58 protein-coding genes (1 of these 58 running past the window's edge) are annotated in these 57,671 nt (G+C 69.5%); 55 read left to right on the top strand and 3 right to left on the bottom strand.

Annotated features, from left to right (window positions below; all coding sequences use genetic code 11):
• From MK181_06300 to MK181_06095, 42 genes are all read left to right on the top strand, one after another.
• Positions 1-912, top strand: the 3' portion of a protein-coding gene (locus tag MK181_06300; protein MCH2419410.1) for a DUF3048 domain-containing protein. Its footprint begins 267 nt before the window's first position; 912 of the gene's 1,179 nt are visible here — the last part of the coding sequence; its start codon lies off the left edge, out of view; it ends in the stop codon at positions 910-912.
• 115 nt (positions 913-1,027) lie between these two features.
• The gene (gene pdxS, locus MK181_06295; GenBank protein MCH2419409.1) at positions 1,028-1,918 is read left to right on the top strand and encodes a pyridoxal 5'-phosphate synthase lyase subunit PdxS; all 891 of its coding nucleotides are present in this window, start codon (positions 1,028-1,030) and stop codon (positions 1,916-1,918) included.
• 11 nt (positions 1,919-1,929) lie between these two features.
• The gene (gene pdxT, locus MK181_06290) at positions 1,930-2,505 is read left to right on the top strand and encodes a pyridoxal 5'-phosphate synthase glutaminase subunit PdxT (protein ID MCH2419408.1); all 576 of its coding nucleotides are present in this window, start codon (positions 1,930-1,932) and stop codon (positions 2,503-2,505) included.
• A gap of 35 nt (positions 2,506-2,540) precedes the next feature.
• A complete protein-coding gene (locus MK181_06285; GenBank protein MCH2419407.1) occupies positions 2,541-3,290 on the top strand; it encodes a YebC/PmpR family DNA-binding transcriptional regulator in 750 nt (249 codons plus the stop codon).
• A gap of 103 nt (positions 3,291-3,393) precedes the next feature.
• Positions 3,394-3,909, top strand: coding sequence for a crossover junction endodeoxyribonuclease RuvC (ruvC, locus tag MK181_06280; protein ID MCH2419406.1), 516 nt, complete (start codon positions 3,394-3,396; stop codon positions 3,907-3,909).
• Positions 3,906-4,499 (top strand): Holliday junction branch migration protein RuvA, encoded by a 594-nt coding sequence (ruvA, locus tag MK181_06275; protein MCH2419405.1) that lies wholly within the window; start codon positions 3,906-3,908, stop codon positions 4,497-4,499. The genes ruvC and ruvA overlap by 4 nt, the downstream gene beginning before the upstream one ends.
• Positions 4,500-4,517: 18 nt before the next feature.
• Positions 4,518-5,561 (top strand): Holliday junction branch migration DNA helicase RuvB, encoded by a 1,044-nt coding sequence (ruvB, locus tag MK181_06270; protein ID MCH2419404.1) that lies wholly within the window; start codon positions 4,518-4,520, stop codon positions 5,559-5,561.
• A 52-nt stretch (positions 5,562-5,613) separates the two neighbouring features.
• The gene (gene queA, locus MK181_06265; GenBank protein ID MCH2419403.1) at positions 5,614-6,633 is read left to right on the top strand and encodes a tRNA preQ1(34) S-adenosylmethionine ribosyltransferase-isomerase QueA; all 1,020 of its coding nucleotides are present in this window, start codon (positions 5,614-5,616) and stop codon (positions 6,631-6,633) included.
• Positions 6,630-7,739: a tRNA guanosine(34) transglycosylase Tgt gene (gene tgt, locus MK181_06260; GenBank protein ID MCH2419402.1), complete on the top strand. Its 1,110-nt coding sequence runs from the start codon at positions 6,630-6,632 to the stop codon at positions 7,737-7,739. Before queA ends, tgt begins: the two co-directional genes overlap by 4 nt.
• Before the next feature lie 87 nt (positions 7,740-7,826).
• Positions 7,827-8,129 carry a preprotein translocase subunit YajC gene (gene yajC / locus MK181_06255; GenBank protein MCH2419401.1) on the top strand — a complete coding sequence of 101 codons (303 nt, stop codon included), beginning with the start codon at positions 7,827-7,829 and terminating at the stop codon, positions 8,127-8,129.
• Between the two features lie 31 nt (positions 8,130-8,160).
• Complete coding sequence (secD, locus tag MK181_06250; protein ID MCH2419400.1) at positions 8,161-9,663, top strand: protein translocase subunit SecD; 1,503 nt, start codon at positions 8,161-8,163, stop codon at positions 9,661-9,663.
• Positions 9,660-10,766, top strand: a complete 1,107-nt coding sequence (gene secF / locus MK181_06245; GenBank protein ID MCH2419399.1) for a protein translocase subunit SecF — start codon at positions 9,660-9,662, stop codon at positions 10,764-10,766. The genes secD and secF overlap by 4 nt, the downstream gene beginning before the upstream one ends.
• A 133-nt stretch (positions 10,767-10,899) precedes the next feature.
• Complete coding sequence (locus tag MK181_06240) at positions 10,900-13,149, top strand: bifunctional (p)ppGpp synthetase/guanosine-3',5'-bis(diphosphate) 3'-pyrophosphohydrolase (GenBank protein ID MCH2419398.1); 2,250 nt, start codon at positions 10,900-10,902, stop codon at positions 13,147-13,149.
• Positions 13,150-13,213: 64 nt separating this feature from the next.
• Positions 13,214-14,473, top strand: coding sequence for a histidine--tRNA ligase (gene hisS, locus MK181_06235; protein ID MCH2419397.1), 1,260 nt, complete (start codon positions 13,214-13,216; stop codon positions 14,471-14,473).
• Positions 14,470-16,209, top strand: a complete 1,740-nt coding sequence (aspS, locus tag MK181_06230) for an aspartate--tRNA ligase (GenBank protein ID MCH2419396.1) — start codon at positions 14,470-14,472, stop codon at positions 16,207-16,209. The genes hisS and aspS overlap by 4 nt, the downstream gene beginning before the upstream one ends.
• 50 nt (positions 16,210-16,259) lie before the next feature.
• A complete protein-coding gene (locus tag MK181_06225; GenBank protein MCH2419395.1) occupies positions 16,260-17,582 on the top strand; it encodes a replication-associated recombination protein A in 1,323 nt (440 codons plus the stop codon).
• A complete protein-coding gene (locus tag MK181_06220) occupies positions 17,569-18,006 on the top strand; it encodes a hypothetical protein (GenBank protein MCH2419394.1) in 438 nt (145 codons plus the stop codon). Before MK181_06225 ends, MK181_06220 begins: the two co-directional genes overlap by 14 nt.
• Positions 18,006-18,293 (top strand): hypothetical protein, encoded by a 288-nt coding sequence (locus tag MK181_06215; GenBank protein ID MCH2419393.1) that lies wholly within the window; start codon positions 18,006-18,008, stop codon positions 18,291-18,293. Before MK181_06220 ends, MK181_06215 begins: the two co-directional genes overlap by 1 nt.
• A gap of 54 nt (positions 18,294-18,347) precedes the next feature.
• On the top strand, positions 18,348-20,942 hold the full coding sequence (gene alaS, locus MK181_06210) for an alanine--tRNA ligase (protein ID MCH2419392.1): 2,595 nt from the start codon (positions 18,348-18,350) through the stop codon (positions 20,940-20,942).
• A 55-nt stretch (positions 20,943-20,997) separates the two neighbouring features.
• The gene (gene ruvX, locus MK181_06205) at positions 20,998-21,396 is read left to right on the top strand and encodes a Holliday junction resolvase RuvX (GenBank protein MCH2419391.1); all 399 of its coding nucleotides are present in this window, start codon (positions 20,998-21,000) and stop codon (positions 21,394-21,396) included.
• Entirely contained in the window at positions 21,393-22,619 is a 1,227-nt protein-coding gene (mltG, locus tag MK181_06200) for an endolytic transglycosylase MltG (protein ID MCH2419390.1), read from the top strand. The genes ruvX and mltG overlap by 4 nt, the downstream gene beginning before the upstream one ends.
• Positions 22,612-23,481, top strand: a complete 870-nt coding sequence (gene aroE / locus MK181_06195) for a shikimate dehydrogenase (protein MCH2419389.1) — start codon at positions 22,612-22,614, stop codon at positions 23,479-23,481. The genes mltG and aroE overlap by 8 nt, the downstream gene beginning before the upstream one ends.
• A gap of 111 nt (positions 23,482-23,592) precedes the next feature.
• On the top strand, positions 23,593-24,147 hold the full coding sequence (locus tag MK181_06190; protein ID MCH2419388.1) for a shikimate kinase: 555 nt from the start codon (positions 23,593-23,595) through the stop codon (positions 24,145-24,147).
• Positions 24,144-25,148 carry a 3-dehydroquinate synthase gene (locus MK181_06185; GenBank protein MCH2419387.1) on the top strand — a complete coding sequence of 335 codons (1,005 nt, stop codon included), beginning with the start codon at positions 24,144-24,146 and terminating at the stop codon, positions 25,146-25,148. Before MK181_06190 ends, MK181_06185 begins: the two co-directional genes overlap by 4 nt.
• Before the next feature lie 49 nt (positions 25,149-25,197).
• On the top strand, positions 25,198-25,641 hold the full coding sequence (gene aroQ, locus MK181_06180) for a type II 3-dehydroquinate dehydratase (GenBank protein MCH2419386.1): 444 nt from the start codon (positions 25,198-25,200) through the stop codon (positions 25,639-25,641).
• On the top strand, positions 25,638-26,741 hold the full coding sequence (locus MK181_06175) for a Xaa-Pro peptidase family protein (protein ID MCH2419385.1): 1,104 nt from the start codon (positions 25,638-25,640) through the stop codon (positions 26,739-26,741). The genes aroQ and MK181_06175 overlap by 4 nt, the downstream gene beginning before the upstream one ends.
• 40 nt (positions 26,742-26,781) lie before the next feature.
• The gene (gene efp / locus MK181_06170) at positions 26,782-27,345 is read left to right on the top strand and encodes an elongation factor P (protein ID MCH2419384.1); all 564 of its coding nucleotides are present in this window, start codon (positions 26,782-26,784) and stop codon (positions 27,343-27,345) included.
• A gap of 10 nt (positions 27,346-27,355) precedes the next feature.
• Positions 27,356-27,784: a transcription antitermination factor NusB gene (gene nusB, locus MK181_06165; GenBank protein MCH2419383.1), complete on the top strand. Its 429-nt coding sequence runs from the start codon at positions 27,356-27,358 to the stop codon at positions 27,782-27,784.
• Positions 27,781-28,341 (top strand): GNAT family N-acetyltransferase, encoded by a 561-nt coding sequence (locus MK181_06160; protein ID MCH2419382.1) that lies wholly within the window; start codon positions 27,781-27,783, stop codon positions 28,339-28,341. The genes nusB and MK181_06160 overlap by 4 nt, the downstream gene beginning before the upstream one ends.
• Before the next feature lie 111 nt (positions 28,342-28,452).
• On the top strand, positions 28,453-28,971 hold the full coding sequence (pyrR, locus tag MK181_06155) for a bifunctional pyr operon transcriptional regulator/uracil phosphoribosyltransferase PyrR (protein ID MCH2419381.1): 519 nt from the start codon (positions 28,453-28,455) through the stop codon (positions 28,969-28,971).
• Positions 28,968-29,981 (top strand): aspartate carbamoyltransferase catalytic subunit, encoded by a 1,014-nt coding sequence (locus MK181_06150; protein ID MCH2419380.1) that lies wholly within the window; start codon positions 28,968-28,970, stop codon positions 29,979-29,981. The genes pyrR and MK181_06150 overlap by 4 nt, the downstream gene beginning before the upstream one ends.
• Positions 29,978-31,270 (top strand): dihydroorotase, encoded by a 1,293-nt coding sequence (locus tag MK181_06145; GenBank protein ID MCH2419379.1) that lies wholly within the window; start codon positions 29,978-29,980, stop codon positions 31,268-31,270. Before MK181_06150 ends, MK181_06145 begins: the two co-directional genes overlap by 4 nt.
• A complete protein-coding gene (gene carA, locus MK181_06140) occupies positions 31,267-32,388 on the top strand; it encodes a glutamine-hydrolyzing carbamoyl-phosphate synthase small subunit (GenBank protein MCH2419378.1) in 1,122 nt (373 codons plus the stop codon). Before MK181_06145 ends, carA begins: the two co-directional genes overlap by 4 nt.
• Positions 32,388-35,678 (top strand): carbamoyl-phosphate synthase large subunit, encoded by a 3,291-nt coding sequence (gene carB / locus MK181_06135; GenBank protein MCH2419377.1) that lies wholly within the window; start codon positions 32,388-32,390, stop codon positions 35,676-35,678. The genes carA and carB overlap by 1 nt, the downstream gene beginning before the upstream one ends.
• 47 nt (positions 35,679-35,725) lie before the next feature.
• Positions 35,726-36,607, top strand: a complete 882-nt coding sequence (locus tag MK181_06130) for a dihydroorotate dehydrogenase (GenBank protein ID MCH2419376.1) — start codon at positions 35,726-35,728, stop codon at positions 36,605-36,607.
• On the top strand, positions 36,600-37,301 hold the full coding sequence (gene pyrF / locus MK181_06125; GenBank protein ID MCH2419375.1) for an orotidine-5'-phosphate decarboxylase: 702 nt from the start codon (positions 36,600-36,602) through the stop codon (positions 37,299-37,301). The genes MK181_06130 and pyrF overlap by 8 nt, the downstream gene beginning before the upstream one ends.
• 66 nt (positions 37,302-37,367) lie before the next feature.
• Entirely contained in the window at positions 37,368-37,682 is a 315-nt protein-coding gene (locus MK181_06120) for an integration host factor (protein ID MCH2419374.1), read from the top strand.
• Positions 37,683-37,710: 28 nt separating this feature from the next.
• Positions 37,711-38,283, top strand: coding sequence for a hypothetical protein (locus MK181_06115; GenBank protein MCH2419373.1), 573 nt, complete (start codon positions 37,711-37,713; stop codon positions 38,281-38,283).
• A 184-nt stretch (positions 38,284-38,467) separates the two neighbouring features.
• Entirely contained in the window at positions 38,468-38,836 is a 369-nt protein-coding gene (rpoZ, locus tag MK181_06110; protein ID MCH2419372.1) for a DNA-directed RNA polymerase subunit omega, read from the top strand.
• 25 nt (positions 38,837-38,861) lie between these two features.
• Complete coding sequence (coaBC, locus tag MK181_06105) at positions 38,862-40,106, top strand: bifunctional phosphopantothenoylcysteine decarboxylase/phosphopantothenate--cysteine ligase CoaBC (GenBank protein ID MCH2419371.1); 1,245 nt, start codon at positions 38,862-38,864, stop codon at positions 40,104-40,106.
• The gene (gene metK, locus MK181_06100; protein MCH2419370.1) at positions 40,103-41,296 is read left to right on the top strand and encodes a methionine adenosyltransferase; all 1,194 of its coding nucleotides are present in this window, start codon (positions 40,103-40,105) and stop codon (positions 41,294-41,296) included. The genes coaBC and metK overlap by 4 nt, the downstream gene beginning before the upstream one ends.
• Before the next feature lie 13 nt (positions 41,297-41,309).
• On the top strand, positions 41,310-43,202 hold the full coding sequence (locus tag MK181_06095; GenBank protein ID MCH2419369.1) for a hypothetical protein: 1,893 nt from the start codon (positions 41,310-41,312) through the stop codon (positions 43,200-43,202).
• Between the two features lie 18 nt (positions 43,203-43,220).
• On the opposite strand, the gene MK181_06090 is transcribed toward MK181_06095, so the two are convergent.
• A complete protein-coding gene (locus MK181_06090; protein MCH2419368.1) occupies positions 43,221-43,739 on the bottom strand; it encodes a hypothetical protein in 519 nt (172 codons plus the stop codon).
• Positions 43,736-44,362, bottom strand: a complete 627-nt coding sequence (locus MK181_06085; protein MCH2419367.1) for a class I SAM-dependent methyltransferase — start codon at positions 44,360-44,362, stop codon at positions 43,736-43,738. The genes MK181_06090 and MK181_06085 overlap by 4 nt, the downstream gene beginning before the upstream one ends.
• A gap of 56 nt (positions 44,363-44,418) precedes the next feature.
• Between MK181_06085 and def the strand changes: the two genes are divergently transcribed.
• The 6 genes from def (at position 44,419) to hisG (ending at position 49,485) form a co-directional block, all read left to right on the top strand.
• The gene (gene def / locus MK181_06080) at positions 44,419-44,958 is read left to right on the top strand and encodes a peptide deformylase (protein MCH2419366.1); all 540 of its coding nucleotides are present in this window, start codon (positions 44,419-44,421) and stop codon (positions 44,956-44,958) included.
• A 32-nt stretch (positions 44,959-44,990) separates the two neighbouring features.
• Complete coding sequence (gene fmt, locus MK181_06075) at positions 44,991-45,845, top strand: methionyl-tRNA formyltransferase (protein MCH2419365.1); 855 nt, start codon at positions 44,991-44,993, stop codon at positions 45,843-45,845.
• Positions 45,842-46,972: a methyltransferase domain-containing protein gene (locus MK181_06070; protein MCH2419364.1), complete on the top strand. Its 1,131-nt coding sequence runs from the start codon at positions 45,842-45,844 to the stop codon at positions 46,970-46,972. The genes fmt and MK181_06070 overlap by 4 nt, the downstream gene beginning before the upstream one ends.
• A gap of 41 nt (positions 46,973-47,013) precedes the next feature.
• Entirely contained in the window at positions 47,014-47,541 is a 528-nt protein-coding gene (locus MK181_06065; protein MCH2419363.1) for a MogA/MoaB family molybdenum cofactor biosynthesis protein, read from the top strand.
• Positions 47,534-48,547 carry a bifunctional diaminohydroxyphosphoribosylaminopyrimidine deaminase/5-amino-6-(5-phosphoribosylamino)uracil reductase RibD gene (ribD, locus tag MK181_06060; GenBank protein MCH2419362.1) on the top strand — a complete coding sequence of 338 codons (1,014 nt, stop codon included), beginning with the start codon at positions 47,534-47,536 and terminating at the stop codon, positions 48,545-48,547. The genes MK181_06065 and ribD overlap by 8 nt, the downstream gene beginning before the upstream one ends.
• 62 nt (positions 48,548-48,609) lie before the next feature.
• Entirely contained in the window at positions 48,610-49,485 is an 876-nt protein-coding gene (gene hisG, locus MK181_06055; GenBank protein ID MCH2419361.1) for an ATP phosphoribosyltransferase, read from the top strand.
• A gap of 22 nt (positions 49,486-49,507) precedes the next feature.
• On the opposite strand, the gene MK181_06050 is transcribed toward hisG, so the two are convergent.
• Positions 49,508-49,966: a DUF1844 domain-containing protein gene (locus MK181_06050; GenBank protein MCH2419360.1), complete on the bottom strand. Its 459-nt coding sequence runs from the start codon at positions 49,964-49,966 to the stop codon at positions 49,508-49,510.
• Positions 49,967-50,316: 350 nt separating this feature from the next.
• On the opposite strand from MK181_06050, the gene infC reads away from it, so the two are divergent.
• The 7 genes from infC (at position 50,317) to MK181_06015 (ending at position 57,121) form a co-directional block, all read left to right on the top strand.
• Positions 50,317-51,033 (top strand): translation initiation factor IF-3, encoded by a 717-nt coding sequence (gene infC, locus MK181_06045; protein MCH2419359.1) that lies wholly within the window; start codon positions 50,317-50,319, stop codon positions 51,031-51,033.
• A 49-nt stretch (positions 51,034-51,082) separates the two neighbouring features.
• A complete protein-coding gene (locus MK181_06040; protein ID MCH2419358.1) occupies positions 51,083-51,259 on the top strand; it encodes a 50S ribosomal protein L35 in 177 nt (58 codons plus the stop codon).
• Positions 51,260-51,363: 104 nt separating this feature from the next.
• Positions 51,364-51,723, top strand: coding sequence for a 50S ribosomal protein L20 (rplT, locus tag MK181_06035; protein ID MCH2419357.1), 360 nt, complete (start codon positions 51,364-51,366; stop codon positions 51,721-51,723).
• Between the two features lie 37 nt (positions 51,724-51,760).
• On the top strand, positions 51,761-52,561 hold the full coding sequence (locus tag MK181_06030) for an RNA methyltransferase (protein ID MCH2419356.1): 801 nt from the start codon (positions 51,761-51,763) through the stop codon (positions 52,559-52,561).
• A gap of 60 nt (positions 52,562-52,621) precedes the next feature.
• Positions 52,622-53,656, top strand: a complete 1,035-nt coding sequence (gene pheS / locus MK181_06025) for a phenylalanine--tRNA ligase subunit alpha (GenBank protein ID MCH2419355.1) — start codon at positions 52,622-52,624, stop codon at positions 53,654-53,656.
• A gap of 43 nt (positions 53,657-53,699) precedes the next feature.
• Positions 53,700-56,054 (top strand): phenylalanine--tRNA ligase subunit beta, encoded by a 2,355-nt coding sequence (gene pheT, locus MK181_06020; protein MCH2419354.1) that lies wholly within the window; start codon positions 53,700-53,702, stop codon positions 56,052-56,054.
• A gap of 89 nt (positions 56,055-56,143) precedes the next feature.
• Complete coding sequence (locus tag MK181_06015) at positions 56,144-57,121, top strand: NADPH:quinone oxidoreductase family protein (GenBank protein MCH2419353.1); 978 nt, start codon at positions 56,144-56,146, stop codon at positions 57,119-57,121.
• The last annotated feature ends 550 nt before the right edge of the window (positions 57,122-57,671 follow it).

The raw sequence follows: 57,671 nt of genomic DNA, 5'->3' as shown, positions 1-57,671 counted from the left end.
GTCCACCCGCTCACCGGCCTGCCGGCCACCGACGGCACCAGCGGCCGTCCAGCCCTGGCCGTCAAAGTCGGGAACAACGACTCCCGGTCCCTGCCCCACGTCGGGCTGGAGGCCGCCGACGTGGTGTACGAGGCCCACATCGAGAACGGAGTGACCCGCTTCCTGGCCGTGTACCACAGTGAGGTGCCTCTGCGGGTAGGTCCCGTCCGCTCGGCCCGGTCTAGCGACATCGACCTCATCGGCAACCTCGACCGGCCGACGTTCGCCTACTGGGGGAGCAACGAGGGCGTGGGTAACGAGGTCGAGGCGGCTGTCGATCAGGGAACCTTCGTCGGCATGACCACCACCGGGGACGGTCAGCACTTCTTCTTCCGCGCCGAGGGTCGCGCCGAGATGCCCTACGACGGCATGGTCGACTCGGCGGCCATGGCCGTGGCCTCCACTGGTTCGCCCCCCGACCCGATCTTCGCCTTCGGTCCCCTGCCCGCCTCGGCCATCCCGATCCGGGGCCTCCGGTGGTCAGCGCCCCGCCGAACCATCGACTGGGTGTGGAGCCACGGTGCCGCCCGCTGGGCTCGGTACCACCAGGGCGTGCCCCTGCTCGACGACCTGGGCGTCCAACTGGCCGCCGACAACGTCCTGGTCCTGTTCGTGGACTACCGGAGGTCGGCCGCCGACTTCATGTCGCCGCAGGCCCTGTCCACCGGCTCGGGCGACGGGTGGCTGCTCCGTGACGGCACGGTCACCGGGGTGACCTGGAGCCGACCGTTCGCCGCCGACCGCTGGACGCTGGCCGACGACGACACAGGCGCCGAGGTGTTCCTTCGGCCCGGCCGCACCTGGGTGGCCCTGGCCCGCTTGGGTGAGGCGACCATCTTGGATCCCGACCAGGTGACACAACTGACCGATTGATCAATCGGCCTTCGGCACCGTCCTCCGCCGGCCAATGCTCGGGTTCTGACGCCCCGGGTTCCGACGCCGTTCCCGGCAGGGGAGTCCGACCGGTCTCCCTTCTAGACTGAGCACCATGAACGACGTGACGAGGGCGACCGGGACCCAGTTGGTGAAGCGGGGCCTGGCCGAGATGCTCAAGGGCGGCGTGATCATGGACGTCGTTGACCCCGCCCAGGCCCGAATCGCCGAGGACGCCGGCGCCTCGGCCGTGATGGCCCTCGAGCGGGTCCCGGCCGACATCCGACGCGACGGCGGCGTAGCCCGCATGTCCGACCCGGAGATGATCGAAGGCATCAAGGAGGCTGTGACCATCCCGGTCATGGCCAAGGCCCGGATCGGCCACTTCGCCGAAGCCCAGATCCTGCAGTCCCTCGGCGTGGACTACGTCGACGAGAGCGAGGTCCTCACCCCGGCCGACGAGGCCCACCACATCGACAAGTGGGCGTTCACCGTGCCGTTCGTCTGCGGTGCCACCAACCTGGGCGAGGCGCTGCGCCGCATCTCCGAGGGCGCCTGCATGATCCGCTCCAAGGGCGAGGCGGGAACCGGCAACATCGTGGAGGCCGTCCGCCACCTGCGGTCCATCATCGGCGACATCCGGAAGGTCACCCAGGCCGACGAGGCGGAGCTGTTCGACTGGGCCAAGCGCCTCCAGTCGCCGCTGCCCCTGGTCCAGGAGGTCGCCGAGACGGGCGAGCTCCCGGTTCCCATGTTCTGCGCCGGAGGCATCGCCACCCCGGCCGACGCCTCGCTGGTCATGCAGCTAGGCGCGCAGGCTGTGTTCGTGGGCTCCGGCATCTTCAAGAGCGACGATCCAGCCCCCCGGGCCCGGGCCATCGTGGAGGCCACCACCAACTTCGCCGACCCGGCCATGCTGGCCAAGGTCAGCCGCGGCCTGGGTGACGCCATGCCGGGCCTGGAGCTGGGCTCGCTCGAGACCCGGCTCGCCGACCGGGGCTGGTAGGCCGGACCGGCATGAAGGTCGGCGTGCTCGCCCTCCAGGGGGCGTTCGCCCGGCACGCGCAAGTTCTGGTCGCCCTGAGCGCCGCACCGGTCGAGGTTCGCTGCCCGGCCGACCTGGCCGACGTCGACGCCATGGTGCTCCCTGGTGGGGAGTCCACGACCATGTCCATGCTGCTGGACTCGTCGGGACTGCGCCAGCCGGTGGCCGACCGCCTGGCCAACGGGATGCCGGCCTTCGGGACATGTGCCGGGATGATCCTGCTGGCCACCCGTCTGGCCGACGGTCGCTACGACCAGCAGTCCTTCGGCGCCATCGACCTCGACGTCCGACGCAACGGCTACGGACGCCAGATCGACTCGTTCGAGAAGGACCTGGAGGTCGACGGCCTAGACGAGCCCTTCCACGGGGTTTTCATCCGGGCACCTGTGGTGGACCGGGTCGGCGACGACGTCGAAATACTGGCCACGGTCGATGGGGCCCCCGTGCTGTGCCTCCAGGGCACAGTCATGGTGTCGTCCTTCCATCCCGAAATGTCCGGCGACGCCCGAATCCACGCCCGGTTCCTGGACCTGGCCTTCAGCCGCTGATTGTCAGCTGCCGACGAACGAGACAGGAAGCAGACATGTCCGGTCATTCCAAGTGGGCGACCATCAAGCACAAGAAGGGCGCTGCCGACGCCAAGCGGGGGAAGCTCTTCGCCAAGCTCATAAAGCAAGTCGAGGTGGCGGCCCGCCAGGGCGGCGGCGATCCCGACTCCAACCCCACCCTGCGCACCATGTTCCAGAAGGCCCGCGACGCCTCGGTGCCGCTGGACACCATCGAGCGGGCCGTCAAGCGGGGGACTGGCGAGCTGGAGGGCGTTGACTACGAGACGATCACCTACGAGGGCTACGCGCCACACGGCGTTGCGCTCTACGTCGAGACCCTGACCGACAACCGAAACCGCACCGGCTCCGAGGTGCGGTCGTTGCTGACCAAGAACGGCGGCTCGCTGGCAGAGCCCGGCTCAGTGGCTTGGCAGTTCGAGCGCAAGGGTGTTGTCCTGCTGGACGGGACCGTCGACGAGGACGAGATCATGCTGGTCGCCCTGGACGCCGGAGCCGACGACCTGGTGGACGACGACGGCACCTGGCGCCTGACTTGTGAGGCAACCGACCTACCGGTCGTCCGCGAAGCCCTAGAGGAGGCCGAGGTGCCGTTCCTTAACGCTGACGTGACCATGCTGGCCAGCACCACGGTGGCCATCGGGACGGTGGAGCAGGCCAAGGCCGTGCTGCGGGTCATGGACCTGCTGGACGACAACGACGACGTCCAGGACGTGCACGCCAACTTCGACATCCCTTCCGAGATCCTGGACTCGCTGGACGGCTGAGTTCCCCGACCGGCCCCGCTGCGATAGGCGACGGAACGGGCGTCGCGGACAGCGGGAGGGGGGGTGACCAACCTCCGGGACGGCCACCGCTAGAGTCGTACACATGTTCGTTCTGGGGATCGACCCGGGCCTGACCCGGTGCGGTTACGGCGTCGTGGCGCGCGAGGGACGCACCCTGCGGGCTGAGGCCGCCGGCGTGGTTCGAACCCCCACCACCTCCGACCTGCCCCGCCGCCTGGCCGACCTCCAACGCGAGGTCCGGGGCCTGATCGACCAATATCGGCCCGACGAGGTGGCCATCGAGCGGGTGCTCTTCCAGGTCAACACCCGCACGGCCATGCAGACTGGCCAGGCCTCCGGGGTGGTGATGGCCGAGGCGGCGGCCGCCGGCTGCGGGGTGGCCCTCTACTCGCCCAACGAGGTCAAGTCGGCCGTGGCCGGATGGGGTGGTGCCGACAAGGACCAGGTGGAACGGATGGTGCGTACCCAGTTGGGGATCGATGCCCCGCTCCGCCCGTCCGACGCCGCCGACGCGGTGGCCGTCGCCCTCTGCCACCTGGCCACCTTGCCGACCGGTCGGGCGGTGGCCCGAGCCACCGCCAAGGCGGTGCCTCGGTGATCGGCTCGCTGAAGGGGTACCTGCTGGAGCGCTTCGACGAGGGTGAGGTGCTCGTCGAGGTGTCAGGTGTCGGCTACCGGGTGGTCGTCACCCCGACTACCGCCGTGCGCCTAGGTGACACTGGGGCCGAGGTGTTCCTCCACGTACACCACCACATCCGGGAGGCCGACCAGACCCTGTACGGGTTCCTGGAGCGCAGCGAGCGCTCCTGCTTCGAGGCGTTGCTTTCGGCCCACGGCGTCGGGCCGTCACTGGCCCTCGCCGTGCTTGGCGTCCACGGTCCCGTCGAGCTGGCCCGGGTGCTGGCCGACGACGACGTGGCGGCACTCTGCCTGGTGCCCGGCGTCGGCAAGAAGACGGCCACCCGGCTGCTGGTAGAGCTCAAGAACTCGCTAGACCTGCCCATCGACGGGGTACCGGTCAACGGCGACGGTCCCGGCGCCGGACGATCCGCCCTGGTCGAGGTCCAGGAGGCTCTCGGCGGCCTCGGTTACACGCCGGACGAGGTTCGCTCCGTCCTGGTGGACCTGGGCGGAGACGACCCGGCGGTCCTGCTGCGCGAAGCCCTACAGCGGCTGGCCCGGGCGTAGAAGGGGGGATAAGCGGACGTGCGAGAGGAACTGCTGTCCCCGGATCGGGACCCCGAAGTGGACGAGGTGGAGGGCGGGCTCCGACCCCGACGCCTCGCCGAGTTCGTGGGTCAGGCCGAGTTGAAGGGACACCTCCGCGTGATGCTGGAGGCGGCCCGTCGCCGCGGCCAGGCCTCCGACCACTTCTTGTTCGCTGGGCCTCCCGGCCTGGGTAAGACCACGCTGGCTCACATCGTGGCCGCTGAGATGGAGGCCGACCTGCAGGTCACCTCCGGCCCGGCCCTGGAGCGGGCCGGTGACCTGGCGGCCATCTTGACCAAACTCGAGCCCGGCGACGTCCTGTTCATAGACGAGATCCACCGCCTAGCCCGGGCCGTCGAGGAGGTCCTCTACCCGGCCATGGAGGACTTCGAGCTGGACATCGTGCTGGGCAAGGGCCCAGCCGCCCGCTCCATCCGGCTGGAGCTGCCGGCCTTCACCCTGGTCGGAGCAACTACCCGCACCGGTCTCATCACCGGCCCGCTGCGCGACCGGTTCGGGCTGACCGCCCGACTGGACTACTACGAGCCGGCCGACCTGCAGACCATCGTGACCCGGGCCGCCGGGATCCTCGGCGTGGACCTAGACGAAGACGGCGCGGCCGAGATTGCCCGACGGTCCCGGGGGACGCCACGCATCGGGAACCGCCTGCTCCGCCAAGTCCGGGACTTCGCCCAGGTGGAACGAGACGGCGTAGTCGACGGGACGGTAGCCCGCGACGGCCTGGCCTTCTTCGGCGTAGACGCCCTAGGCCTGGACAAGCCATCCCGGGAAATCCTCTCGGCGCTGTGCCGGCGGTTCGGCGGGGGCCCGGTGGGCCTCAAGACGCTGTCCATCAGCGTCAGCGAGCCGGAGGACACCGTGGAGGACGTCTACGAGCCGTTCCTGATCCAACGGGGACTCCTGCTGCGCACCCCGAAGGGTCGGGTGGCTACCCCGGCCGCCTACGACCACCTGGCCATGGACCGACCGCCGAGCGCCCCGGAGGCCGCCGGATCCCTATTCGACGAACCGGAGGACTGAGCCAGGCTGGCCCACGGGCCGGTCGCCCAGTCACCCGTAGGCTGGGGGGTCCATGGGCCCCGACGACTTCGCCTACCACCTCCCTGATCCGGCGATCGCCCAGATTCCGCTGGCCGACCGGCCCTCGGCCCGGCTGTTGGACGCCTTGGCCGAACCGGTCGCCCATCGGACGGTCGGTGACCTGCCGTCGCTGGTCGGCCCGGGTGACGTGCTGGTAGTCAATGACACCCGTGTACTGCCCGCCCGGCTGCGGGCGGTCCGACCCACCGGCGGGGCAGCCGAGGTCCTACTGCTCCGGGCCGTCGACGACGAGGGGACGTGGGAGGCCTTGGTCCGACCCAGCCGGAAGCTGCCCCCTGGCTCCACCCTGACCGTCGACCCCGGGCTTGCTGTGGAAGTGGCCGATGACCTCGGAGAGGGTCGCCGCTACGTCCGGCTGTCTTCGGACGGCCCGTTGGCCGACGCCTTGGACCGGTGCGGGGAGATGCCGGTGCCGCCCTACCTGACCACCACGCTGGACGACCCGGAGCGCTACCAGACCGTCTACAGCCGCCGTCCGGCGTCGGCCGCTGCCCCGACGGCCGGCCTCCACCTGACCGACGGGGTGCTTAAGGCCTGTCGGTCGGCCGGGGCTCGGGTCGAACGCCTCGAGCTGGTGGTGGGCCTGGACACCTTCCGACCGATCACCGCCGATGACCTGGACGACCACCGGATGCACTGCGAGGACTACGAGGTCCCGCAGGCCACCCTGGAGGCCTGCCGGGACGCCCGGCGGGTCATCGCCGTAGGCACGACCACCGTACGGGCCCTCGAGTCGGCGGCCCGGTACGGCCTGGACGGCCGGACCGACCTGTTCATCCGTCCCGGGTTCGGGTTCTCCGTGGTCGACGTGCTCCTAACCAACTTCCACCTTCCCCGGTCCAGCCTGCTGGTCCTCCTAGAGGCGTTCGCCGGCCCACGGTGGCGGGACCTCTACGCAACAGCCCTCCAAGAGGGCTACCGATTTCTCTCTTTCGGTGACGCCATGCTCGTGGGCCGGGCCGACGCGAAACGGGGGGCGATCTCCCGGTGAAGGCCACCCTCACCACCGAGGCCATGGACGGCGGTGCCCGGACCGGCCGGGTGGACACCCCCGGAGGTTCATTCACCACACCGTGCTTCATGCCCGTCGGCACCCGGGGAGCGGTACGCCACCTCTCGTCGACCGACCTAGCCGCCCTGGGTGTCGAAGTGGTCCTGGGCAACACCTACCACCTGATGCTGCGACCGGGAGCCGCCGTGGTACGCGACCTGGGTGGCCTGGGGGCCTTCGCGGCATGGGACGGCCTGACCCTCACCGACAGCGGCGGCTACCAGATCTTCTCCCTCCAACCGAAGGTCGACGATGCCGGGGCCACCTTCCGCTCCACCTACGACGGCTCCACTCACCTGCTGACCCCCGAGGGGGCGGCCGACGTGCAAGCCGACCTGGGGGCCGACATCCAAATGGTGCTCGACGTCTGCCCGGCCCTCCCAGCCACCGACCGGGTCCTGCGCCAGACCGTCGATCGGACGGCCGCCTGGGCCGAACGGGGCCGTCGGGCTTTCCTGGACCACCCGGACGCGACAGCCCGCCAGTGCCAGTTCGGCATCGTCCAAGGGGGAACCGACCCAGAGCTCCGGACCGAGAGCGCCCAGCGGACGGTGGAGGTGGGCTTTGACGGCTACGCCGTCGGGGGGCTCAGCGTGGGTGAGACCCGGGACGAAATGCTGGAGCCGCTGGCCGCTGTCACAGCGATCCTGCCCGCCGACCAGCCCCGCTACTTCATGGGCCTGGGCGACCCGGCTGGGCTGGTCGAGGTGGTGGCCCGGGGGATCGACATGTTCGACTGCGTCCTGCCCACCCGGCATGCCCGGCACGGCACCGTCCTGACTACCGGCGGAAGGCTAAATCTGCGAAACGCCCGCCACTCCACCGACGGCCGACCGCTAGACCCCGACTTCCCGGCCAGTCCGGCCGCCGCCTGGTCGAGGGCCTACCTCCGGCATCTCCTCCTGACCGACGAACCGACCGGGCGGCGCCTCCTCACGCTCCACAACCTGTCCTGGCTGCTGGACTTCGTAGATCGGCTCCGGTCGGCCATCCGGGAGGGCCGGTTTGAGGCCTTCCGGGCCGAGACGCTGGCCGTCTGGGGATGACCCGACGGGCATAGGCTGCCCGGGTCCCACCCCCCTCCGACCGACCGGTGACCCGGTCGCCGGGCCCCCTCTCGAAAGACGACTCCCATGGCTGGCTTCATCCCGCTCATCCTGATCTTCGGACTCATGTACGTCCTGATGATCCGCCCCCAGCAGCGCAAGGCGAAGGCGCAGCAGGCCCTCGTGGCGGCAATCCAGGCCGGCGACGAGGTGGTCCTCAACTCGGGCATCTTCGGCGTGGTCAAAGAGGCGGAGGACGACGTCCTGTGGCTGGAGGTATACCAGGGCATCGAGTTGAAGGTCCTGCGAGGCGCCGTAGACCGCCGCTTCAACGAACCCGGCGGAGCGACTGACGAGGACACCGAACCCACGGGCCCCATCGAGGACTGACCCCCGCACCCCACCGGACCGCCCTTCCCCTATGCCCCGTCGCCAGCTCGTCCTCCTCCTCGGGATCGTCGCGCTGACCGTCGCCGCCTCGGTCCTGACCGTGGTGTGGCGCAATGAACCGCTACTCGGCCTAGACCTCCAGGGCGGCGTCTCGGTCCGGCTGGTCGCCGTAGGCCCGACCGACGAAGCCATGCTCGACCAGACGGTCGAGATCATCCGCGACCGGATCGACGGCCTGGGCGTGGCCGAGCCAGAGATCTCCCGCACCGAGACCGGCGTGATGGTGTCGCTGCCCGGTGTGGACGACCAGGAAAGGGCCCTGACTCTGGTCGGAACGACGGCCGAGCTGCGGTTCCGGCCCGTGTGCCGCATGCTGAACTTTCCGGGTGGGGCAACCGAGGCCTCCGGGACGACACCGTCCGGACCGGCGTCCTGTGCGCTGCTCGACTCTGGCGAGGTCGTGCCGTCCGTGGGTCCGGGCGGGGTGACCCCACCCGAGGACGACCACCCGACCGACTTCGTGGTCCTGGGGGCCCGCACTGGGTCACCGGGGGCAAGGTACGTACTAGGACCCAGCCTCCTGACCGGCGAGGCCATCGCCGAGGCCAACCCACTGTTCATCGACTACCAGTGGCAGGTCGGCCTGGACCTCCGAGCCGGCCAAGTGGGCATCGACGGCTTCAACGAGATCGCCGCCCGTTGCTACGTGGGCGAAACGTCGTGCCCCCGCCTGGAGGGCGCCACCAACGGTCGCCTGGCCATCGTTCTGGACGGGCAGGTAGTGACCGCTCCGTCCATCCGAGCCCCCGAGTTCAAGGCCGACAGCATTCTCATCTCCGGCGGCTTCGAGAAGCAGGAGGCCGACGACGTGTCGCTGGCCCTGCGCTACGGCGCCCTACCCGTCGAGTTGGAGCCGGAGAACACCCGGGTCGTGTCGGCCACCATCGGCGAGGACTCCCTGCGGGCTGGCGTGGTGGCCGGCCTGGTCGGCCTGCTGCTGGTCGCCGTGTTCATCGTCGGGTATTACCGGATCCTGGGCCTGGTGGCCCTGACCAGCCTGGCCATCTCCGGCGCGCTGCTATGGGCCATCGTGGCCCACCTGGGCACCCAGTCGGGCCTGGCCCTCACCCTGGCCGGGGTAACCGGCATGATCGTGGCCATCGGTGTATCCGTCGACTCCAACGTCGTGTACTTCGAGCACCTCAAGGAGGACGTGCGCGACGGCCGGACCGCCCGGTCGTCAGTGGACCGGGCCTTCCCCATCGCCTTTGCCACCATCGTCAAGGCGAACACGGCCTCCCTCATTGGGGCGGGCCTGCTGTGGGCCTTGACCGTCGGCGCCGTCCGCGGCTTCGCCCTGTACCTGGGCCTAGCCACGCTGCTGGACCTGGTAGCCACCTACTTCTTCATGGGCCCGATGGTCCGGCTGCTGGCCACCACCCGGTGGTTCGCCGAGCATCCCCGGCGCTTCGGATTACCGGCCAGCGGCGCCGTCTCTACCCCCGTCGGTTCGACGGCCGAGGTGATCTCGTGAGCCGGCTGACGGGCCTCTACCGCGGCGAGTCGTCCGTCGACTTCCCCGGCCTGTGGCGTCGAGCGGTCATGGCCTCCACAGTGGCCGTCCTGATCGGGCTGGCCTCCTTCGGCATCCGTGGGCTGAACCTGGGCTTGGACTTCGAGGGCGGAACCTCCTACGAGGTACGGGCCCCCGGAGCAGAGGTGGCCGACGCCCGAGCGGTGATGGACGGTCTGGGAGCGGGTGACGCCCGGGTCCAGGTGGTGGACGACGAGGTGCTCCTCATCCGATCCGACATCGAGGACCCGGCCCGGGCGGCCGAGATACGCGACGCCCTGACCACCCGTCTAGGTCCCGTGGAGGCCTTCGAACAGGTCGGCCCCACGTGGGGCGACGAGGTCACCGACAAGGCGCTGCGGGCCCTCGTCATCTTCTTCGTCGTGGTGGCCTTCTACATCACCGTGCGGCTGGAGTGGAAGATGGCCGTCGGGGCCTTGGTCGCCGTGGCCCACGACATTGTGCTCAGCGTCGGCGTCTACTCGGTGTTCCAGTTCGAGATCACGCCAGCCACCGTCATCGCCTTCCTGACCATCATGGGCTACTCGCTTTACGACACCATCGTCGTCTACGACAAGGTCCGGGAGATCGTGGCCCGGCTGGGGGCCACCGAGCGCTACACCTACCCCGAACTCATGAACTTGGCCCTGAACCGGGTGACTATGCGTTCCATCAACACCAGCGTGACCTCGGCCATCCCGGTGGTGTCACTGCTGGTCATCGGTTCGCTGGCCATGGGTGCCGCCGCTCTCCAGGAGTTCGCCGTGGCCCTGCTGGTCGGCATCGTGGTCGGCTCCTACTCCTCGCTCTTCCTGGCCTCGTCCCTGGTATCGCGGCTCAAAGAGGGTGAGGAACGGTGGCAGGCCGTGGCGTCCAAGGTCCGAGGTCGGGTCGGGGAAGAGGGCCCCACACGGGTCATCGGCCGACAGGAGGCTGTCCTATCCGACACCCGGGCCGCCCCGCGCCGCAGCCCGTCCGGCGGGCCGGCCAAGAAGCGGCCGCCGGTGGTCCGACCGGCAACCGGTGGGGCACCACCGCGTCCACGCAAGAAAAAGAAGCGCTGACCCGGTGCCACTCCCGGCCGGTGGAGGGCCGCCGACTACCGTTGGGTCATGCGGCAGTCGGGCCAGGAGGCAGCCGGTCGCCGACCCGTGGAGGCGATGACATCCGGGACGGTCCACGGCGGAGGGGGCTGACGTGCCCGCGGTGACCCGGGTCCTGCCCTGGCGGCGACGTCCCAAGGCGGCCGTCGGCGAGACCTCGGCGCTTATCACCGAGTTCCACCAACGCCATCCGGACGCCGACACGGCACTCATCGAGCAGGCCTACCGGGTTGCCCTGGCCGCCCACGAGGGCCAGACCCGCAAGTCGGGCGAGCCATACATCCATCACCCCATGTCGGTGGCCACCATCGTGGCCCGCCAGGGCCTAGACGACGTCACGGTGGCCGCCGCCCTCCTCCACGACGCCGTTGAGGACACCTCGGTCAGCCTGGACGACCTGGAACGGGACTTCGGGTCCGACGTCCGGCTCATCGTGGACGGCGTGACCAAGTTGGACCGCCTCCGGTTCGACACCCGTGAGGAGCAGCAGGCGGCCAGCGTGCGCAAGATGCTCGTCGCCCTGGCCAAGGACCTTCGGGTGCTGATCATCAAGTTGGCCGACCGCCTCCACAACATGCGGACCCTGGCCGCCCTGCCCGAACACAAGCAGCAGCGGGTGGCCCAGGAGACCTTGGACATCTACGCACCGCTGGCCAACCGGCTGGGCATGCAGGAGGTTCGGGATCAGCTCCAGGACCTGGCCCTGGCCACCCTCCACCCCAAGCGGTACAGCCAGATCGACCAGATGGTCCAGGACCGCTCGCCAGAGCGTGACCTCTACCTGGCCCAACTGATCGGCGAGGTAGAGGGCCGGCTGGCCGAGCTGTCCATCAAGGGCCACGTGTACGGGCGACCGAAGCAGCTCTGGAGCATCTACGACAAGATGATCCTGAAAGGACGGTCCTTCGAGGAGATTCACGACCTGGTAGGGGTCCGGGTGATCGTCGAAAACGTCCGGGACTGCTACGCCGCGCTGGGCACAATCCACGCCACCTGGAAGCCAGTCCAAGGGCGCTTCAAGGACTACGTCGCCATGCCCAAGTTCAACCTCTACCAGTCGCTACACACGACGGTCGTCGGCCCCCAGGGCAAGCTGGTGGAGTTCCAGGTGCGGACCGCCGAGATGCACGCCCGGGCCGAGTACGGGGTGGCCGCCCACTGGGACTACAAGACCCGGTCGCCCTCCGACGAGATGGCGTGGCTCGGCCGGATCGTGGAGTGGCAGGCCGAGACCGAGGACCCCGGCACCTTCATGGCCAACCTCAAGACCGACCTGGAGCTAGACGAGGTCTACGTCTTCACTCCGCAGGGAAGGGTGGTCAGCCTGCCCGTGGGAGCCACCATGGTCGACTTCGCCTACGCCATCCACACCGACGTGGGCCACACCTGCGTTGGGGCCAAGGTGGCCGGACGGCTCGTCCCGCTGGAGAGCAGACTGGTCACCGGTGACACGGTCGAAATCGTCACCTCCCGGCAACCCGACGCCGGGCCCAGCCAGGACTGGCTGCAGTTCGTGGCCACCCACCGGGCGTCCAGCAAGATCAAACACTGGTACTCCCAGGAGCGTCGATCGGATGCCATTGACTCCGGGCACGACGAGCTCACCGCCGAACTACGACGGGCCGGGCTGCCGACCCACGCCGTGCTCGCCGGTTCCGAGCTGGCCGACGTGGCGGCCGACCTGAACTACCACGAGCCCGACGCCCTGTACGCCGCAGTGGGCGAGCACCACGTGTCGGCCCGTTCGGTGGTGGCCCGGGTGGCCAAGGTCCTGAGCGAGCAAGATCCCGATGCCGACCTCCCAGCCACCGTCGTGCAGCCCAACCGACTTCGCCGGGAAACCGGCTCGGTCGGAGTCCACGTCGAAGGCCTGGACGACATGATGGTCCGGCTGTCCCGCTGCTGCACCCCGGTACCCCCCGACGAGATCATGGGGTTCGTGACCCGGGGCCGGGGCGTATCGGTCCACCGGGCCGACTGCGCCAACGCCGTGTCGTTGAGGGCCGACCAGGCCGACCGCCTCATCGATGTGGACTGGGACGAGGAGTCGGGCGGCCACTTCGCGGTAGCCGTCGAACTCAAGGCCCTGGACCGACCCCGGCTGCTGCGCGACGTCACAGGCGTACTGGCCGACAACCACGTCAACGTGCTCTCCACCTCGACGGTCACCAGCGGCACCGACCGGGTGGCCACCATGCGCTTCGAGTTCGAAATCGGCGACCCGTCCCACCTCGAGACGCTGCTGCGGCTCCTACGCCAGGTGGACTCGGTATACGACGTCCACCGCGTGGTGCCGGGCGGTGGGGAGGACACCGGCGACGTCGACGAAACGGACGGGACCTGAACGCCGGGCCGCTACTGATCGGTCACCGGTCCGGCCGGGGGACCCTCCGGTAGCCTCCACCTTCGTGGCCGACCACCCGTTCCGCGCCCCCAAGGGCACCCGCGACATCCTCTGGCCGGACTCGGCCAGGTGGCGGGCCCTGGTCGACGTGTTCGCCGACGTGGCCGGCTCGGCCGGCTACCTCGAAGTCATCCCGCCCATGTTCGAGCACGTGGAAGTGTTCCAACGCCTCGGCGAGGCCACCGACGTGGTCCGCAAGGAGATGTACTCCTTCGAGGACAAGGGTGGTCGCACCATGGCCCTGCGTCCCGAGCAGACGGCCAGCGTGGTCCGGGCCTTCGCAGAGCACCGCCCGCCCGTCCCCTGGAAGGCCTGGTACGCCGGACCTAACTTCCGGTACGAGCGGGCCCAAAAAGGTCGGTTCCGGCAGTTCGACCAGGTCGGTGTGGAGGCCCTAGGCCCTGAGGACGCCCACTTGGATGCCGAGGTGATCGCCCTGGCCTGGCGGTTCTATGAGCGGCTCGGACTGCGCCGAGTCACCCTGCTGGTCAACTCGCTGGGCAGCACCGACGACCGGCAGCGGTACGTCGCCGCGCTGCGTACCCACTTCGAGGCCCACCTGGACGCCCTCAGTGAGGAGTCGCGGGCCACCCTGGACACCAACCCCCTCCGAGTCCTGGACTCCCGCCGGGAGGCCGACGCCGACCTGGTGGCCGCCGCCCCGAACATGGCCGACCATCTGGGCGACGACTCGGTGATCCACTTCAGTCAGGTCACTGACGCCCTGGGTGCCCTTGGAGTGCCGTTTACCGTGGCCCCCCGGCTGGTGCGCGGCCTCGACTACTACGTCCGGACCACCTTCGAGTTCGCCGCCGAGGCCCTGGACGCCGCTCAAAACGCGGTGGGCGGTGGCGGACGGTACGACGGGCTGGCCGAGGACTTGGGTGCCCCGCCAACCCCGGGCGTAGGTTTCGCCCTCGGCGTGGACCGCACCCTGCTGGCCTGCGACGCCGAAGGGGTCTTTGAGGCGCCGTCAGCGGCCGTCGACGTGTTCGTGGTCGACACCACGGGCGGGAATCTGGCCGTGGTCCTGACTGACCGGATACGGGCCGCCGGCCTGCGGGCCGACCGATCGTGGGACGACCGCTCCATGAAGGCACAGATGAAGGCGGCCGACCGGAGCGGCGCCGCGCTGGCCGTGATCGTTGGCGACGACGAGCGCGACGCCGGCACAGTCACCGTCCGGGACCTGCGGGGCGACGATGGCCAGGAGGCCGTCGCTCTGGACTCCATGATCGACACCCTGCGAGCGAGGCTGCGTTGACCGACTACTCCACCTCTCTACGAACCGACCTCTGCGGTGACCTACGGGTTGGCGACGTGGGCCGCCAGGTCACCCTCTGCGGCTGGGTCGACCGGCGCCGGGAACACGGCGAACATCTGGCTTTCGTCGACTTGCGGGACCGCAGCGGAGTGGTGCAGTTGGTCATCGACGGAGCGCACGACCTGCGTAGCGAGTACGTCCTGCAGGTCACCGGAACGGTGCGCGAGCGCCCAGCCGACACCGCTAACGACGGCCTGGCCACCGGCGCCGTGGAGGTCGACGCCACCGATGTGACCGTCCTGTCGACCGCCGAGCCGCCACCCTTCCCCCTGGACGACCGTATCGACGTGGACGAGGTGCTGCGGCTCCGCCACAGGTACGTGGACCTGCGCCGGCCCCGGATGCAGCGCAACCTGGAGGTCCGGGCCCGGGTGAACAGCGCCATCCGCCAGGCCATGGAGGAGCAGGGGTTCATCGAGGTCGAGACCCCGATGCTGATCGCCAGCACGCCCGAGGGTGCACGCGACTTCGTGGTCCCGTCCCGTAAGGAACCGGGTTCCTTCTACGCCCTGCCCCAGAGCCCGCAGATCTTCAAGCAGCTCTGCATGGTCGGCGGTGTGGACCGCTACTACCAGATCGCCCGCTGCCTGCGCGACGAGGACCTCCGGGCCGACCGCCAGTTCGAGTTCATGCAACTCGACGCCGAAGCCAGTTTCGTCTCCCAGGACGACGTGCTGGCCTTCATCTCGTATGCCAGCTCGTCGGCCACCGAAGCGGTTACCGGCGAGCGCCCGGGGGAGATACCACGGATGTCGTGGCACGAGGCCATGGAGCGTTTCGGATCCGATAAGCCCGACATCCGGTTCGGAATGGAGCTGGTCGAACTGACCGGGGTGTTCGCCGACACCGGTTTCCGGGCCTTCCAGGCCCCCTGTGTGAAGGGCATCCGGGTGCCGGGCGGCGCCGATCTGTCCCGAAACCGGCTGGACGACCTGACCGAGCAGTGCAAGCAGTGGGGGGCCAAAGGCCTGGTCTGGATGAAGGTGGAGGACGACGGCATCAATTCCCCAGTGGCCAAGTTCTTGTCCGACGAGGAGATCGATGCTCTGCGCTCCACCCTGGAGGCCGAGGTCGGCGACCTGCTCCTCATCGTGGCCGACGAGCGCCGCACCGTCAGCCATGTCCTGGGTCTGGTCCGCCTGGAGCTGGGTCGCCCGCCGGTCACCGAGGGCGGCCTCCACTTCCTGTGGGTGGTGGACTTCCCGCTGTTCGAGGGCCTGGACGACGCGGGGAACCCGATTCCGGCCCACCATCCTTTCACCATGCCGCACGAGGAGGACCTTGACGCCCTGGAACGTGGCGACCTGCTCGACGTCCGGTCCCGGGCCTACGACCTCGTCCTGAACGGGTGGGAGCTGGGCTCGGGCAGCGTACGGATCCACCGGCGGGAGATCCAGGAGCGGATCTTCGCCATCCTGGGGATCGGTGCCGAGGAGTCGCAGGCCAAGTTCGGGTTCCTGCTTGACGCCTTCCGCTACGGGGCGCCGCCCCACGCCGGCTTCGCCTTCGGCATGGACCGCCTGACGGCCATCCTGGCCGGCGAGGAGAACATCCGCGAGGTCATCGCCTTCCCAAAGACCCAGTCGGGCGCCGATCCGCTGACCAACGCGCCGACCGGGATCGACGAGCACCATCTCACCGAGCTGGGCCTGCGGGTCCTGCCGCCCACCGACTAGGGCCAGCACCACCGGTCGGTGCCGACGGACCGAGGGGTAACGTCGACCACGTGTCCGGAGACCTGTTCGCCAGCGCCGCCCAGGAGCGCCTGGCCAGACGGGCCCCGCTGGCGGACCGCCTCCGTCCCACTCGCCTCGACGACGTCGTCGGCCAGGAACACCTGTTGGGCCCGGACCGTCCGCTCCGAAGGCTCATCGAGGGTGACCGCCTCTCGTCGGTGATCCTGTGGGGGCCACCGGGCACCGGAAAGACAACCGTGGCCCGCCTGATCGCCCGGGTCACGGCGGCGGAGTTCACCGAGCTTTCGGCGGTCAGCGCCAGCGTCAAGGACGTCCGGGAACTAGTGGCCCGGGCTCAGGCCCGGCTCGGTGAAAGTGACGTGGGCACCATCCTGTTCCTGGACGAGGTGCACCGGTTCAACAAGGCCCAGCAGGACGCCCTGCTCCCGTCGGTGGAGTCGGGTCTGTTGGTTCTGATCGGAGCTACTACCGAGAACCCGTTCTTCGAGGTCAACGCCCCACTGATGTCTCGATCCACCTTGTTCCGGCTCGAGCCCCTGGCCCCGGAGGCCGTGCGGAGTCTGCTGAAGCGGGGCCTGGCCGCCGAGGAGGTGGCGGCCGACGACGACGCCCTGGACCTGCTGGTGGACCGGTCGGCCGGTGACGGTCGCCACGCCCTGACCAGCCTGGAGGTGGCCGCAGCGCTGGCTGTCGGACGTGGCGGCGACCGGGTGTCGATGGTCGACGCCGAGGCGGCGCTAGGCACCAAGGCCCTGCGCTACGGCCGCGACGAGCACTTCGACGTCATCAGCGCCTTCATCAAGAGCATCCGCGGCTCCGACGTTGACGCCGGCCTCTACTGGCTGGCCCGGATGCTGGATGCCGGCGAGGACGCCAGGTTCATCGCCCGCCGCCTGGTCATCCTGGCCAGTGAGGATGTCGGCATGGCCGACCCGATGTCCCTCGTAGTGGCCGATGCTGCGGCCCGGGCCGTTGAGTTCGTGGGCCTGCCCGAGGCCGGATTGAACCTGGCTCAGGCCGTGGTACACCTGGCCACGGCTCCCAAGTCCAATCGGGTCACCGTGGCCCTGGGCCGGGCCGGGGTCGACGCCCGGGCGTCGGGGGTCGGCGAGGTACCGATGCACCTCCGCGACGCCCATTACCGGGGGGCGGCTCAGTTGGGACACGGCGACGGCTACCGGTACCCCCACGACGACCCCACCGGGTGGGTGGACCAGCGCCACCGTCCAGACGAGGTGGAGGGCAACGTCTACTACGATCCGTCATCACACGGCGCGGAGAGCGAGGTGGCCGAGCGGATGGCCGACCGCCGCCAGGCCGACCGGGGAGCGGAGAACGATGGGCGCAGGTGACGTGGCAGCGGTGTTGGTCGCCGCGGTGTGCCTGGTCGCCGTGGCCGTGCTGGTGGTTGCCGTGTCTTCCCTGGTGCGGACCCTGCGGTCCCTGCGCGAGACGGTGGACGTACTCCGGGAACAGACCGTTCCCCTGGTGGCCGACCTCAGGGCGGCCGTGGACCACGCCACCACCGGGTTGGACCGGGTCGACGAACTGCTGGATACCGCCGAGAGCATCTCGACCACCGTGGACGCCGCATCCCGGCTCACCTACCGAGCCTTCTCGCCTCCCCTCATCGGGGCGGCCGCCGTCTCGGCCGGCATTGGCCGGTTCGTCCGCCGACTCAGGGGCGGCCCGCTGGCCACCGGGCCGGGCGACGCCGTCGTGGAGGCCGGTGCAGTGGAGTTGCGGCGTGGCCGGCGCCGGGGCGGGGCGGCCTGATGCGCAGGCGCCTGGCCTGGTTGCTCGGAGGCTGGCTCGTCGGTACGGCGACCGCTGCGTGGCTCCGGCGTCGAATCCGTCGCGGCGTGGAGCGCTACACACCGGAACACCTGCGCCGGGAGGTGGCCGACCGGGGTACGGACATGCTGCGCAGCGTCCGCCGGGTCGCCGGAGAGGTCACCGACGCCACCCGCGATGGGCGCGACGAGGTCCGTCGGACACGCCACACCCTGGACCACGAGTACGGCGCCCGGCGTCGCCACCGTCCCTTCCGGTCGGTGGGCTGACCGGTCCCGTCGCGGTCCGCCAACCCCCCGCCCGGTCCCTAGGCTGGGCCGACCATGACTACCGCGTCCGACCCGGAGTCCCTGCCGACCGCCAACGGGGTGCGGCGCGCCTTCGTCGACTTCTTTGGCGGGCACGGCCACCACCACGAAGCCTCGGGCAGTCTGATCCCGCACGACCCGACGCTGCTGTTCACAGTGGCCGGCATGGTTCCGTTCAAGCCGTACTTCGTAGGTGAGCAGCCGGCCCCATGGCCCCGGGCCGTCACCGTCCAGAAGTGCGTCCGGGCCGGAGGAAAGCACAACGACCTTGACGAGGTGGGTCGAACCAGCCGTCACCTGACCTTCTTCGAGATGCTGGGCAACTTCAGCTTCGGCGACTACTTCAAGTCCGAGGCCTGCGCCTTCGCCTGGGAGTTCGTGACCGCCAACCTGGGCCTCGATCCGGAGCGGCTGTGGATCACCGTCCACGTCAGCGACGACGAGGCCGAGGCCATCTGGCGCGACGAGGTGGGGGTGCCCGCCGAGCGCATTCAGCGCCTAGACGAAGAGAACTACTGGCGGATGGCCGACACCGGCCCATGCGGGCCCTGCTCGGAGATCTTCTGGGACAAGGGCCCGGACTTCGGCGAGGACGGAGGCCCCGCCCACGGCGGGGACGAGCGGTTCATCGAGATCTGGAACCTCGTGTTCATGCAGTTCGAGCAGCACGACGACGGGTCCATGACGTCGCTGCCCGCCCCGTCCATCGACACGGGGGCCGGCTTGGAGCGCATCCTCAGCGTGCTGGAGGGCGTCGACTCGGTTTGGGAGACCGAGGAGTTCTCGCGCCTGCTCGGCCGGATCGGTGAGCTAAGCGGGGTGCCCCACGGATCGTCGGATCGCACCGACGTGTCACAGCGGATCCTGGCCGACCACGCCCGGTCGTCCACCTTCCTGATCAGCGACGGCGTCTTCCCCAGCAACGAGGACCGGGGTTACGTGCTGCGTCGCATCATCCGGAGGGCCGTACGCCACGCCTGGCTGCTCGGAGTGCAGGACCCGATCATGCCGGAGCTGGTCGACGCGGTGGTAGGCATCATGGGCTCCGACTACCCGGAGCTAGAGCGCAACCACGCCTACGTACGCGATGTACTGGACCGCGAGGAGGCCCGGTTCCGCGAGACCCTACGGACCGGATTGGCCATCCTCGACGACGCCCTGGACGGGGTAGGCGAGGGCGGCCGGCTGGACGGCGACGTGGCCTTCAAGCTGCACGACACCTACGGGTTCCCCCTGGAACTGACCGAAGAGATCACCGCCGAACGGGGCGTCGAGGTCGACCTGGAGGGCTTCCGGGTCGCCATGGCCGACCAGCAGCAGCGGGCCCGGGCGGCCCGCAAGGAGGCAGGAGGCACGGCGACGGCCGGCGACCTCCGGGCGGTGCTGGAGGCCAACGGTCCCACCGAGTTTGTGGGACGGGAGGAGGAAGAGGCCGACGCCACGGTCCTGTTCTCCGACGGTGGAGTGGTCGTGCTGGACCGCACCCCGTTCTACGCCGAGTCCGGTGGCCAGATCGGCGACACCGGGACGCTTGTATCGGGGTCCGGCACTGCGAGGGTGGTAGACACCACGCTGGCGCTCGACGGCCTGCACCAGCACCACGTCGAGATGGTAGACGGGACCCTGGAGGTAGGCGGCGTGGTCCGAGCCGCCATCGACGCCGATCGTCGGACGGCCATCCGCCGTAACCACACCGGAACCCACCTCCTCCACTCGGCGCTCCGCCGGGTCCTGGGCGACCACGTCAAGCAACAGGGCTCCTATGTCGGCCCCGATCGGCTGCGCTTCGACTTCAGCCACTTCGAGGCCCTGACCCCTGAGCAGGTAGTCGCGGTGGAGGACCTGGCCAACGCCGACGTCCTGGCCAACCCGGCGTGTCGTCACTACGAGACAACGAAGGAGGAAGCCGAGCAGGCAGGGGCCATCGCCTTCTTCGGCGACAAGTACGGCGACCAGGTCCGCGTGCTGGAGGCCGGCCCCCACTCCACGGAACTGTGTGGCGGGACCCACGTGGCTGCCCTGGGCGACATCGGGCCGCTGAAGATCGTCGCCGAGGGTTCGATCGGCTCCAACATCCGACGGATCGAGGCGGTGACCGGCACAGCACCCATCGACCGTCTGCGGGCCGCCGAGGCCGTCCTGGACCAGGCGGCCGACATGGTCGGCGTGCCGGTCGACGACCTACTGGACGGCGTCCAGAAGCGGGTCGATGAGTTACGGGCCCTTCGCCGCGAGCTGGACGAGTGGAAGCGCCGGGTGGCGCTGGGACGGGCCGACGAGTTGGCCGCCACGGCGGCCGACGGCGTGGTCGCCACCCTGGTCGACGACATTGACCGCGACGGGCTGCGCGACCTGGCCATAGCCGTCCGGGACCGGGACGGCGTACGGGTCGCCATCCTGGGCACGGCCCCCAAAGAGGGAGGGGCCGCCCTGGTGGCCGCCGTGACCCCCGACAGCGGACTGGACGCCGGCGCCCTGCTGGTCGACGCGGCCAAGACCATTGGCGGGGGCGGTCGCTCCAACCCCGAGGTGACGATGGTGGGCGGCAAGGCCCCCGAGCACCTAGCCGACGCCCTCGAACAGGCACGGGCCGCCGCCCACGCCGGCTAACCGACCGGTGCGGGCCCTCGGCCTCGACCTCGGCTCGAAGCGCGTCGGCGTCGCGGTGAGCGACAGCGACGGGCGGGTGGCCACCCCAGTCGAGGTCCTCCAGCGCACCGGGGATCGAAAGGCCGACCACCGGGCCGTTTCCGCCCTCGTCGAGGAGTGGGAGGCCGCTGTCGTAGTGGTCGGGATTCCGTACTCGCTGGACGGCACGCTCGGACCAATGGGCCGGTCGATGACCGCCGAGGCCGCCGACCTGGCTGCCCTCCTGCCCATTCCAGTCGAGACCTACGATGAGCGCCTGACCACGGTGACCGCCGAACGCTCGCTGCGCGAACAGGACGTGCGCGGCCCGGACCGGCGCAGGGTGGTCGACATGGTGGCTGCCGCTGTGATGCTCCAGGCCTGGCTAGACGGTCGGGCGACGGGCGGGGAGATGCCGGGAACGGAGGACGGGTGAGCGACGACGGACGGGGAGGACCGCCCGGTTCCGGTTCCGAACCGTTCACCGACCCCTATCCGTCGGGTCCGGTGATCGACGAGAGCATCCGACCCGACGTGCGCTGGGTGCGGCACCGGTCGACCCTCGGACCCCTGCCCCGCTGGGGTCTGGTCCTCGTCGTGGTCCTGATCGGACTACTGGTCGGCTACCGGATGTTCATGGACTGGGTCAGTGACCAGATGACACCCTCCGACCTGCCGGGGCTCGAGGTGGAGTTCACCATTGTCGAAGGTTGGAGCACCAACGACGTCGTGGCCTCTTTGGGCGACGTGGACGTGATCGACAACCCGGCCATGTTCCGCCAGTGGATGCGTTGTCCGATGGGCGTCCGGTGGTTCATCGACTGCGAGCCTGGGGTGGAGTACTCGTTCCAGGCCGGCGATTACGTGCTGCAGGAACACCTGTCGTTCGAGGCCGCGGTGGACCTCTTGAACCTCGGACCTCTGCCCGAGGAGGTCATCCGGGTGACGGTGCCCGAAGGACTGACTTTGGAACAGATGGTGGCCCGGCTGCTGAGCGACATGCCGCTATTTGAGGAAGAGGAACTGAGGGTCGCCCTGACCAGTGACCGGCTGGCCTGGTCGCACTACCCTCGCCGACTCTCGTACCGGCTGGTTGAGGGGCTGCTGTTCCCCGACACCTACCAGTTGGACGAGGCCACGGTCAGCGACGAGCTGGGGTTGGTGGTCCGGATGCACCAGCAGTTCCTGCGGGTCGTCGACGAGTTGGACCTGGAGGCCCGGGCTTCTGCTGTGGGCCTGACCCCGTACGAGGCGGTGATCTTGGCCTCCCTGATCGAGGAGGAGGCCTTACTGGACGTGGATCGGCCCCGGATCAGCCGGGTCATTCACAACCGGCTGACCTCCGGATGGCGTCTTGGCATCGACGCCTCCACCCGGTACGCGGTGGGCAAGACGGCCGGCGAGGCCATGGACGAGACGGACCTAAACGTTGTCTCGTTGTGGAACACCAGGGTGGTGGTGGGCCTACCGCCCACGCCCATATCGGCTCCTGGGCGGGCCTCCCTGGAGGCTGCCGTGGAACCGGAACCCGGTCCGTGGATGTATTACGTCCGTACCGACGAGGGTGGCATTCCGGGGGCACATACCTTTGCCGTGACGGCATCCGAATTTGAGGTGGCCCGGCGGGTCTGCATACAGAAGGATCTGGGTTGTGGGTGACCTGACCGACGACCGACGACCACCGATCTCCGGGGAGACGCGTCTAGCAGCCGTGATCGGCGCGCCGGTGCGGCACTCCCTGTCGCCGACCCTTCTGAACGCGGCGTTTGCCGAGGCCGGGCTGGACTGGCACTTCACGGCCCTGGAGGTAGCCGAGGGTCGGGCCGGTGAGGCGTTGGACGCCGCGCGCGCTCTAGGCCTGGTTGGTCTCTCTGTGACCATGCCCCACAAGGCAGCGGTATCTGCTGCGGTGGACGAACGGACCGAACAAGCAGAAGTGCTTGACGCCGTGAACTGCGTGGTGGTCGAGGGAGACCGCTTGGTCGGCCACAACACTGACGGGGACGGGTTCCTCGACGGTCTACGCCACGACACCGGCTTTGACCCGTCGGGCCGCAGCACGGTGGTCCTGGGGGCCGGGGGAGCGGCACGCGCTGTCGTCCTGGCTCTGGCCAGAGCTGGGGCGGCCGAGGTGGCGGTAGTCAACCGCACGGCATCCCGCGCCGAGGTAGCCGCAGGCCTGGCCGGTCCGGTCGGCCGAATGGTCGGGCCAAATGAGGTGTCCGAGGCGGTGGCCGCTGCTGACCTGGTGGTCAACGCCACCTCAGTGGGGATGGCCGACGACGGCGCACTACCGGTAGACCCTGCATCGGTAGCCAACGGGGCGCTTGCCGTGGACCTGATCTACCACCCGCCGGAGACGGCCTGGTTGGCGGCTCTACGCGGTCGCGGGATCGAAGCCCACAACGGCCTGTCGATGCTCGTGTTCCAGGCGGCGCACGCTTTCCGCCTGTGGACGGGATCCGAGGCACCGGTGGCGGTCATGGACGCTGCCGCCCGCGCCGTGCTGGCCACTCGCTGATCCAACCCACAGGATCAGGAAGGTTGACCGATGTACCGCCTCATCGTCCTGACCTGTCACGGCGGCCAGAATCATCCCAGCCGCCGCGACGGCCATCGCTAGCCTGTTCCGATGGACTCCGAGCCCACCGTGACGCCCCCCCGCCACCTGGCACTGGTCGGCCTGATGGGGGCCGGCAAGACGGCTGTCGGAGCCTCGGTGGCCTCTCGTCTGGGTTGCCGCCACGTAGACCTAGACCGAGCGGTAACCCAGTTGGCCGGACGCTCCATCGGTGTGATCTTCCACGAAGGCGGAGAGGAAGCCTTCCGCGACCTGGAAGAGCAGGCCCTGGGCCTCCAGATGCAGGCCGTGGACCCCATCGTGTTGTCCACCGGCGGAGGCGTCCTGGGCCGGGAAACCAACCGGGCGGTTTTAGCCCAGGAGGCAACTGTGGTGTGGCTGCGGGCCACACCCGAGACGCTGGCCGCCCGGGTAGGCGACCCATCAAGCCGCCCCCTGCTAGCCGACAGCGATCCGGTCGAAGCACTGCGACGTCTGGCTTCCGAGCGGGCCCCGGCCTATGAGACAGCCGCCGACACGGTGATCGACACCGATGGGTTGGACATCTCGATGGTCGGCGCCCTCGTGGTGGACGCCTTGCCGGCCACCGACGGAGCCGTCCGATGATCCGCCTCGAGGTGGCACTGCCCGAAGGCCGGTCCTACCCCGTGCTGGTCGGCCCGCAAGCAGCGGAGGAACTGGCTTCGGTACTGCCGTCCGGGGTCCAACGGGTCGCTGTCGTCACCCAGTCCGACATTCCCGTTGCCGTGGACCCGGGCGTGGACCACCGAATCTTTCCCATCCCGAACGGTGAGACGGCCAAAACACTGTCCACCATCGAGGAACTCTGCCGGGCCTTCGCAGCCTGGGGCCTGACTCGCGGCGACGCCGTGGTCGGCGTAGGCGGAGGGGTGGTCACCGACGTGGCCGGCTTCGCCGCCGCCTCCTACCACCGCGGCCTGCCCGTGGTTCACGTCGCCACCACACTGCTGGCCCAGATCGACGCAGCGATCGGTGGCAAGACCGGCGTCAACCTCCCAGAGGGCAAGAACCTGGTCGGCGCCTTCTGGCAACCGGCAGCCGTGCTGTGCGACACGTCCACTCTGGACACCCTGCCCGCACGCGAGATGCGCTGCGGCCTGGGCGAAATGGCCAAGTACCACTTCCTCGGGGGCGACGACCTAGCCGACCTGGCCTTCGACCAGCGGGTGGCCCGCTGCGTAGAAATCAAAGCCGGCATAGTGGCCGCCGACGAGCGAGACGCCGGACGAAGAGCCGTCTTGAACTACGGCCACACCCTCGGCCACGCCATCGAGAGCACCGGCCATTACGACCTCCGCCACGGCGAAGCGGTAGCCATCGGCCTGATCTACGCCGCCGAACTGGGCCGAGCCCTCGAACGAATCGACAGCGACCGGGTAGCCGAACACCGAAAGATCGTGGACGGCTACGGCCTTCCCGGCTCGCTACCCGAAGGCGCCCAAACCGACGACCTGATGGCCGCCATGGCCCGCGACAAGAAAGCCGTCGACGGCCTGACCTTCGCCCTGGACGGCCCGACGGGCATCGAGGTGGTAGCCAGCATCGACCCAGGACTGGTACGCGACACCCTCGAAGCCGTCCGATGAGCAACAACCGGCGACCGGACCAAACAACTGTCGTGGGAAGATGTCGACCATGAGCGACCGCACCGTGCTCCTCCTGTCGGGACCGAACCTGAACCTGCTGGGCGAACGAGAGCCGGACATCTACGGATCAGCCACCCTGGACGACCACGTGGCCGGCGCCACGGCAGCCGCCGCTGCCCGGGGTCTGGCCCTGGAACACGTCCAGTCCAACCACGAAGGCGAACTGGTGGACGCCATCCACGACGCCCGGGGAAGGTGCGCCGGCATCGTGGTCAACCCAGGGGCCTTCACTCACTACGCGTGGGCTATACACGACGCATTGGCGGCCTTCGACGGCCCAATCGTGGAACTCCACCTCTCCAACCCGGCAGCCCGCGAACCATGGCGCCACACGTCGGTGGTAGCCCCGGTGGCCGACGGGACAATCGCCGGCTTTGGAGCTGCCGGCTACCGGATGGCAGTCGAGGCGGTGGCCGACCTCCTAGACGGGTGAGCGACGGAACGGTCGACGGGCTGCCGCCGCTGGCTGTGGCCGACCGGCTCGACAGCCTGCGCGCCCTGTTCGACGACGCCGGGGTCGACGCCCTGCTGGTCACCGGAACGACCAACGTCCGCTATCTGACCGGCTTCACGGGCTCCGCGGGAAACCTGTGGGTCGATGACCGGCGAGCCGTACTGATCACCGACGGGCGATACAGCGAACAGGCCCCAACCCAGATAGCTGACGCAGGAACAGCGGTCGACGTCGAGGTAGTCGGAGGTGGCGATCGGTCACCGGTCTCGGCTCTGGCCGACGGGTCGACGCGGATCGGCCTGGAAGCCCGATCGGTCACATGGTCCGAACAACAGCGCCTAGCCAAACTGCTGGACGACGACCCGGTAGCCACCGACGGCCTGGTCGAGGCACTGCGAGAGGTCAAGGACGACGGCGAGGTAGCACGAATCGCCACCGCGGCAGCCATTGCCGACCGGGCACTAGCCGAAGTGCAACCGACCATGGTCGCCGGCGCCGTGGAGGCCGACCTGGCCCTGGCCCTCGACCACGCCATGCGGACCGGCGGCGCGTCGGACCGGGCGTTCGAGACAATCGTGGCTGCCGGCCCCAACAGCGCCCTGCCCCACGCCCGACCCGGCTCCCGACCACTGGCCGACGGAGACCTCGTGGTGTGCGACTTCGGGGCGGTGTTCGACGGCTACCGGTCCGACATGACCCGCTCCTTTCGGGTCGGAGGGCCGGGCTCCGGCCAGGAAGCCGACCTGCTGTCCGCCGTCCTGGACGCCCAGGAGGCCGGACTCGCTCTGGTGGCCGATGGCGTGCCCCTCGCCGAGGTGGACGCCGCCTGCCGCACTTCGTTGGACGCCGCAGGACTAGGGGAGGCCTTCACCCACGGCACCGGCCACGGCGTCGGCCTAGACATCCACGAGGGCCCGGCAGTCTCGTCAACCGCCACTGGTACCCTGCGGACCGGCCAAGTGGTCACCGTCGAACCGGGGGCCTACCTGGGTGGCTTCGGCGGCGTGCGATGGGAGGACACGGTGCTGGTCACCACAGAGGGCCACCGTGCGCTCACCCGTTCACCGAAGGACCCGTGAGGCCGACCCTCCCCATCACCCATCCTCGCTCGGAGTCACCATGCCCACCATCACCACCAACGACCTGAAGAACGGCATGACCCTGGAACTCGACCGGGACCTGGTGCAGGTCGTCGAGTTCCAGCACGTCAAACCGGGCAAGGGCCACGCCTTCGTCCGTACCACGCTGCGCAACGTCCGGACCGGGGCCGTTGTCGACCGGACATTCCGGGCCGGCGAGAAGGTCGAACGGGCCATGATCGACAAGCGGTCGATGCAGTTCCTGTACCGGGACGGTGCCGACTACGTGTTCATGGACGACGAGACCTACGACCAGCGCAACCTCGCCCCAGCAGCCCTCGGCGCCGCCGCCCAGTACCTGGTTGAGCAGGCCACGGCCCTAATCCTGCTGTTCGGCGAGGAGGTGATCGGGGTGGAGCTCCCGGCTGCCGTGGAACTGGTAATCACCGAGACCGAGCCCGGGGTGCAGGGCGACCGGGTGTCGGGTGCCCGCAAGCCGGCCACCCTGGAGACGGGCCTGGTTGTACAGGTCCCCCTGTTCATCGAGAGCGGCGAGCGGGTCAAGGTCGACACCCGCTCCGGCGAGTACCTCAGCCGGGCCTGACCACCCCACCATGTCCCGGTCCAACGACCCGATGGGCTCCCGCCGGGAGGCCCGCGAGACGGCCCTCGAGATTCTGTATGCCGCCGAGGCCCGGGAAACCGACATTCTTGAGGTGCTGGCCGCTCAGCCGGTCGTTCCTGCCGACTATGCGGTGACCCTTGTGGAAGGCGTCGCGGCCTCGCTGGACGAGTTGGACGGCGTCATCGGCCGGTACGCAGAGGGATGGACGACCAACCGGATGCCCGCTGTGGACCGGGCCCTGCTGCGCATGGCCGTCTACGAACTGGCCCACCGGGACGACGTACCCACGGCGGCTGTGCTGGCCGAGGTGGTTGAACTGGCCGGCGAGTATTCCACCGAGCGGTCGTCGCGGTTCGTGAACGGCGTGGTGTCAGGGATCGCCGGGGAACTTCGCGGGTCGGAGGGCGACCCGGCGTGATTGCCCTGCCGCTGCCCGAGCCACCGCTGGCCGGGACGCGGTACGGCCTCCGGCTCTGGGCACCGGAGGACGCATCGGCACTGGCAGCCGCCTGGGCAGACCCGGAGGTACGCCGCCGGATGCCGGTCCCTGATCCGGCCGACGAGGCGGCAGCCGCCGACTGGATTGGCGGGTGTGCCGGTCGCCGGACGGCCGGCTTGGCCCTGGACCTGGTGGTCGTGGACCTCTCTGAACCGGACCGGGCTGTTGTGCACGGCGAAGTAGGCCTCTCGGCAGTGGACCGTGATCGGGGGACGGCCCGGATCGGCTGGTGGACCGCCCCGGCCCACCGCCGCCGGGGAGTGGCCACCGAGGCGGTGAGCCTGCTGGCCCAGTGGGCCCTGGGCCCGCTGGGGTTGGAAGCGCTGGTGGCCGAGGTAGACCCCGACAACGCCGGCTCGCTGGCCGTGGCCCGGACGGCCGGCTTCGAGGACCTGGGCCGCCCGGTGGACGGCCGGACCGTCCTGATGGCCCGACCCTCGGGGGTCGTGGGAGGCGGGGCCACCGGGCGCGTGTAGGCTGCCCCCTCGACCGTGAAGCGGGTCCCGCGAGGCCCGAACGGATCGAGGAGAACGAGGCCGATGGCCGAAAGAGAGCGACGCCAAACGCCCCCGTTCGGGGGCGTTTTTGTGTCCCACGCGCGGATCATGACCGCCGACGACATGGGACGGGCCGTCCGACGGATGGCCCACGAGGTGATCGAGCGGAACCACGGTCTGTCCGAGGTGGTGGTCATCGGGCTGCAGACCGGCGGGGTCCCGGTCGCCGTACGCCTAGTCGAAACCCTCGAGGAAATCGAGGGGATCCGACCTCCGCTCGGCACCCTGGACGTGGCCCTCCACCGCGACGACATCGGCCTTAGGCCGGTCGTTCCCGAGGCAGCCACCGAGCTTCCCACCGACCTGGACAGCCGCATCGTGGTGCTGGTCGACGACGTGTTGTTTACCGGTCGGACTATCCGGGCCGCGCTGGACGCCATCTGCGACTTCGGCCGGCCCCGGTCGATCCAGTTGGCCGTCATGGTCGACCGCGGGCACCGGGAACTGCCCATCCGACCCGACTTCGTCGGCAAGAACCTGCCGACACGTCGCGACGAGGTGGTCGACGTCCACGTCACCGGGGTGGACCTTGGGGTGATGGAGAAGTGAGCGCCACCCTGGAGTCCCCACCCAGGGGCGGCCTGGGACGGCACCTCCTGGGAATCGACGGCATGTCCCGTTCGGACCTCGAGGAGATTCTGGACCTCACCGACACATTCGCCGAGATCGGCCGACGGCCCATCCCGAAGGTCCCGGCCCTGCGGGGCCGGACGGTGGCTACTGCCTTCTTCGAGAACTCCACCCGCACCCGCATGTCGTTCGAGACGGCAGCCCGCCGGCTTTCGGCCGACACGGTGGCCTTCAGCGCCGGCTCATCGTCGCTGAGCAAGGGCGAGAGCCTGCGCGACACGGTGGAGGTCGTGGCCTCCTACGGCGCCGATCTCCTGGTGGTCCGCCACGCCATGGCCGGCACCGCCCACCGGGTAGCCGACTGGACCGAATTGTCGGTAGTGAACGCCGGCGACGGCTGCCACGAACACCCCACCCAGGCCCTGCTGGACTGCTACACGCTGCGAGAGCAGCGGGGTTCGCTGGACGGGATGCGGATCGCAATCGTGGGCGACGTCCGCCACTCCCGGGTGGCTCGGTCCAACATCCTGGCCTTCACCGCTTTGGGCGCCGAGGTGGTGCTGGTGGCCCCCGCCACCCTGCTCCCCCCGGCCATCGAGGGCTGGCCAGTCACCGTGTTACACGAACTCGACCCGCTGCTCGTGGACCTGGACGCCGTATACCTGCTCCGGATACAGCGGGAACGCATCACCGAGGGCCTCATCCCCTCGCTACGCGAGTACGCCAACGACTTCGGTCTGAGCGCCGACCGAGTGGCTCGCATGCGGTCCGACGCCCTCGTGCTCCATCCCGGACCCACCAACCGGGGGGTGGAGATTTCTGCCGAGGCGGCAGCCGACCCCCGCTCGGTGATCCTGGATCAGGTAGTCAACGGGGTCTCGGTCCGGATGGCCGTCCTCTTCCGGCTGCTCGGCTCGGGCCAGCAACTGGTAGCCGCCGACGCTGAGCCCGTAGGGGACGACGCCCGACCCGAGGGAGCCGACCGGTGAGCGTGGTCCTGCGCGGAGGGCGCATCATCGACCGAGACGGCGAACGCACGCTAGACGTCGAGGTGGGAGACGACGGTCGGATCGCCGCCGTAGGTACCGGCTTGTCGGGTGATGTGGAACTGGACGCCTCGGGCTGTGTGATCTCGCCCGGGTTTGTGGACCTCCACGTCCACCTCCGGGAGCCGGGCCAGGAGGAAGCCGAGACCATCGAGACGGGGGCCCGGGGCGGATCGCTGGGGGGCTACACCGCCCTAGTGGCCATGCCCAACACCGACCCGACCACCGATTGCGTGGCTGTAGTCGAACAGGTCCGGACGCTGGGAAGACGGTCAACCTGCGAGATCATCCCCTCGGCTGCCATGACGGTGGGCCGACGGGGCACCGACATGGCTCCCATGGGGGAGTTGGTAGACGCCGGGGTGGGCATCTTCACCGACGACGGGACCGGCCTCCAGGATCCCCGCCTCATGCGCCGGGTCATGGAGTACAGCACCGGCCTGACCGGCCGCCTAGGCCGTCCGGTGGTCCTGGCCCAGCACTGCGAGGTCACGGCCCTTTCAACCGGAGGCTTCATGCACGAGGGAGAGTGGTCGTCCCGTCTCGGGATCCCTGGCCAGCCGGCCGAGTCCGAGGAGCTCATGGTCATGCGCGACATCGCCCTGGTGCGCCTCACCGGGGCCCACACCCACTTCCAGCACTTGTCCACCGCAGCGTCGGTAGCCATGGTGCGGGGGGCCAAGGCCGCCGGGCTTCCGGTGACCGCCGAGGCCACCACCCACCACCTCACCCTCACCGACGCGGCATGCGCCTCCTACAACCCAGTATTCAAGGTCCACCCGCCACTGCGCACCGACGCCGACGTACAGGCCATACGAGACGGGCTGGCCGACGGGACCATCGACGCCATCGCCACCGACCACGCGCCGCACGCCCCGCATGCCAAGGAGCTGCCGTTCGATCAGGCCCCACCGGGGATGCTGGGCCTGGAGACGGCCTTCGCCCTGACCCTCGGCGAGTCGGGGCTGGACCTACCCGAGGTGCTGGCCCTGCTTTCCTGGAAGCCAGCGGCCATCGCTGGGGTGGCCGACCGGCATGGCGCGCCGATTCTGCCCGGGAATCCGGCCAACCTATGCGTGGTTGATCCCGACGAGGTCTGGAAGGTCTCCGGCGCGGCTATGGCCAGCCGGAGTTGCAATACCCCGTACGAGGGCCGCCACCTGCGGGGTCGGGTCCGCCACACTCTCCGCGCCGGCGAACCGGTCGTGGTGGACGGCGAGGCCCGCCGGTGAGCCGTCGGACGGTCACCGAAGCCGCCCTGGTCCTGGCCGACGGCGAGGTTTTCGAGGGTGAGGCCATCGGCGCCGAACCGGACGGCGGCGTTGCCACCGGCGAAGTGGTGTTCAACACGGTGCTGGCCGGCTACCAGGAGGTGGTCACCGACCCGTCGTACGCCGGGCAGATCATCACCTTCACCGTGTCCCACATCGGGAACTACGGCGTGAACGACGACGACCACGAAAGCCGCCGCCCCTTCTGCCGGGGCGTTGTGGTGCGCGACCTGGCCCGCCGGCGCAGTAACTGGCGGTCCACCGGGGACCTGGACGGGCTGTTGCAGGCCCACGGCGTTCCCGGGATCGCCGGGGTGGACACCCGGAGGCTCACTCGTCACCTCCGCGACGCCGGGGCCATGCCCGGGGCCTTCGGTACTGCCGACGTAGCCACCCTGGCTGCCGCTGCGGCGGACGAACCCGGGACCGACGGGATCGACCTGGTGGCCTCAGTGACTTGCGACGTCCCGACCGTGGTGGCCTCCACGGGTGGCGCCCGGCGCATCGTGGCCTACGACTTCGGCATCAAGGCCACCATCCTGCGCCATCTCTCCGGCCTGGGCGAGGTCACCGTCGTTCCGGCCTCCACCCCTGCTGCCGACGTACTGGACCGGAATCCCGACGGGGTTTTCCTATCCAACGGCCCCGGTGATCCCGGTCCGCTGGACGACATCCGTCTCAATATCGGGGCCCTGCTCGGAGCGGTCCCCGTCTTCGGCATCTGCCTGGGCCACCAACTACTGGCTGGCACCCTGGGCGCCGAGACCTACAAGTTGCCGTTCGGCCACCACGGCGGGAACCACCCCGTACGCAACCTGTCGACCGGAGCGGTGGAGATCACCAGCCAAAACCACAACTACTGCGTGGCCGAGGGGTCACTCCCGGCGGCCGAGCTGACCCACGTCAACCTCAACGACCAAACCGTAGAAGGGATCCGCTGCCTTGACGTGCCGGCGTTCAGCGTGCAGTACCACCCGGAGGCCGGCCCCGGCCCCCACGACAGCCGCTACCTGTTCGACGAGTTCGAAGACCTGATGGCCTTGGTCCGCGGCCCGGCACCGACCGGAGGTCGGCGCTGATGCCCCGTCGGAACGACATCGGGAGCATCCTGCTCATCGGCTCGGGTCCCATCGTCATCGGCCAGGCCTGCGAGTTTGACTACTCGGGCACCCAGGCCTGTCGCGCTCTGCGCGAGGAGGGCTACCGGGTCGTCCTGGCCAACTCGAACCCGGCGACCATCATGACCGACCCGGACTTCGCCGACGCCACCTACGTAGAGCCACTCCGCCTCGACGTCATGGAGGCCATCATCGCCCGGGAGCGTCCCGACGCCCTGCTGCCTACCTTGGGCGGTCAGACGGCCCTGAACCTGGCCATGGAACTGGCCGAGGCCGGGGTACTGGACCGGTACGAGGTGGAGCTCATCGGGGCCGACGCTGAGGCCATCGCCACGGCCGAGGACCGGGAGCGGTTCAAGGTGGCCATGCAGGAGATCGGCCTGGTCGTGCCCCTGTCAGGCATCGCCCACACCATGTCCGAAGCCCGGACGGTGGTGGCCGATATCGGCCTCCCGGTGGTTATCCGCCCCGCCTACATCCTGGGGGGCCGCGGGACCGGCATCGCTTCCAACCCTGAGGAGTTCGAGGCAGCGGCCGCCAAGGGCATCGAGGCCAGCCCCATCTCCGAGATCCTGATCGAGAAGTCGATCGCGGGGTGGAAGGAATACGAGCTGGAGGTAATGAGGGACCGGGCCGACAACTGCGTGGTCATTTGCTCCATAGAGAACCTCGACCCGATGGGCGTCCATACCGGCGACTCCATCACCGTGGCCCCCGCCCAGACACTGTCCGACGTCGAGTACCAGCAGATGAGGGATGCTGCTTTCGCCTGCCTGCGCCGGGTGGGCGTTGAGACGGGCGGGTCCAACGTCCAGTTCGCCGTGGACCCGGCCACCGGTCAGCAGGTCATCATCGAGATGAACCCACGGGTAAGCCGCTCGTCGGCCTTGGCCTCCAAGGCCACCGGTTTCCCGATCGCCAAGATCGCCGCCAAACTGGCCGTCGGATACACGCTGGACGAGATCCCTAACGACATCACCCGGGAGACACCAGCCGCCTTCGAGCCGACCATCGACTACGTGGTGACCAAGATCCCGCGGTGGGCTTTCGAGAAGTTCCCCGGCACGTCTGGTGTGCTGGGGACGTCCATGCAGTCGGTAGGAGAGGTCATGGCTATCGGCCGGACGTTCGCCGAGTCGTTGCAGAAGGGCATGCGGTCCCTGGAGAACGGCCGCCTCGGCCTAAACGGCGATCCGGCTGAGGCCGCCCTGGACGCCCTGGACGACGAGGCCCTGTTGGCCGCCGCCATGGTGCCCACGCCGGCCCGAGTCGCCCAACTAGAGGTCCTGCTGCGCCGTGGGGTGGATCCCGACGTGGTGCACCAGGCCACCTGGGTGGACCCCTGGTTCCTCGACCAGATCCTGGCCATCAGCGAAGAGCGCCTGCACCTGGAGTCGGTCGGACCCGATGCCATGGGACGAGGCGACTGGCGGCGGGCCAAGCAGATGGGCTTCTCGGACGCCCAGCTGGCCCATCTGTGGGACCGGGACGTCGCCGACGTGCGGTCAGATCGCGAGGCGGCCGGGGTGCGCCCCACCTACAAGACGGTCGACACCTGCGCAGCGGAGTTTGCCGCCGAAACGCCGTACCACTACTCGGCCTGGGAGGACGAGGACGAGGTCCGGCCGTCCGACCGGCCCAAAGTGATGATCCTGGGGTCGGGCCCCAACCGGATCGGCCAGGGCATTGAGTTCGACTACTGCTGCGTGCACGCCAGCTTTGCTCTGCGGGAGGCCGGCTTCGAGACGATCATGGTCAACTGCAACCCGGAGACCGTGTCGACCGACTACGACACCAGTGACCGCCTCTACTTCGAACCGCTCACCCCGGAGGACGTGGCCAACATCATCGATGCCGAGCAGCCGATGGGCATCATCGTCTCGCTGGGCGGCCAGACCCCGCTGAAGCTGGCCGCCACACTGCCCCCCGAGCTGATCGCCGGCACTAGCTCCGCGTCGATCGACCTGGCCGAGGATCGCGAGCAGTGGAACGCCCTGTGCCGCGACCTGGGAATTCCCCAACCCCCGGGCGGTACGGCGGTGGACGCCGATGGGGCCCTGGCCATCGCCGCCCAGGTGGGGTACCCGGTGCTGGTCCGCCCGTCCTACGTGCTTGGAGGTCGGGCCATGGAGATCATCTACGACGACGCCCAGATGGTCCGGGCCATGGCCGAAATGAGCGATTTCGGCAGCCTGGGCATCGAGGGCGGCCTGTCGGCCGAGCGCCCGGTGCTGGTGGACCGCTTCCTGGAGGACGCCACCGAGGTCGACGTGGACGCCGTTCGCGACCGTCTCGGTGACGTGATGATCGGTGCCGTCATGGAACACGTAGAGGAGGCCGGCGTCCACAGCGGCGACAGCGCCTGCGTGATCCCGCCACCCCACCTGTCGGCGTCCGTGGTGGCCCGCATCGAGGACCACACGCTGGCTATCGCCGAGGCGTTGGACGTCCGGGGTCCGATCAACGTCCAGTTCGCCGTGAAAGACGATGAGGTCTACGTGATCGAGGCCAACCCCCGGGCGTCGCGGACCGTGCCGTTTGTGGCCAAGGCCACCGGCGTGCCCTTAGCCAAGGTGGCCAGCCGAGTGATGATGGGGGCCACCCTGGCTGAGCTGCGAGACGAGGGCTTGCTGTGCGAGCGGGTGGTCGGCGACCACGTGGCGGTAAAGGAGGCAGTCCTGCCGTTCAACCGGTTCCCGGAAGCCGACCCGGTCTTGGGGCCGGAGATGCGGTCCACCGGAGAGGTCATGGGGATCGATCTGACCACCGGGTTGGCCTTCATGAAGTCCCAGATCTCGGCCGGTGGCGCCCTGCCCGAGTCGGGGACCGTCTTCCTGTCGCTGGCTGACCGGGACAAGGTGGTGGGCTTGGAGGCAGCCCGAGGCCTACAGGACCTGGGCCTGGGCGTGGTGGCCACCAGCGGTACGGCCGAGTACCTCCGGGCCAACGGGGTGCCGGTCGACACCGTGGTGGCCAAGCTTGGTGAGGAGGGCACCGACGCCGTGGAACTGGTCCGGTCGGGCGCTGTCCAGATGGTGGTCAACAGCCCCCGCGGTCGTGGCCCCCGGGCCGACGGCGAACACATCCGCGCCGCTGCGGGCGCCCAGGGGATTCCTCTAATGACCACGGCCAACGCTGCTCTGGCCGCCGCCCGTGGGCTGGCCGATTGGCAGCGCTTCCCGTTGGCCGTCCGAACGCTGCAGGAGTACCACCGGGGTGTGCGGCGCTCGGAGCAGGAGATTGTCCAGTGAGGGGGCGTGGGCCGACCGTCGACCTCACGACCCGAGTCGGGTCGGTCGTGTTCCCCAATCCCGTCCTGACCGCCTCGGGTACCGCCGGCTACGGCCACGAGCTGGCCGACCACCTGGACCTGGCCTCCCTGGGTGCGGTGATTGTGAAGTCCCTGCACGCCGAGCCCTGGGAGGGGAACCCGGCCCCCCGGGTGCACGCCACGCCGGCCGGCATGCTGAACAGCGTTGGCCTTCAGGGCCCCGGGGTGGAGGCCTGGCTAACTCACGACCTGCCTGCCTTGGCGGCGACGGGAGCCCGGGTGGTGGCCAGCATCTGGGGGCGCACAGTCGACGAGTTCGCCCGAGCCGCCGAACTACTGGCCGACGCCCCGCCCGAAGTGGTAGCCGTGGAGGTCAACGCCTCGTGCCCGAATCTGGAGGACCGGCGGGCCCTGTTCGCCCACTCGGCCGTCGCCACGGCGGCTGTGGTTGACGCCGCAGCGGCCGCCGGGCGTCCCCGGTGGGCCAAGCTCAGCCCGAACACCCCGGAGCTGCCTGAGATGGCGGCGGCCGCCGTGTCGGCGGGGGCCGAAGCGGTCACCGTGGCCAACACGGTGCTGGGCATGGTCATCGACACGGAGTCCCGCCGGCCCCTGCTGGGCGCCGGTCGAGGAGGCCTCAGCGGACCGGCCATCCGGCCGGTGGCCGTCAGGGCCGTCTTTGACACCCGGGAGGCGCTGCCAGAGGTGCCCATCATTGGGGTGGGCGGCGTGGCCAGCGCCGAGGATGCCGTGGAGTTCCTTCTGGCTGGTGCCTCGGCCGTGCAGGTAGGCACGGCAACCTTCGCTGATCCCCGGGCGCCGGCCCGGATCCTGCGGGACCTCGGCCGGTGGTGTGACCGTCGCGGGGTGATCGCCCTGGACGAGCTGATCGGAGTGGCCCATGGCTGACCACGAGGTGCCCGAGGAGGTCCGGCGCCGGCTGTGCCTAGTCCTGGACGTGGACGACCTGGTGGCCGCCCGGCGGACCGCCGACCTGCTGGCCCCGTGGTTCGGCACAGTCAAGGTGGGCCTGGAGCTGTTCTCAGCCGCCGGGCCGGAGGCCGTGGCAACGTTCGCGGAATCCGGCTTCGATGTGTTCTGTGACCTCAAGCTGCACGACATCCCCAACACCGTGCGGAGTGCCGCCAGGGTGCTGGGTGCCTCGGGGGCGCGGTGGGTGACCGTGCACACCTCGGGCGGCGCTCCGATGCTGCAGGCTGCCGTGGCGGGGCTGACCGAGGGGGCAGCCAGCGTGGGGGCCGCGGTCCCCGGAGCGTTGGGAGTGACCGTCCTGACCAGCGACGATGTGGCAGGCGCCGACGTCCTCACCGCCCGGTGCGAGCTGGCGGCCACTAGCGGCTGCGAGGGGATCGTGTGCGCCGCTCCGGACCTCCCGACTACCGACCCCTGGTCGGACCGGCTGGTCAGAGTGGTGCCGGGGATCCGGATGCCTGGCGGGGCAACTCACGACCAGGCCCGGGTAGCCACGCCCCGTGAGGCCCTGGCCGCCGGGGCCGATCTCCTGGTGGTAGGCCGGGCCGTGACGGCCGCCGACGATCCGGTCCAGGCGGCCACGGACTTGGCCGCCCACCTAGCCGGCTGAGCGACACGCGGCTGGCCGATCCCGGGTCGTCCACACCAGTCCGCCGCTCCTACTAGGGTCCTGGCCATGGCAGGACTTCCTCAACTCACCGACGAACAACGACGAGCCGCCCTGGCAAAGGCGGCCGAGGCCCGACGGGTGCGGGCCGAGATCAAGGAGCTTCTCAAGATGGGGACGCTGTCCCTGTCCGAGTTGCTGGATCGGTCTGACAACGACAGGATCCTGGCCAAGATGAAGGTGCTGTCCGTCCTGGAGGCGCTGCCCAAGCTGGGCAAGGTGAAGGCCCGCCGGACCATGGACGAGGTTGGGATCAGTGATAGCCGCCGCCTGCGGGGCCTCGGTTCCCAACAGCGAGCCGAGTTGGTGGCGCGTTTCGGCTGACACCAGCTCCCAGACGGACGGCCGGCCGGTGGGGGAGGACCCCGACACCCGGATGCCGTTGGTGGTGGTGCTCTCCGGCCCGGGCGGTGCGGGGAAGGGCACGATTGCCCGGGCCCTGGTTGAGGGAGACGACCGCCTGGCCCTGAGTCGGTCCTGGACCAGCCGTGAACGGCGGGTTGACGACGTTTCTGACGCCTACGTCTTCGTGGACCGAGCCACCTTCGAAGCGCGTCGAGACGAGGGTGGTTTCCTGGAGTGGAACGAGTTCCTGGGTTGCCTCTACGGAACGCCGACCCCCGATATCGACGACCCACGAGACCTTCTCCTGGAAATCGACGTGGCTGGAGGCCGGCAGGTCCTTGAGCGACTCCCCGACGCCCTCTGCCTGTTCGTGGACGCCCCGGACGATGAGGAGCTGGTAGGCCGCCTAGTGGGTCGAGGTGAAAGCGTCGAACAAGCAGAGACCCGGGTGCGAGAGGCGACGCGGGAACGTGGTGAGGCCGAGCAGCTGGGCTACCTCCGGGTCATCAACGACAACCTGGACGAGGCCGTGGCACGGATCGCCAGTCTGATCGGAGAGCACCGCAGGTCGAACGGCTAACCACCAAAGTGTCGGGGTCGCCATCAGGGATTCGCCCCACCTGGCCCGGGGCGTTGTTCGAGGGTTCGGACGGTCCCGCTGGTACCGTGAGGAGCCGTTCGGCCGCCCCACACACGAGTCGGGGTCGTCCGGTCGGGAGTCCCGGTCGCAGGGACCGGCACCCTGAGGAACGCAGAGGATCCAAGTGCAGCGTCACGACAGCATGGTCAACCCGGCGATCGAGGGACTTCTCGAGACGGCCGACTCCAAGTTCCGCCTGGTCACAGTGAGTTCCAAGCGCGCCCGGCAGATCAACTCCTATTTCGGTCAGCTAGGCGAGGGTCTAGGGGCGTCGATCCCGCCGCAGGTCACCTCGACGTCGCGAAAGCCGCTGTCCATCGCCTTCGAGGAACTAGCGGCGGGCAAAATCGAAGCTGTGGAGCCGCCGGACGAGCCGGAGGACGTGGACACCCTGCTGGACGCCATCGACGCCGAGTTGGCTGACCAGTCGGGCGAGGACCTCCCCGAGGGCGCGGTGCCCGAGGCCGAGGCCGAGGGCGACGAGGGCGCCTGATCCCCCGCCCCCCGGGGCAGCCACCATGGGATCACTCGCCGGACGCCGGATCGTTCTCGGGGTCACCGGGGGCGTCGCCGCCTACAAGGCCGTCGAGGTCTGTCGGCGCCTGGTCGACGCTGGTGCCCACGTGGCACCGGTTCTCACCCAGGGAGCCCTCCACTTCGTGGGTCGGGCCACCTTTGACGCTCTGGCGTCGGAGCCCGTCCAGACGTCCCTGTGGGACGAACCCCACCCGATCCCGCACACCCGCTTGGGCCAGGGGGCCGATCTGGTCGTGGTGTGCCCGGCCACGGCCCGCCTACTGTCCGACTACCGGACGGGCCGTTCAGGGGACCTCCTGACAGCCACCCTGCTGGCCACCCGGGCGCCGGTCATCGTGTGTCCGGCCATGCACACCGAAATGTGGGAGCAGCCCTCGATTCAGGAGAACGTGGGCGTCCTGGCGTCAAGGGGCGTAACCGTCGTTGGACCCGAGGACGGGCGCCTGGCCGGCGGCGACGTCGGAGCGGGCCGTCTAGCCGACCCGGCCACCGTGGTGGCCGCTGCCGAGGAGGTCCTGGGGGCCACCCGGGGCGACGCCGGTGGCGACCTGGCCGGCCTGACCGTGCTGGTGACGGCCGGAGGGACCCGGGAGCCGATTTGCCCGGTCCGGTTCCTGGGCAACCGGTCCTCGGGCAAGCAGGGCCACGCCCTGGTGGCCGAGGCGGCCGCCCGCGGGGCCCAGGTCCGCTGCGTGACCACCCAGCCAGGCACGGCGCCCGCCGGCCCGGGCATTGACGTCACGGCGGTCGACACAGCGGCCGAGATGGCTGCCGCGGTAGCCGCCCAGGCCGTCGACGCCGACATCGTCCTCATGGCAGCCGCCGTAGCCGACTTCCGACCAGTCGAGGTGGCCACCGAGAAGATCAAGAAGGGCGACGGCCCGGCCGAGATCCGCCTGGAGCCCACAGTCGACATTCTCGCCGAGCTGGGTCGGTCCCGGAGCAACGGACAGGTGCTGGTGGGGTTCGCGGCAGAGACCCGAGATCTGCGCCAGAATGCGGCGGCGAAGCTGGCCGCGAAAGGGATCGACCTGATCGTGGCCAACGACGTGTCGGCCCCCCAGGTGGGGTTCGAGCACGACACCAACGCCGTGCTGGTCCTGGATGCCGGCGGCGGTGTACGGGAGGTGCCGTTGGCCGACAAGCGGGAGGTGGCCGGCGTCGTGTTGGACGCCGCCCTGGCCGTCCACAAGACGAACCGGACCGGAAACGGAGACGCCAGATGAGCGACAACTGGACCTTCACCTCGGAATCGGTCACCGAGGGCCATCCAGACAAGATGGCCGACCAGATCTCGGACGCCGTGCTGGACGCCATGCTGACCACAGACCCGAACAGCCGGGTGGCCTGCGAGACCCTGATTACCACTGGCATGGTCGTGGTGGCTGGCGAGGTCACCACGACGGACTATGTGGACATCCCTGAGACCGTGAGGGACACCGTCTGCGAGATTGGCTACGACCGGGAGGACTTCGGGTTCGACGGCCGGACCTGCGGCGTAATGGTCGCTCTTGACGCCCAGTCCACCGACATCGCCCGGGGTGTGGACGACTCGGAGGAGGCCCGGACCGGCTCCTCGGACGACGACGACCTGGACCGCCAGGGCGCCGGCGACCAGGGGATGATGTTCGGATACGCCTGCGACGAGACCGACGTCCTGATGCCGCTGCCCATCCACCTGGCCAACCGCATGGCCGAGCGGCACGCCGAGGTCCGAAAGGCCGGAACCATCCCCTACCTGCGTCCCGACGCCAAGACCCAGGTCACCTTCGACTACGAGGGCAACCGGCCGGTTCGCCTACACACCGTGCTAGTGAGCACCCAGCACAACGATGGGATCGACCGAGACTCCATGATCCGCCCCGACCTCGTGGAGCAGATCATCCGACCGGTCATCCCGGAGGCCTTCTCCGACGACGACTTCGAGGTCCACGTCAACCCGACGGGCCGCTTCGTGATCGGCGGCCCAGTAGGCGACACCGGCCTGACCGGCCGCAAGATCGTGGTCGACACCTACGGCGGCATGGCCCGGCACGGCGGCGGCGCCTTCTCGGGTAAGGACCCGTCGAAGGTCGACCGATCGGCGTCTTACGCTGCCCGCTGGGTGGCCAAGAACCTGGTGGCGGCCGGCGCGGCCAGCCGCTGCGAACTCCAGGTGGCCTACGCCATCGGGATGGCCCATCCGGTGTCCGTTCTGGTCGAGACGTTCGGGACCGAAACCGTGGACCCGACCCGCATCGCAGCCTGTGTGCAGGAAGTCTTTGACCTTCGGCCGGCGGCCATCATTCGTGACCTGGACCTCAAGCGGCCGATCTACCGGAGGACCGCCGCATACGGACACTTCGGACGGGACGGGTTCCCGTGGGAAGCGACTGATCGGGTGGACGACGTCCGGTCGGCCCTCGACCTGTCCTGACCCGACACCCGGCATGACCGGAGGGGCTGCCGACCAGGGTCGGTTAGACCTCGACGACGGCATGACCGCCGACGTGGTTCCCGCTGAAGAGGAGTCGCCGGTCGACGCCTCCAAGGGAGTTGACGATGCCGTTTCCCCGGACCCCCCTGACCGGGTAGTCCGGGTGCTGCCCGACGTGGCCGCTGTCGGCCGGGCCTTCGACTACCTCGTGCCTCCGGCCTGGGGAGACGACGGACGGGCCGAAAGCCTCGGAGTAGGCAGCCGGGTACGGGTGGTCCTAGGCGGCCGCCGGGTGGGGGGCTGGGTGGTGGAGGACCACGTTGTTCCCCCAGCCGGCGTGGAACTACGTCCCCTGTCCCGACTCAGCGGGATGGGACCCTCAGCGGCCCTGATCGACCTGGCCCGCTGGGCGGCCCGACGGTGGGTCGGCCCGGTGTCGGGGTTCCTGGCCACAGCGTCACCCTCCACGGTGGTTGAGGCCGCGGCCCCCGGTCCGGCGCCGGCCATAGTCCCCGAGGCCACCGGACACTGGTTCGACGGGGCGTTCGCCGGCGACGACGGGGTCCCCACGGTGGTCCGCCTGCCCCCGGCCGCCAACCCGGTGCCGCTGGTACTGGCTGCCGCCCGGCTAGGCGACGCCCTAGTGCTCGTCCCGACGGCCCCCGCCGCCTCCCGCTTGGCCGGACAGCTCCGCCGGGCTGGCCTGCCGGTGGCCTCCATGCCCCGCGACTGGGCCCAGGCGGCCGGTGGCGGGCTGGTCGTGGGATCCCGGGCCGCCGCTCTGGCCCCCGTGCGGGACCTGGGGGCTGTGCTAGTTCTGGACGAGCACGACGAGGCCTACCAGGAGGAGCGGGCCCCCACCTGGAACGCCCGGGACCTGGCCGTCGAGCGGGCCCGTCGGGCCAGGGTGCCTTGCGTCCTGGCCTCAGCTGCCCCCACGCTGGAGGCCCTGGCTGCGGGGCACCTTTTGGTCCCGTCGCGGGCCGAAGAGCGGGCCGGATGGCCGGTGTTGGACCTGGTCGACCGCCGGCAGGACGACTCGGCTCGGTCGGGCCTGTTCTCGCCAGCGCTGGTGCCCGTCCTGCGGGGCGAGGGCGGTGACCCCGTGATATGCGTCCTGAATCGGAAGGGCCGGTCCCGGTTGCTGGCCTGCCACGGCTGCGGCGAGCTGGCCCGGTGTGAGCAGCACCGAGTGCCCCTAATCCAGGACGAGGACGACCGGCTGCGTTGTCCGGTGGATGACGACCGCCGGCCTGTGGTGTGCGACGCCTGCGGGGCCACCCGGTTCCGGAACCTGCGGGCCGGCGTAGCCCGGGTCCGCGAGGAGTTAGAGGCACTGGCCGGGCGTCCCGTGCTGGAGGTCACGGCGGGCACGGGGGCCACCAACGTGGATGATGGTGAGGCCTCGGTGTTCGTGGGGACCGAGGCCGTGCTGTACCGAATCCACCGGCGGGTGGCCCGGGTGGTGTTCCTGGAGTTCGACCAGGAGCTCTTGGCACCCCGAATGCGGGCTGCCGAACAGGCCGTGGCCCTGCTAGTCCGTGCGGCTCGCCTATTGGGTCCCCGGGAGGCCGGAGGGAGGCTGGTGGTCCAGACCCGCCAGCCCGACCACGAGGTACTCCAGGCGGTGCTGCACGCTGATCCGGGGCGCCTGGTCGAGGGGGAACGGGAACGGCGGATGCTCCTCGGGCTTCCCCCGTACGGGGCCTTGGCCCGCATCTCGGGCGCCGTGGCCCCTGAGTTCATGGCCCGGCTCGGCACGCCTGACGACGTCAACGTCTTGGGCCCCCGGGACGGGGCGTGGCTAGTCCGGGCGGCCGACCACGACAGCCTGAGCGCTGTCCTAGCCGGGGTAGAGCGCCCGTCGGGTCGGCTCCGGATCGAGGTGGACCCCCGCCGGGCCTGACCGTGGGGAGGGGTCGGGCTACCAGCTCCGGCGGTTCAACTCGTAGAGGGCGATGCCGGCCGCCGTGGCCACGTTAAGGCTGCCGACTTTTCCCAGTTGGGGGATAAAGGCCACCACGTCACAGGCGGCCAGGGTGGCGGCTGATAGCCCGCGGTCCTCGTGGCCCAGGGCCAGGCAGGCCTTCTCGGGCAGCGGCGCCTCGTGGAGGGGCACCGCCTCGTCGGCCAGCTCCAACCCGACCAGTCCGTAGCCGGCGGCCCGGATGCTCTCGATGGCCTCCGAGACGTCGTCGCAAGTCGTCCAGGTCAGGTAGCGGCCGGTTCCCAGGGCGGTCTTGGCCGTCTTGGCGTGGGTGGGGGCGGCGGTGGCCCCGGCCAGCCACAGGTGTGCGACCCGGTAGGCAGCGGCGGTACGCAGGATGGCCCCCACGTTGTAGGGCGTCTGGACGCTGTCCAGCAGCAAGGCCACCTCGGGTTCGTGGCGTCTCCGCCAGTCGCGATGTAGGCGCTTGAGGCCGGTGCCGTCAAGGTTCTTCACCGCACGTCCTCCCTCTGGGCCTTCCGAGCCGCCACATCGAGCAGGCGATATCCCTTGCGCGACGCCCGCCGGGTGGTGGACCAGCCCTGGTCGTCCATCCACCGGGCCAGCGAGTCGGCTCCCAGGTGGCGCTGTACCACCAGATGGGCGGTGCCATCCGGGGCCAGGCGGTCTAGCCATCGTTCCAGCAGATCGTGCAGGGCTGCCTTGCCGATGCGAATCGGGGGGTTGGACCACAGGGAGGCCACCTGGATCTCCTCGGGGACCTCGTCGGGGGCGGCCACCGTGACGTTGGTTAGGCCGGCCGCATCGGCGTTAGCCCGGCACAGGTCCCGTGCCCGCTCGTTCACGTCGATCGCCCACACCCGGGCGTCGGGGCACCGGGTGGCCAACGTGCAGGCGATAGGGCCGTACCCGCAGCCCAGGTCCAGGAGGTCGACGGCGCCAGTGGGCGGAGGAGGCCCCTCCAGAAGGAGATAGCGGGTGCCGCGGTCCACCCGGTCGGTCGAGAAGACCCCGCGGTCGGTGGCCAGACGCAGGTCGACGTCGGGGAGGAGCAGGTCCACCTCGGATGGTCGCGAGGCCACCTCGGGACGGTCGGTCCAGTACTGGCCGTCATTCACCTGCGGTACCGGTCGGGCATCCGGGCCTCCATGGCTCCGACGGTAGCCTTACCCCCGTGGCACCCCACGAGATCCGACTCATCGGCGATCCGGTCCTGCGCCAACCGGCGTCCGACGTAGCCGACGTGGACAGTGCGCTGGTCCGCCTGACCGACGACATGTTCACCACTATGTACGAGGCGGCTGGCATCGGTTTGGCTGCCCCACAGGTGGGCGTCCAGAGGCGGTTCTTCGTCTACGACCACGGCCAGGGAGCTGGGGTCATTCTCAACCCGCGGATCGTGGAGTCCGACGGGGAGTGGACGTTCGACGAGGGCTGCCTGTCGATTCCCGACCTGTCGTGGGAGATCGTCCGACCCAAGCAGATTCACCTGGTGGGCGTGGACCTGGACGGCAACGAGGTGTCCATCGAGGCCGACGAGCTAGAAGCCCGACTGTTCCAGCACGAGATGGACCACCTGGACGGCGTGCTACTTGTCGACCACCTGGACGAGGACCAGCAACGCGACGCCCGACGGGTGCTGCGCGAGATGACCATGGCCCGCGTGGAGGCCGCCGGTGGCGGCCCGTCGGGTGGGGGCCTGCGATTGCCCTGATCGCGCCGCCTCCGGCGCATCCCGGACGGCTGGTGTACCTCGGCAACCCGGCGGTGGCCGTGCCGCCGCTGGACGCCCTGCACGGAGCGGGACACGAAGTGGTGCTGGTGTTGACCTCACCGGACCGTCGGCGGGGCCGTCGCTCAGCTCCGACCCCGACCCCGGTGGCCGCTCGGGCCGCCGAGCTGGGCATCCCGGTTTCTCATGACCTGGAGGCGGTAGCCGACTGCGGCGCCGACCTCGGGGTGGTGGTGGCCTTCGGGCAGATCGTCCCCGTCGAGTTACTGGCCCGGGTTCCCATGGTCAACCTGCACTTCTCGCTCCTTCCTCGTTGGAGGGGCGCCGCCCCCATCGAGCGCGCCCTGCTGGCCGGCGATCCGACAACCGGGGTGTGCCTCATGGACCTGGCCGAAGGTCTGGATGTTGGCGACGTCCACGCCAGGGTTGAGACACCCATCGGGCCGACGGACACGGCGGCCGACCTGCGGGACCGCCTGGCCGAGCTCGGAGCGACGCTGCTGGTCGACGCCTTGGCCGGCGGGCTGGGAAGCCCGGAGGCCCAGGCCGGCGAGGCCACCTACGCCCACAAGGTGAAACGGGAGGACTTGCACCTGGACTGGGGGCGGCCGGCCGCTGAACTGGCCCGGGTGGTCCGCGTCGGGGGTGCCTGGACCACGTACCGGGGCGACGACCTGAAGGTATGGGAGGCCGAGGTGGTCGACGACCTGTCAACCGCCGCGCCGGGGGTCCTGGTCGGCGACCAGGTGGCCACCGGGGCAGGGGACCTACGCCTCGTCGAGGTCCAGCCAGCCAGCCGGTCCCGTATGGCCACTTCGGCCTGGTTGACCGGAGCGCGGCCGGCGGCCGGCGAACGGCTGGGCGGGTGAGCGGGGACGACGCTCGGCGCTTGGCCCTCGAGGTGCTAGGACGAATCGAGCGGGGCGGCGCCTACGCCAACCTGGCCCTGCGGGCCGCCCTGGACCGGTGCGACCTGGACCGCCGGGACCGGGCCTTCGTCACCGACCTCGTCTACGGCACTACCCGGATGCGACGGGCCTGCGACCACCTGATCGACCGCTTCCTCCACGACGACATCCAGCCCGAGGTCCGGACCGTGCTCCGCCTGGGCGCATACCAGCTGCACTGGGCCGGAGTTCCGCCTCACGCCGCCGTATCGGCCACCGTGGCGGTCGCTCCCCGCCGGGTCCAAGGTCTGTGCAACGCGGTCTTGCGGCGGGTCGCCGACTACCAGCCGACCTGGCCCGGCCCGGCCGTCGAGTTAAGCGTCCCCGACTGGCTGATCGACCGCCTGGTGGCCGACCTGGGCTTGGACGACGCCCTGGCCGCCCTGGCTGCCATGAACCGTCCGGCCCCGGCCGTGGTCCGGGACGACGGCTACTACCAGGACCGGGCCTCGCAGTTGGTGGCCGACCTGACCGGGGAAGGGTTGGTCCCCGGCGGACGGGTGCTGGACCTCTGTGCCGCCCCGGGGGGCAAGGCCACGGCTCTGGCGGCCGCTGGAGCCTCGGTAGTGGCCGCCGACCTACGACCGGCTCGACTGGGCCTGGTGGCCCAGAACGCCGACCGCCTCGGACACGCGGTGGCCCTGGTAGCGGGCGACGGCCGCGCTCCACCGTTCCGGCCCGGGTCGTTCGACCGGGTGCTGGTAGACGCACCCTGTTCCGGACTGGGGGTCCTGCGTCGTCGGGCCGACGCCCGCTGGCGGGGCGGCGAGGCTGACTTGGCCGACCTGGCCCTCCTGCAAGCCGACCTGTTAGTCGGAGCCGCCGCCCTGGTCCGACCGGGCGGCCAACTTGTTTACAGCGTGTGCACGGTGACCGAGGCCGAAACGGCCGGCGTAGATCGCCGGTTCCGCGAGGCCGAGCCACGGGCCGAACCCGAGCCGGTGGGTCGGCCATGGCGACCCCACGGCGACCACGGGTCCGGCGGCTTGCTGCTGCCCCAGGACCTAGACAGCGAGGGGATGGCCGTCTTCCGCTACCGAATGGTCTAACCGGTCCCGGCCAGCCCGGGGTGCGCCGGTAGCCTCGCCCCATGGGCGACCAAGGGCACCACGACGCCATTTCGCTGGCCGTCAAGGTGCTCACCGTGTCTGACGGTGTGTTCCACGGCGTGCGAGAGGACCGGTCCGGAGCGGCCCTGGTGGCTTGCTGTGAAGCCGAGGGCTGGACGGTGGTCGAGACGGCGGTGACTGCCGACGGTGCTGAAGCGGTGGCCCATGCTTTACAGGCCCTCGTGGACGGCTTCCATGGCCTGGTGCTGACCACCGGGGGCACTGGCTTTGGGCCCCGCGACGCCACCCCTGAGGGCACCCTGGCCGTCGTGGACCGCTTGGCGCCCGGGCTAGCCGAGGCCATGCGGCTAGTGAACCCCTTAGGTCGCCTGTCCCGGGGCGTGGCCGGCACAGCAGGCACGGCCCTGATCTTGAACACTCCGGGTTCGGCGAAGGGTTGTGTGGAGTGCCTAGAGGCGGTGGCCGACGTGGTGCCTCACGCCGTGCGCCTGCTGGTCGACAACGCCGACCCACACCCGTCAGGCGAGGGGTCGGGGACCGGTGGCTGAACGACCCGGTGTCGACGACCGCCAGGCCATGCGAGAGGCGATGGCCCTGGCTGACACGGCTCGCCTCCGGACCTCGCCCAACCCGTGGGTGGGTGCCGTGGTGGTGGCCGACGGTCGGATCGTGGCCCGAGGGGCCACCGAGCCGCCGGGTGGCGCTCACGCCGAACGCACCGCCCTGGACGAGGCGGCGGGCTCGCTGGCCGGCGCCACACTGGTCACGACATTGGAGCCATGCGATCACGAGGGTCGGACGGGCCCGTGCACCGAGGCCATCGTGGCCTCCGGCGTGGCCCGGGTGGTGGTCGGGGTGTCCGATCCCGATCCCGACGTTTCCGGTCGGGGTCTGGAGAGACTGAGGGCAGCCGGCATCGACGTGGAGGTCGGCGTGCTAGGTGACGAGGTGGCCAGGCAGCTAGCCCCCTACCTGCATCAGCGCCGCACCGGACGCCCCTACGTCGTCCTGAAACTAGCCGCCACTCTGGACGGCCGGATCGCCGCCCCCGACGGCTCCAGCCGGTGGATCACAGGCGCCGAGGCCCGAGCCGACGTGCACCTGCTGCGGGTGTCCAGCGACGCCGTGTGTGTGGGAGCCGCCACCGTGCGGGCCGACGATCCGCGCCTCGACGTGAGGGACGCTCCTGTGCCGGACGGGGCAGAGGCGCCCCGCCGGGTCGTGCTGGGGACCATCCCTGAGGGCGCCCGGGTGCTCCCCGCCGAGGAGCACCACGGCCAGCCGGCCGACCTCCTAGACCGTTTGGGATCCGAGGGCGTGCTGCAGCTGCTGGTGGAGGGCGGGGCTGACGTGGCAGGGCGCTTCCACCGTGAGGGCCTGGTGGACCGTTACATCATCTACCTGGCGCCAGCCTTAATGGGTGGTGACGACGGGCGGCCCCTGCTGGCCGGCCCGGGTGCGCCGATCATGGCCGACCTGCGAAGGGGCCGGTTCGCCGCCGTGACCCCACTGGGCGACGACCTCCGCATCGATCTGGTGCTGGACGCCGGCTGAGCCCGGCAGCGGTCCGAGAAAACCGGGGGCGGGCTGGACGGGGGACCGGATAGGTTCAGCCCGTGCTGAAGTTGGTCCTGCCCAAGGGTTCCCTGGAGAAGTCGACGCTCGAACTGTTTGAGGGCGCCGACCTGGGAGTGGTCCGCAGCTCGTCGGTCGACTACCGGGCGACGATTGACGATCCCCGGATCGACGAGGTGCGCATCCTGCGTCCCCAGGAGATCCCCACCTACGTGGCTGACGGCCTGTTCGACCTAGGTATCACCGGTCGGGACTGGATCCAGGAGACGGGCAGCGACGTTGTCTCGCTCGGTGAACTGCACTACTCAAAGGCGACGGCCCGGCCGGTGCGGATCGTGGTCGCCGTTCCCGGCGACTCGCCGGTGGAGTCGGTAGCCGACCTGTCGTCAGGAGTCCGGGTGTCCAGCGAGTACCCGGAGCTGACCCGCCGGTTCTTCGCCGAGCAGGGCGTGGAGGCCGACATACGGCTCTCGTATGGGGCCACCGAGGCCAAGGTGCCCGACATCGTGGACGTGGTGGTCGACATCACCGAGACCGGCCGCGCCCTGCGGGCCGCCGGCCTGAAGGTCATCGACACCATCTTGACCAGCTTCACCGAGCTGGTGGCCAACCCTGAGGCCTATGCCGACCCGGACAAGCGCCACGCTATGGAGCAACTCCACCGGCTCCTGCAGGGCACTTTGGAGGCCCGGGGGAAGGTCCTGGTGAAGATGAACGTGGTGGGTGACCATCTCGACGCGGTGATCGGCCTCATCCCGTCGATGAAGTCGCCGACGGTGAATGAACTGTTCGGCGGTTCGGGCTTCGCCGTGGAGACCGTGGTGGCTAAATCGGAGATCAACGTGCTGATCCCGGCTCTACGTGATGCCGGGGCCACCGACATCATCGAACTGCCGCTCTCCAAGATCGTCCACTGACTGTCTCGGTGGGCCAGGCCGGTCAGTCTCCGGTCTCGTTTTCGGCCCCGTCCCCGTCGTCGGCCGTCGTCTCCCTCATGGCCTTCTCGACGGCCACGTAGGCCAGCCGGATCTGGTGCAGGGCGTCGCGCATGGTCGCCTCGGCTTCGCCCAGGCGACCGGGCAACGTGTCGACCACGCCGGCCAGGGCGTCGATAGCCACCGAAGCCTCGGACAAGTTGGGCGGCTGCTGGGACAGGTGAATGGCCGCCAACTCGTAGAAACCCATCAAGTGGTTGGCCACCACCACGGAGGCTGGAGTCGAGGCCAGCTGCTCTTGGACGGCGGCCATTTCCCGGGCCATGGCCTCGACCTTTTCACGGTCCTCCGGCGACAGGTCCTCCAGGGAGGGATCCTCCAGGGAGGGGTCAACTGGCGGATCCTGCGGGGACTCGGAGGGTTCGACGGGATGTTCCCCACCGGGGGTCCAGAGACTGCTCATGGGGGTTCCTCGCCTGGTCGTCGGGCTCCCTTGAGGGAGCGGGATACCCGCCGGGCCGGCGGCTGGTGCCGGAACGATGCGGGACCGGTAGCCTACGGGCCACAACTAAAGGGAAAGTGGGGTTCTCCCCACCCGGCACGCGTACAGCGGGTTCGGGTCTTCTTCTCGTCGGATCCACGACGTCTGCGGCATACCGCCGTGGGGCGCCGGGGTCGCTTCGGCGGGTGTCGGCTTTCCGGCGCCCGCCGTTTCCGCGTTTCGGGGCCGTTTCCCGGTCGGGGTTCGGAGGGTGCTGTCCCAATGTTCAATCACGAGGAGAGAGCCTGCGTGACGCACAGGAGTGACGACCGATAGCTGCCCCAACCAACCAGGAACCACGGGTCAACGACCGCATCCGGGCCGGACAGGTCCGCCTCGTCTCGCCAGAGGGTGAGCAGATGGGGATCCAGTCCCTACCGGATGCCCTGTCGGCGGCCCAGGAGATGGATCTCGACCTAGTGGAGGTGGCCGACAAGGCCGATCCACCGGTCTGCCGGATCATGGACTACGGGAAGTTCAAGTACGAACAGTCCCAGCGGGCCAAGGAATCACGCCGGAAGTCGACCCACGTTCTGGTCAAGGAGATGAAGTACCGGCCGAAGATCGGTCCCGGTGACTTCGCCACCAAGACCCGCAAGGTGGAAGCGTTCCTGGGCGACGGCAGCAAGGTCAAGGTCACGATCATGTTCCGCGGCCGAGAGATGCAGCACCCCCAACTGGGGCGCCGCATCCTCGACAGGGTCGCCGAGGCGGTGGCCCACGTCGGTCGGGTGGAGGTGTTCCCCAAGCTGGAGGGCCGCAACATGTCCATGGTGCTGGTTCCCGGCCAGGCCACCCGCAGGCAGCGGGAGGCGGCCGCCGAGCATCAGGAGGCCCTGGAACCGGACGCCACCACGGAGGAAGCGACTGCCGAGGAAGCGACTGCCGAGGAAGCGACAACCGAGGAAGCGACAACCGAGGAAGCGACAACCGAGGAAGCGACTGCCGAGGACGGCGAAGCAGTAACGGACCCCAACCCGGCGCCCTGAGCCCGGGCCGACCAAGACAGAACGACACCCAGACACCGGAGCAGAGCACATGCCCAAGATGAAGACCCACCGGGGGATGGCCAAGCGCATCAAGGTGACCGGCACCGGTCGCCTGAAGCGGGGCACCTACGTGAAGAAAGCGGTGAAGCTGAAGCGGCGGCGCGGCCGTCAGCTCGATGTGGATCCGACCAACGCCTCGACCGTCCGAAAGCAACTCGGAATCTGAACCTGGGCCACCCGACCGGTGGCCGACAACTGGGGACCGGGTCCCCATACGACACGACCGAACACCCGTCGCACGGCGACGACGACGCCCACAAGGAGACCGTGATGGCCAGGGTCAAGCGAGCCGTCCAGAACAAGAAGAAGCACAAGGCTGTCCTAGAGCAGGCCAAGGGGTACTACGGCGACAAGAGCCGGACCTTCCGTGCCGCCAACGAGCAGGTGATGCACTCGGGCAACTACGCCTTCCGTGATCGCCGCGCCCGCAAGGGGCAGTTCCGTCGCCTCTGGATTCAGCGCATCAACGCGGCCTGCCGCCAGCACGGCACCAGCTACAGCGTGTTCATCGCCGGCCTGAAGCGGGCCGGCGTCGAGGTGGACCGCAAGGTGTTGGCCGACCTGGCGGTGGCCGAGCCGGCTGCCTTCGCCGCCCTGGTCGAGGTGGCCACGGCCGCCGACGCGGCCTGAGCGCCGAGACGTCTCCCGTCGTCGGTCAGACCGATCGGTGGACGGACACCCACCCATGGTCGAGGAGCTCTCCGGGGGAAACCCCCGCTGCCGACGGCTGCGCCGGTTGGCCCGCGACCGCGGATTTCGCCACGACGAGGCGGCCTACATCGTCGAGGGACCCACTCTGGTGGCCGAGGCGCTGGACGCCGACCGGGACGTTCGACAGGTAGTGCTACCGACCTCGGCAGCCGGTCACGACCTAGTTCGGCTGGTCCAGCGAGCCGGGGTGGACGCCTTTCTCGTTCCCGACCGGGTGTTCGACGGACTGGCCAGCACCCGCTCCTCCCAGCCCGCCCTGGCCGAGGTGGCCTTTCACGACGTCGAGGCTGCGGCCCTGGCGTCCACGTCGGGGCCGCTGGTCGTCCTGGCCGAACTGGGTGACCCGGGCAACGCCGGAACCCTGGTCCGATCAGCCGAGGCCTTCGGGGCCACCGGGGTCTTGATGGTCGGCGGGGTGGACCCGTACAACCCGAAGCTGGTGCGGGCCGCCGCCGGCTCCAGCTTCCGGATGCCCATTGCCACAATCGACGACCCGGTCGCCGCCGTCCGGCTCCTGACCGACGCCGGGGTGTCCTGCTGGGCGGCTGTGCCCCACGGCGGAATCCCGCCCACCGAGGTGCCCTCTGATGGCCCGGTGGCCCTGATCTTGGGCAACGAACCCCACGGCCTAGACGCCGGGGTGGTGGAGGCCTGCACCGGGCTGATCACCATCCCCACGGTGGGCGGGGTGGACTCGCTCAACGTGGCCGTGGCGGGGTCGGTGGCCCTCCACGCCCTAGCCGCCGGGTCCGGATAGGTCGACGGCGACTCCGGCTGAAACGGTCATGGGGGAGCGCGACCACGTCCCGTAGTCTGCGTGGATCGTCACCAGCCCCGACCGCCACCGCACCCGATGACCCCCGACCTGGACCAGCACCTCGCCGAAGCTGCGACGGCCGTCGCGGCAGCCGGCGACCTCGATGCCCTAAGGACCGTGGACTCCGAGCTGCTGGGGAAGCAGTCGGTGGTGACCGAGGCCCGGAAAACCCTGGGCGGCCTCGACGAGGACGAGCGCAAGGCCGTGGGTCAGCGCCTGAACGAGGTACGGGCCGAGATCGAGGCCCTAGTGGCCGCCCGCCGATCGGCGCTAGAGGGTGAGGCCCGGGCCGAACAGCTGGAGGAGGAGCGCCTGGACCTGACGGAGCTAGACCGAGGTAGGCGCCTCGGCCACCGCCACGTGGTCACCCAGACCTGGGAGCGGCTCGAGGACCTGTTCGTGGGGATGGGTTACACGGTCTCCGAGGGTCCCGAAATCGAAGACGAGTGGCACAACTTTGGTGCCCTCAACTTCCCGCCCGACCACCCGGCCCGCGACATGTACGACACCCTCTACGTGGACCACGGCGAACCGGGCAGCACCCTGCTACGCACCCACACCTCGCCGGTCCAGATCCGGGTCATGGAGGCCGGCGAGCCGCCCATCTACTCGATCATGCCGGGACGGGTGTTCCGCAGCGACACGGCAGATGCCACCCACATGCCGGTGTTCCACCAGATCGAGGGCCTGGTGGTGGACCGGGGCATCACCTTCGGGGACCTGGCCGGGACCCTGGAGGCCTTCACCCGGGCCTACTTCGGCGGGGACTTCACCTCGCGGCTCCGACCGTCGTACTTCCCGTTCACCGAGCCGTCGGCCGAGTTCGACATCCGCCGCCCCGACGGAACGTGGCTGGAGTTGGCCGGCTGCGGAATGGTTCATCCCAACGTGTTGGCGGCCTGCGGCTTGGATCCAGAGGAATGGTCGGGTTTCGCCTTCGGGTTTGGCCTCGATCGCCTGGCACTCATGCGCCACGGAATTGACGACCTTCGCGAACTGTTCCGCAACGACCACCGTTTCCTGTCGCAGTTCTGATGTCTCCCGTGCGCGCTTTCACACCCCAGGGTGGTGGTGACCGGTGAAGGTCCTGCTGTCCTGGCTGCAGGAGTTCGCCCCCGTGACCGGCGACCCCGGCGAGATCGGCGACCAGCTCAGCGAGCTGGGCCTGGCCGTCGAGGGGATCACCACGGTGGGCGCCGGCCTGGACGGCGTGGTGGTGGCCCGAGTGCTGGAACTCCGCCCCCATCCGGACGCCGACCGCATCCAACTAGTGGACGTCGACGCCGGCGATGGTGAGGCGCTGCAGATCTGCTGCGGGGCGTTCAACATGTCGGTGGGCGACCTCGTTCCGCTGGCCACCCTGGGGACGACGATGCCCAACGGCATGGAGATTGCCCGACGCAAGATGCGCGGCGAGTGGTCCAACGGGATGCTCTGCGCGGCCGATGAGATCGGCCTGGGTACCGATGGTGAGGGCATCCTGGTCCTGGGCGCTGACCACGAGCTGGGACGACCCCTGGCCGAGGCCCTGGAGCTCCGCCCCGACGTGCTCTACGACCTGGAGGTCAACCCGAACCGGCCCGACGCCATGTCGGTGGCCGGCGTAGCCCGAGACCTGGCGGCTCGCCAAGGCGTACCCTTCGCCCGCCCTGAGCCGTCACCGGACGAGGCGGGACAAGACGCCGCCCGGCGCCTTACCGTCGAGGTGGTGGACCCCGACCTGTGTGGTCGGTTCGCCGTCCGGGTGCTGGACGGCGTCTCGATAGGGCCGTCACCGCGCTGGATGGCCAACCGGCTGACCGCCCTTGGGATGCGGCCCATCAACGGCGTGGTGGACGTGTCCAACTACGTGATGTTGGAACTGGGCCAACCCAACCACACCTACGACCTGGATGCTGTGCAGGGTGGCGCGCTGCGAGTGCGCCGGGCCACCGAAGGCGAGACGGTGGAGACCCTGGACGGGATAGTCCGGACCCTGTCAGCCGCCGACGGGGTGATCGCCGACGGAAACGACGAAGCCATCGGCATCGCTGGGATCATGGGCGGAGCGTCGACCGAAATCAGTGGGTCAACAACCAGCGTGGCCCTCGAGATGGCCTGGTGGGACCCAATATCCATCACCCGGTCGGCTCGACGCCTTGGCCTGCGCAGCGAGGCGTCGGCCCGCTTCGAGCGGGGTGCCGACCCCGAGGTGGCCGACCTGGCCATGCGCCGCTTCGCCGAACTTTTAGCCGAGTCGGGAGCCACCCTGGCTCCCGGCATGGTGGACGTGCGGGGCAACACGCCAACCCGGGAGACAATCCGGGTGCGGACCGACCGGGTCAACAGCCTTCTGGGGACGGGATTAGAACGCGACGAGGTGGCCGGGCTGCTGGAGTCCATCGAGTTCTCCACCCGACCGGCCGGCGACGACCTGGACGTGGACATCCCGAGTTTCCGGCCGGACAGCGCCACCGAGATCGACGTAGTGGAAGAGGTGGCCCGTATCCACGGCTACCACCGGATTACCCGGACCGTCCCCCAGTCGACCCTCACCGGATCCCTAACCCCGTACCAGGCCGACCGGCGGGCCGTGCGGTCAGCCATGGTGGGCATGGGTCTTGATGAGGTCATGCCGGTGCCCTTCCTGGCTCCGGGCGACCTGGAACGGGCCGGCCTGGAGCCCGACGGGATCACGGTGTCCAACCCGCTCGTGGCCGAGGAATCAGTCATGCGGGCCTCGCTACGCCCCGGAATCCTCAAGACACTGGCCTACAACGCCTCGCACCGACTGCACAGCCTGGGGGTATTCGAGGTAGGCCACGTCTACCGGCGTCCAGACGGCGACCAGCCGCTACCGGACGAGCGCGAGCACCTGGCCGTGGCCCTAGCCGGTCAGGATGCCGGAGCCGCCGTGGGAGTGTTCTCAGCCCTCGCTGATGCTCTGGATGCCCGCCACTACCACCTAACAGCCCAAGTCACCCCCGGATTGCATCCCACCCGGACAGCACGAATCGACGTGGACGGCGTGCCGGTGGGCTACGTGGGTGAGGTGGACCCCGGGGTGCTGGACGCCTTCGGGGTGGGCGAACGGGTGGGATGGCTGGAAGTCGACCTCGAGGTCCTCCTTGGCCTTCCCCACGGAGGCCGCCCTTACCGCCCGGTGAGCCGGTACCCGTCATCAGACATCGACCTGGCGTTCGAGGTGGACGAGGCCACGCCGGCCGCTGACGTGGAAACCCACCTACGCGAGGCCGCCGGGGGCCTATTGGCCGACCTCACCCTGTTCGACGTTTTCCGGGGGGCGCCGGTGGCCGACGGAAGGCGCAGCCTGGCCTTCACGCTGCGTTTCCAGTCCGACGACCGAACCCTCACCGACGGTGAGGTCGCCGAGGTGCGGCAGCGTTGCATCGACGCCGTGCAGGATGCGCTGCCCGCCACCCTGCGGGGCTGACTAGACCCAGCTCCGAGCAGTTCACGCTCCCGCGGATCTGGCTTGACCCGCTACGGGGAGCTTCGAGTCCCACGGGTACCGTCGTCACCATGCGTGCATGGCAAGTCCACGAACTAGGCGACCCGATCGACTGCATGGTCCTCGACGAAATCGACGACCCCGACGTCGGTCCCGGCCGGGTGGTCGTGGACGTGGAGGCGGTAGGTCTGGCATTCCCCGACGTCCTGCAGTGCCGAGGCGAGTACCAGGTGAAGCCCCCGTTGCCCTTCACCCCGGGTAGTGAGACGGCGGGCCGGGTTTCGGCAGTGGGCGACGACGTTGACTCGGCGATTTTGGGCCGCCGGGTGGTGGCCCTAGGCGGAGGGCTGGCCGAACGGCTGGTCCTGCCGGCGTCCAGCGTGTTCGAGGTGCCCGACGTTCTGGCATCAACCAAAGCGGCCGCCGTGCCCATGAACTACGGGACCACCTGGTTCGCCCTCCACGACCGGGCCCATCTGGCGCCCGGGGAAACGCTGCTGGTCACCGGGGCCGCGGGCGGTGTGGGCTCGGCAGCCATCCAACTGGGCAAGGCCGCCGGAGCATGGGTCATTGCGGTGGCTGGCGGACCGGAAAAGGTGGCGGCCTGTACCGGCCTGGGTGCCGACGAAGTGATCGACCACCGCGAAGTCGACGACCTGGTGGCCCGGGTTCGGGAACTGACCGACGGCAACGGCGTGGACGTGGCCTACGACCCGGTAGGGGGAGAGACCTTCCAACAGGTTCGACGATGCATGGCCTGGGACGGGCGCCTGCTGGTCATCGGCTTCGTAGCCGGCATCCCCGAGCTGGCCACCAACCACGTGCTGCTCAAGAACTACTCGGTAGTGGGAGTCCACTGGGGTGCCTCACTAGCCCGAGATCCAGCGTCGCTGGGCCGCCAGATGGAAGCCCTGTTCGCCCTAGCCGACGAAGGCGCAGTAGACCCCCTGTTGCACCCCCCGTATGCCTTCAGCGACGCCCCACGGGCCCTTCAAGACATCGCAGACCGCCGTGTAGTGGGCAAGGTAGTGACCGATCTGACGGCCTGAATCGCCGAACCGGGCAGTTAGGCGACGTCCGTCCTTGGACAGAGTCCGCTACAAGGCCCGAATTAGCCAAATTGTGTCCTAGATCCGCCTAAAGGCCCTAGAACCGCTTGATTGCACCAGTGTTGGGGGTTTTACGCCACTCCCAGGTGGGAGAGGGGCGCATTCTGTGGTGTGGCAGTGCCTAAACCAACCGGTTCCTTTGCCGAAACTGGCGAAAGAGCCCATCTAACCCTTTGGTTCAAGCGACGGAGCTGGTCTCAAGAACTCCGGGTATCCCCTAAACGGCGGGAGAGGTTTGCTTAGACTTGTGTCAAGCCAAGGAATATCGGATCGCTTGCAGAGTCGTAGGGGCTTGCGGGCGGGCGTCTCGGTAGGCCTGGGCGAACTGGAGACCAACTGTGCACGACAGGCCACTGGCCGAAAGTGCATTGAGTTCACCGGTTCCGTCGCGGACAGGCGACGGCCGGTCCGCCCGTGGCGCCCGCGAACGAGCCCAGAGCCGACAGCGCATCTTGTCCTCCGTTCGGGACATTGTGGCCGTCAACGCTGG

It is taken from the genome of Acidimicrobiales bacterium, assembly GCA_022452035.1.
Classification (GTDB): Bacteria; Actinomycetota; Acidimicrobiia; order Acidimicrobiales; family MedAcidi-G1; genus UBA9410.
The sequence above is the reverse complement of the archived record's forward strand: the minus strand, read 5'-3'. Positions and strand labels throughout refer to the sequence as shown.

Excerpts from the sequence above, each read along its gene's own strand:
- pdxS (MCH2419409.1), top strand. The coding sequence starts at position 1,028 with ATGAACGACGTGACGAGGGCGACCGGGACCCAGTTGGTGAAGCGGGGC.
- pdxT (MCH2419408.1), top strand. The coding sequence starts at position 1,930 with ATGAAGGTCGGCGTGCTCGCCCTCCAGGGGGCGTTCGCCCGGCACGCG.
- MK181_06285 (MCH2419407.1), top strand. The coding sequence starts at position 2,541 with ATGTCCGGTCATTCCAAGTGGGCGACCATCAAGCACAAGAAGGGCGCT.
- ruvC (MCH2419406.1), top strand. The coding sequence starts at position 3,394 with ATGTTCGTTCTGGGGATCGACCCGGGCCTGACCCGGTGCGGTTACGGC.
- queA (MCH2419403.1), top strand. The coding sequence starts at position 5,614 with ATGGGCCCCGACGACTTCGCCTACCACCTCCCTGATCCGGCGATCGCC.
- yajC (MCH2419401.1), top strand. The coding sequence starts at position 7,827 with ATGGCTGGCTTCATCCCGCTCATCCTGATCTTCGGACTCATGTACGTC.
- secD (MCH2419400.1), top strand. The coding sequence starts at position 8,161 with ATGCCCCGTCGCCAGCTCGTCCTCCTCCTCGGGATCGTCGCGCTGACC.
- MK181_06220 (MCH2419394.1), top strand. The coding sequence starts at position 17,569 with ATGGGCGCAGGTGACGTGGCAGCGGTGTTGGTCGCCGCGGTGTGCCTG.
- MK181_06215 (MCH2419393.1), top strand. The coding sequence starts at position 18,006 with ATGCGCAGGCGCCTGGCCTGGTTGCTCGGAGGCTGGCTCGTCGGTACG.
- alaS (MCH2419392.1), top strand. The coding sequence starts at position 18,348 with ATGACTACCGCGTCCGACCCGGAGTCCCTGCCGACCGCCAACGGGGTG.
- MK181_06190 (MCH2419388.1), top strand. The coding sequence starts at position 23,593 with ATGGACTCCGAGCCCACCGTGACGCCCCCCCGCCACCTGGCACTGGTC.
- MK181_06185 (MCH2419387.1), top strand. The coding sequence starts at position 24,144 with ATGATCCGCCTCGAGGTGGCACTGCCCGAAGGCCGGTCCTACCCCGTG.
- aroQ (MCH2419386.1), top strand. The coding sequence starts at position 25,198 with ATGAGCGACCGCACCGTGCTCCTCCTGTCGGGACCGAACCTGAACCTG.
- efp (MCH2419384.1), top strand. The coding sequence starts at position 26,782 with ATGCCCACCATCACCACCAACGACCTGAAGAACGGCATGACCCTGGAA.
- nusB (MCH2419383.1), top strand. The coding sequence starts at position 27,356 with ATGTCCCGGTCCAACGACCCGATGGGCTCCCGCCGGGAGGCCCGCGAG.
- carB (MCH2419377.1), top strand. The coding sequence starts at position 32,388 with ATGCCCCGTCGGAACGACATCGGGAGCATCCTGCTCATCGGCTCGGGT.
- pyrF (MCH2419375.1), top strand. The coding sequence starts at position 36,600 with ATGGCTGACCACGAGGTGCCCGAGGAGGTCCGGCGCCGGCTGTGCCTA.
- MK181_06120 (MCH2419374.1), top strand. The coding sequence starts at position 37,368 with ATGGCAGGACTTCCTCAACTCACCGACGAACAACGACGAGCCGCCCTG.
- coaBC (MCH2419371.1), top strand. The coding sequence starts at position 38,862 with ATGGGATCACTCGCCGGACGCCGGATCGTTCTCGGGGTCACCGGGGGC.
- metK (MCH2419370.1), top strand. The coding sequence starts at position 40,103 with ATGAGCGACAACTGGACCTTCACCTCGGAATCGGTCACCGAGGGCCAT.
- MK181_06095 (MCH2419369.1), top strand. The coding sequence starts at position 41,310 with ATGACCGGAGGGGCTGCCGACCAGGGTCGGTTAGACCTCGACGACGGC.
- MK181_06065 (MCH2419363.1), top strand. The coding sequence starts at position 47,014 with ATGGGCGACCAAGGGCACCACGACGCCATTTCGCTGGCCGTCAAGGTG.
- MK181_06050 (MCH2419360.1), bottom strand. The coding sequence starts at position 49,966 with ATGAGCAGTCTCTGGACCCCCGGTGGGGAACATCCCGTCGAACCCTCC.
- MK181_06040 (MCH2419358.1), top strand. The coding sequence starts at position 51,083 with ATGCCCAAGATGAAGACCCACCGGGGGATGGCCAAGCGCATCAAGGTG.
- rplT (MCH2419357.1), top strand. The coding sequence starts at position 51,364 with ATGGCCAGGGTCAAGCGAGCCGTCCAGAACAAGAAGAAGCACAAGGCT.
- MK181_06015 (MCH2419353.1), top strand. The coding sequence starts at position 56,144 with ATGCGTGCATGGCAAGTCCACGAACTAGGCGACCCGATCGACTGCATG.